This is a genomic window from Glaciimonas soli (genome assembly GCF_009497155.1).
Lineage (GTDB): Bacteria > Pseudomonadota > Gammaproteobacteria > Burkholderiales > Burkholderiaceae_D > Glaciimonas > Glaciimonas soli.
Window position 1 is genome coordinate 1 of the sequence record NZ_WINI01000002.1, and the last position, 57,028, is coordinate 57,028.

The window sequence follows — 57,028 nt, forward strand, 5'->3', positions numbered from 1 at the left end:
GCAATCTCAGGCCTTGCCTCAGGTAGTCGATAAATTGCAGGCGATGATGGCGCAAATGGAGGGCATGAGCCAACAGCTGAATCAGCGCTTGCTCAGCAATCAAGAGGACTTTCACAGCAATGTCAAAGGCGTATATACCGATCTGGCATCCGCAGTAGACCAATCCCTGCGCGAGAGCTTGAGCCGGAGCGCGCATGCTACCGGCGAAAGTATCAAACCCGTGTTCGAGGCGGCGATGAGCGGGATCGCAAGTGAAGCGAAGTTGATGCACGAGCGCATGGCCGATGCGGCGCAGACGCAACTCGACGGACTTTCTGCACGGTTCAGCGTTACCGCCGCCACCGTGGCCGAAACCTGGACAGCGGCGCTCAGGAGCCACGAACAGGCAAGTAGCAGCATGGTCACCGGCGTGGGCCGTTCACTGGACGCATTCAACGAAACATTCGAGCAGCGTTCGGGCACCCTCGTAACTATGGTCGGAGAGACCTACGCCAACCTGCAGACCAATCAGGCAGAGCGCGACAAACAGCGGCAGCAGGCGTGGACGCAATCGTTGGAAGCCATGGCGGCGGCGCTCGCTCACGAATTGCAACAAACGAGCACGCAAACGCTTACTCAGCAGCAGCAAATTTGCGACACCTTGACTCAGACCGCGCAACACTTCACCGAACATGCGCAGACCAGCGCCAGCAATACACTAGCCGAAACAACCCGCTTGATCGCTGGCGCTGAAGAATTAATGCGCTCCCGCATCGCCTCCGAAGCGCACTGGATCGAACAGCACAGCGAACGCATGAATCAACTGGCCGGCGTGTTGCGTACCGAACTGGGCGCGCTCAAAGAGGAAGAAGTCTTGCGTGGCAATGCGGCGGTTGAACGGCTGAGCCAATTGCAAACTGCGCTGACAAGTCATTTGACCACGCTGGGCACCGCGCTGGAAGAACCGATCACGCGACTCATACAAACGGCCTCGGAAGCCCCGCGCGCCGCGGCAGAAATCATTGGACAATTGCGCCAGGAAATCTCCACCAGCGTTGCGCGCGACAACGAGCTGCTGGAGGAACGCAGCCGCATCATGGAAACACTCAATGCCCTGCTCAATGCGATCAATCATGCTTCCGTTGAACAGCGCGCCGCGATCGACTCCCTTGTGGCCTCCTCGGCGGTGGCGCTCAACGCTGCCGGCAACGCGTTTTCGGATAATGTCGCCGTCGAGGCCGCAAAACTCTCCGACATTGCCGCACATGTTACCAGCAGCGCTGTCGACGTATCGAGCCTGAGTGAAGCCTTCGGTTTTGCCGTGCACTCGTTCAATGAGGCCAATGAAAAGCTGATCGCCAACCTGCAGCGCATTGAAGGCGCGATGGACAAATCCATGCTGAGAAGCGACGAACAACTCGCCTATTACGTAGCCCAGGCGCGTGAAATCATCGACTTGAGCATGATGTCGCAAAAAGAAATTTTTGAAGAGCTGCGCCAACTTCCGGCCAAGCAAGCTTTGTTGGCTGAAGAGGTCAAATAATGCATAACAGTGTGGATGACAGCGACGCCGACATGGAACACACGGCCCCGGTCTGGGCCGTTTTTGGCGACCTGATGTCAGGCTTGCTGGGCGCTTTTGTGCTGATATTGGTCGGCGTGGTGGCTGTTCAAATGGAATTGACATCGCACCTGCAAGACGAAGTGAAAAAGCGCCATGTCGAGGAGCAGCGCCGCATGAGTCTGGAAAATGCCTTGGCGATTCCGCTGGCATCGGGGCGCATCACGCTAAACAACGGGCGCATTGGCATCAGTGGCCAGGTACTGTTCGCACTCAATTCGAACCAGTTGCAGCCTGAAGGTCGGCAACTATTAAATAGCCTGGTCCCCCCGCTGCGGGCTTATCTGACGACACGCGATGAACTGCTGATGGTGAGCGGGTTTACCGACAACAAGTCCATACGGGGCGGCCCCTTCGCCGACAATTGGGAATTATCGGCCCAGCGCGCGTTGACAGTCACCCGCACCTTGATCGACGAAGGGATGCCGTCCTCCATGGTATTTGCGGCAGCCTTTGGTGCCGAGCAGCCGGTAAGTCCCAACACCGATGACGCTGCGCGCGCGCAAAACCGACGGGTGGAAATGGCGCCCGTACCGAAAACCTCCAACGAAAAAACTCCGTCCCATGAATGAAGTGGATCGCAGGGAAATCACGGAGGCGCCACTCGATTCATCCCCTGATTTCAACACGCTAATCGCTTCCCTGCGCACAGCAGGCGCGGACCAGTTCGATCCCGTGCGTCTGCACTATATTGAAGTGCTGGCAAAACGCGCAATAGCGCATCGGGGGAACGTCAAACGCATGCTCGATGCCAAGCTGGCGCAAGCGCTGGCGGCGTTTAAAGAACGCTTTGATTTGGCCAAAGGTGATGCCAAGGAAACCGTCGCCGGCAGTATGCAGCAATATCCGCATGCCGCCGACGATCTGCAACGACTTTTTGCCACAAGCAATTTCAAAGAATTACGACGATTTATCACTACTCTGCAGACCCGCGAACAATGCGCAACTTTGAGCGCACTGGTGCGCCAACTTGAACAACACTCTCCGGAAAATTCTGATGGACGTTTGGAGGGAAATGTCGGAGCGCGCTCTGAACTGAAAACCATACGGAATTTCAGAAATACCTGGTCAAAACTGAGCGTCGACAAACAGATGGCACAAGCACTTGAGCAAGCTCCGAAGAATGCCGGACCGATTAATTCCCACATGCTGGTGCTGCGCTCACTGGCATTGATGCGCGATATCTCACCCGACTATCTTAACCGGTTCATGTCTTATGCGGATACCTTGTTATGTCTCGATCAATGCGAGAAAGAAAAACTGGACAAGCCAAAAAAACGCCAGATAGCGAGGGCGGGAAAAAATAAAGCGCAATGAAGTGCGCAAATTTCCCATCATTCCAGAAACCGAATGCCCCCGCTTGTTGGCGCTGATTGAATCGTGACCCAACTGGGCTTTGTTGCACAAATCGCAGCTTAGCCTGACGAAGTTTACTGAGATGCGTAAACTGTAAGGATGACAAAACCTGCTCCCGCGACATACCGTACGACCAACTGGAAATAATACAACGCTGCATTAAAAAATCGCGGCTCCTTGCATGTGTGGCTAGACAACAATATGCAATGACATGGTCAGCCCTCAGGTTGTCGTGGTCGGGTACAACAATTTAGTGATGCCGCCATCCAATTTTGCCTGACAATCAAAGGACTATTTGGTCTGGCACTGCGCCAGGCAATTGGTTTTATACAGAGTCCTTTGCAGTTAGCCAAACTGGATTGAGAAGTCCCAGATTACAGCACAGTATGCCGACGGCAGAAACATTTACCCGTCATCATCCCGCGTCACAGCAGTCGAAATGGATTGCATTTATTAGTCGATAGTACCGGTATCAAAATGCTAGGCGAAGGCGAGTGGAAAACCAAGAAACACGGCGCTGACTATAGACGACAATGGCGTAAAGTGCATCTGGGCATTGATGCCGAAACGATGGAAATACGCGCGATAGAAATAACCGATAACAGCGTCGGTGATGCACCCATGTTGCCGGAATTACTCAAACAAATTCCAGTGAGCGAAACCATCTGCGCTGTCAGTGGCGATGGTGCTTATGACACCAAAGGCTGTCACACTGCGATTGCGGCACGTGGCGCTGCAGCGGTCATCCCTACGCGTAAGAATGCGCAGTATTGGAAAGAAAATACGGCGGGTGCCAAAGCAAGAAATGAAACCTTACGCGCCACACGCTATCTAGACAGAACGCTGTGGAAAAAGTGGAGTGGCTACCATCGCCGTAGCTTGGTTGAAACCAAAATGCGTTGTTTCAAATTGTTGGGCGAACGCGTGATGGCTAGAGAATTTGAACGTCAGGTAGCTGAGCTGCAAGTGCGCGTAGCTATCCTTAATCGCTTCACGCGATTAGGGACACCTGACACCATTCGCGTGATCTGAGTTTGTGGGATATGGGGTCATTGCGCTCTGAAATTTATTTGTGCAACAAGGCCTGTACGTTATATACCAATCCGATTGAAGTAGCATATCGCCCTATTGGCGCAGTTTCGGGAGGTGCCAAGTCCAGGCTATGATCTACGGGCTCCCCCCCCTGTCATTCCTGCATTATTGTCAATTACTCCATAAAACCTACTATTTTAACCACGCACAAAGAAACTTTCTTGACGGATATCATGCAAATTCCGTAGGGCAACGTAACAATCGGCATTGAATAGCCGATAGAATATAAATAATGTAAATTTGTTGTCGATGATTGCAAAGATTACATGGAATATTTTGGGCCACTGAAATGCATAACTCATCAGGTGCACTTGCCGATATAGATCCGGTATCAGCCGGATTCACTATAGACCGGGATGGTTTTGTTTCTTACAAAGACTCACTTCTTTTTTTGCCTCCCAAGGAACGCGGGGCCTTCCGTCTGTTGCTAAATGCTTGGCCGAAAGTCGTTTCAAAAGACGATTTTTCAAAAAATGTCTGGGCTGGGCGCATGTCAGATGAAAGTCTGGCGCGCTGTATTACGCAACTACGTCGAACTCTCTCCAATCTTGGCGTGGTGGCGATTGATGCCTTTTATGGACAAGGCTATCGTTTGGCGATTTTAGCGGATAAAGTGCGGCGATTATCGCTTGTGCCGGCGATGGTTCACTCTCCCCAGAAATCCGATGTGGCAAAGCCGCATGCTGCACTAGTCGAGGCTTGCATTCACGCTCGGCAATTACTTGAACGTCGTTCGCCGGATGCCTTTTCCCAAGCGGAAGCTATACTCAAAAATGTCATCTCCAAGGCCCCCGACTATATGATGGCCAAACTGTTGCTCGCACAATACGTAGCCGAGCACGCATTTTTCGATGGGAATATACAGCGCTCACAAATCGACGATGCTCTTGGCGAATTAAGATCCGTTCAAGATGCCGAACCCTATTTGCAAGGCCTGCAATCAGTGACAGGCTACCTTCTTGATTGCAAGTGGCATTTCGATGAGGCTAGGATGGCGCACGAACAGGCGTTGCAAATGTCTCCGGATGATGACGTTGCCTACTCTCGTTATGGCTTTCATCTATTAAACAGTCAAGCTCCATCTGAGGCCATCGGCGCTTTTCGTACTGCGGTTCAACTTAATCCATTCTCGCCAACTGTCGCCGTCGGATTAGTACGTGCATACGCTTTTGCCAATATGGATCCAGTCGAAGTGCTTGCTCAAGCACGAAGCGTATATTCATCTCATCCAGATAGTCCGGTCACCTATCTAAATCTACTCTACACGCTAGCCTGGATAGACCCGCAACCAGAAATCGCACATGCTGCGCGTCATTTCGTGCAAAGAGACCGCTATGCACATGCCTTCGCGTCAAGGGTCGTTCCTTACGTACTTGCGCGTTGCGGCGATCATGCGGGAGCATTGGAAATTATTGAAAACGATGGCAGTATTCATGGAGTACATTCGGCGGCTCTAATTGCCATGGGAATGCTCGACGAGGCGATGACGAAAGTGAAGAGCGCAGCTGAAATCAGATTTGGTATCTTGCCTTTGACACTCAGCTTTCCAGAATGTGCAGAGTTGAAACAACATCCCGACTATCCTTGGGTGTATGAGAAAGTATTTTCCCGTATACCCAGAAAACAAATTTAACGGCAATCTGAATATGACGTTTTTCGTGGACCAATTAGTATTGGGCTAATGGCATGGACGTCCTCTCTCAGAAGAGGTGGAGAAAACTAGATGAGCTTGGGAAGTTATAGTTTTCAGCGGCTAAATTGGGGGGTGGCTCTAGCTTCAGCCATAGATGGCGGACGCGGATTCGATTCCCGCCGCCTCCATCATTACAAACCACACCAGACCACTGCAGTGAGACAGGAAGCATATCTTTGTGCCAAATGCAAAGATATGCTTCCTTAATAAAGTGCAAAACTATGCTTCCCACTACCCGGGTAGTGGAGTTCAGCAAACTCATTTTATTAAAAAGTCCTGTAAGCAGAGAATTGAAAATTCTTGTGTCAGTGGTTCGATTCCGCCCTAGGCCACCAGGATATGTGTATTACAGAATGCCAACCTTCACGGATCACAAAAAACGGCGTAAAAAAAGAACTTGATCGCGTCATGTCGATCAAGCTCTTCGATGTCACGCTAATATTGCTACCGGACCGGTTAAGCCGTGCGTTTCACCAGATTATGCGGATCGATCACAAACTTCTTCGGTGCACCGGCATCGAATTGCTCGTAACCTTGCGGCGCATTGTCCAACGTAATAACTTCGACGCCGACGATGTCGGAAATATTGATCCGGTCCCACAGGATGGCCTGCATCAGTTGCCGGTTGTACTTCATCACAGGCGTTTGACCGGTGTGGAAGCTATGCGACTTGGCCCAACCAAGACCGAGGCGTATGCTCAGGCTGCCTTTTTTGGCAGCGCTGTCGGTTGCGCCCGGATCTTCAGTAACGTACAGACCAGGAATCCCGATCTTGCCAGCGACGCGGGTGATTTCCATCAATGAGTTGAGTACCGTGGCTGGCGCTTCGGCCTGGGCACCAGCGTGACCATGACCACGCGCTTCGAAACCGACGCAATCAATTGCGCAATCGACTTCCGGGGTGCCCAGAATCTGTTCAATCTGATCGCTCAGCGTGGCGTCAAGCGATAGATCGACCGTTTCAAAGCCGACATTGCGGGCGTGTATCAAACGCAAAGGATTCACATCGCCGACGATCACTACCGCCGCACCCAGTAAGCGCGCAGACGCTGCCGCAGCCAGTCCGACCGGACCGGCTCCCGCCACGTATACCGTGGTGCCAGGACCAACACCGGCAGTGACCGCACCGTGATAGCCGGTTGGCAGAATATCGGACAAGCAGGTCAAATCGCGAATCTTGGACATCGCCTGTTCTTTGTCCGGGAAGCGCAACAAATTGAAATCGGCATAGGGCACCATCACGTATTCCGACTGGCCGCCGATCCAGTCGCCCATATCGACATAGCCGTAGGCGCCACCGGCACGCGCCGGGTTAACCGTTTCGCAGACACCGGTATGCTGTTCCTTGCAGGTACGGCAGCGACCGCAGGCGACGTTGAATGGAACCGAGACCAAATCGCCCTTCTTCAGGGTCTCCACATCCGAGCCGCATTCAATTACTTCACCGGTAATTTCATGCCCCAATACCAGGCCAGTTGGCGCAGTAGTCCGGCCGCGCACCATATGCTGATCGGAGCCGCAAATATTGGTTGAAACAACCTTCAGAATGACGCCATGTTCAATCTTCCTCCCTTGCGGATTGTCAAGTTTTGGAAATGGAATCGAATGTACTTCGACTTTACCGCCACCGACATACACCACACCACGATTTTCTGACATATGATCTCCTTCTGATTCGAATCAGAGTTGGTATTTACCGCTATACAAGTTTCACCAAAATCAAGTATCAAGGTGAATCAGGCTAACGGCTCGTTCGGATTTTCTGTCACCGCAACGGCGGCAACGGAAAGCATTAATTTGCACAAAACATATTTGAGATCTGTTGCCCCAGCTACGCTGACTTGAACGTAAAATGCGTAGAGAAACCAGAATGTACTTTTCAGTACCATAATGATTTTGGGCACCGTTTAGCAGTAAATCACGTCCGCCCAGCGAGATAGTAAAACGGACTCTTAGAATGTATGACGGATGCCGCTCATGATGCCGACCTGACTCATCCCGACACCCACGGTACCGCCGCCGTCCAGTGAGACCGCTGCCGAACCGCCATTCCGCATATAGCCAAGCGAGGTGTACAAGGCCGTGCGCTTCGAGAGGTTGTAGGTCACGCGCATAACCTGCATGGTAGAGACCTTGTTCGTACCCCTGACATTCAGGCGCAGAATCTCTCCGTCCAGCACTAAGGTATTATTGAACGGGTAACTGACGCCGAAGTAATACATATCGGAATTGGTCTCGACTGCAGCTTTTATCCTGCGGTCTAGCAGGCCGCCGCCAATCTTAGCCTCGTCCAACATAAAATAACCATTCAGGGAAATGCGCTGATCGCTGTAACTGCTGTTGGTTAAGGGAGCGGCGGCACCGGGGCCGCCATACATGATGTCGTAGGCAGCGGCAACCCCGAACGAGGTAGTGTCGTAAGCCAACATACCGGTCATCTGACGGCAGGCTTGCGCATTGCCTGCTATTTCACCGCCGCAATTAGTCGCAGCCGGACCGCCTGCAGAAGAGCTATCGCGTCCGAAACTATAGGTTGCGCCAAGCGTGGCACCCGAGAAAGTGCCGAGGTAACCGATTGCGTTATCGCTACGGGCATTCGGCAAATAAGCATCAAGACTGCCTGTGCCATAGAGATTCGCCCCCAAAATATCCGCTTTGAGTGAAGCGATGTAGGTCATATTGACCTGGCGTCCCAACATGATGGTTCCGTAGGAGTTCTTCAGGCCGACATACGACTGGCGTCCAAATAAGCGATTACCCTGGCCCATTGTGCCGGTATCCGGCAAAAAGCCCATTTCCAAGACGAACAGAGCCTGCAAACCTCCACCCAGATCCTCGTTACCTCTGAAGCCGAGGCGAGAAGGATATGTCCCGGTCAGCCCCGGCTCTTTGACTGCCGAATCACTCGCTGCATTGACATGAGTCACATATTCAACACTGCTATCGATGAGTCCGTAGACCGTCACCTGCGACTGCGCCAATACGGCGGCCGAACTAAGAATTGCAGAAATCCCGACTGCAACACGTACTAAATTGCTCATTATTTTGTCTCCTACTTTGATTTAAAACAATCTTTTTTATTTTCTGTTTTTTGCGAAATTAGCTTTTTAAGGTGCTATCGCCCGTATCTGTTTACCCTGATGAAAGGCGCTCAGCCACTGGATTTTCGCAACAGTAAGACGAGTATGAATTTTCCGAATAGAAATAACTAACGAAAAAATCATATTTTGATATTCTGTTTAGGAATATCAAAATATTGCATAAAAAATCAGAGGAGTATGGAGCGACGTCCTGAAGTCGGCATCGAATCGTCCGATGTCAACATTGTCATCTGCAGGCGAGATACAAAACTGATCGAATCGGAGCGCAACCTAAAGTGTTCGTACGCGTTGTACGATTTAGAGAGGGAGAGTGTTCTTCCCCAAAAATCGATGCTAGCTTCAAGCATCGTCCTCATCTCTGCTTTTTGCACAAATCCTTGATATTCCAATAAAGAATATCAACGGAAAATATTTTCACTAGTTCTTTTGATCCGGCATACTCATACTGGATTTTCGGTTGCGGAAGTCTACAACTAGAACGCTTTCCATCAGAGTAAGCAGATACCAAGGAGACAAGTTTGAAACACCCCGCTACGGCTAATCTGTCGGAAGTCATCGATAGCCAACATATCAGTGCTTTCCAATTCCGCATTTTCTGCCTTTGTTTCCTGTGCCTGCTGGCCGACGGCTTTGACGCCCAAGCACTTGGGTATGTCGTTCCAGCTATCGGTAAGAGCTGGGGTATTTCGCCAGCCGCATTCGCGCCGGCCTTTTCAGCCGGACTGATCGGCATGGCGATCGGTGCAATCGGACTCGGCTCGTTGGCCGATTACATCGGTCGCCGCAAAATCATTATCTTATGCATGGCAATGATCGGCGTCTGTACGATGTCAATGGCATCTGTCGACACGATGAACGAACTGATCATGTTGCGTGTACTTGCTGGACTTGCGCTCGGTGGCCTACTCCCCAACATCTTCGCATTGGGCTCCGAATATAGTCCGACTCGCCGTCGCGCCATGACCGTCATGATTATTTCCTGCGGCATTTCACTTGGTTCCGCATTGGGGGGAGTGACTGCCGGTGCATTGCTACAAAGCCGTGGATGGCCCATCATATTTCAAATTGGCGGGACGATGCCGCTGGTGTTGGCTTTAATGATGCTCATCTGGTTGCCTGAGTCGATCAGCTATCAGGCAATCCGAGATGTTAGTCGCCAAAAGTTGGTTCACCTTATGGCAAAAATATGTCCGCATTTGGAATTTTCTCCCGATACGCGCTTTGTCGTGATCGAGCAACGGGCGCCGGGTCTCACAGTAAAACATCTCTTTGCTGAAGGTCGTGCTTTCGCGACCATTTTGATTTGGGTTGTCTACTTCATGTGTTTGTTGGAAATTTACTTCTTTGCCAGTTGGCTGCCGACCCTGCTGCATAAATCAGGTATATCTCTTGAAATGTCGGTCTATGCGACTTCAGCGTTGCAGATCGCTGGCACTGTTGCCAGCCTTACTCTTGGCATCGTTCTTGAGCGCTTCAATCCCGGTTTCGTTCTAGCGCTGCTCTATATGCTAGGAACAATTGCGATCTTTGGTGTCGGTGCCTCACTGGAGAATCCTATTCTGCTGATCATTGCCACTTCCTTTGCGGGTGCCGGCATCATCGGTGGACAAGCTTGCACTCACGCGATCGCAAGTCGGATATATCCCACCTCCATGCGTTCGACGGGCATTGGCTGGGGATTGGGAATTGGCCGGATCGGCTCAGTGATCGGCCCGATCATTGGCGGTGTCTTGCTCTCCCTCAACTGGTCTGCCGACCATATGTTATACGCCGGAGCGGTACCGGCACTGCTGGCAGCGCTAGCGGCAGCCGGATTATCGTTCACATTCTCCCGCTTTGGTCGCTCTGGCAAGATAGCCACCCAGCGGATCGAAAAACAGCCGACAGAATTCACCGAATCTGTCTCAACCAGTACGCGTCACTAATCCCCATTTTTCACTGAGAAAGGAAATTTCCAATGAGTAACCCAGAATCAAAAGATGTTTTGCGGCCTCCAAAGGTCAGTTATGCGCGTATCGCCACCGAGGAAGCATTCGCCCCGGCGGAACTGCTGACGATTTACAAGAAAATTTTAGCCGGCAATGACCCTGACCCGGGTTTTGTCAGCTTAATGGGTTTCTACATGAACAGTCCAAGCGCACGGGCACGGCACATCATTGAGTGCCTAACTGATCTCGGCCAAAAGCGTCTGCAGCATATGGATGAAGCAGGCATCGACCGCCAGATAATTGCTCTGACATCGCCCGGCGTGCAAATCATGGATACCGAAACTGCGGTGTCGTTTGCACGCGTGGCCAACGACGAGCTCGCAGAAGCCGTACGTAAACATCCAACCCGTTTTTCGGGGATGGTCGCCGTCGCGCCACAGAATCCGGCAGAGGCCGCGAAGGAAATTGAACGAGGTATTCAAAAGCTCGGTCTGACAGGCGTAATCGTCAACTCACATACCCACGGCGAATATTTGTCCGACCCGAAATTCTGGGAAATATTCGAAGCGGCAGAGGCGAACGACACACCTATTTACATCCATCCGAGTACTCCCCCGCGCAACATGATCCAACCGTTCCTGGAATGCGGACTCGATGGAGCAATTTTTGGCTTCGGCGTAGAGACAGGATTACATGCGCTACGCATCATAACGGCCGGCGTATTCGATCGTTTTCCGAAGCTGCAAATCATCCTCGGCCACATGGGCGAAGCATTACCGTTCTGGGCATATCGCCTCGATTACATGCACCGGGCAACCGTCGTATCGGAACGCTACCAGAGTATGAAACCGCTCAAGAAGAAACCCAGTGACTATTTGCGCGAAAATTTTTACTTCACCAACAGCGGCGTAGCATGGGAACCTGCGATCAAATTCACCCAGCAGGTGATCGGCATGGACCGCGTAATGTACGCGATGGACTATCCGTACCAGCATGCGATTGATGAAGTCATCGGCCTTGACGGCATGGCAATGGACGCTGCAGACAAGAAGCGATTCTTTCAGACCAATGCCGAAAATATTTTCCGGTTGACGAAATAAATTTCGCCAGGCGATGGTTACCGACGGTACGAGGAACTAGCAGCAGCAACGGATAGCCATCGCGGAAAAGAAGCAAAGCCTCTATATGGTTATTCATTTGGAGGCTGCTGGCAAGATAAGCAAACGCTGCATACTGCGAGTCGGGCCAGCATTGCAGAATAATAATCAGGTGTGGGACTCAGAGTTATTTCTGAAACGGGAGTCGCGGAATGGCAACCACCTCCTTGAGAAGAGTGATGAATATCTGCGTTGCAAGGGTAGGAGACCGATGCGCTGAAACCGAATAACCGACTTCCCCGAAGCTGCAGTGGCGATCAATCGGCAACTTTACCACTAGCCCGGCTGTACAGAAAAGCTCTGCCAGCCCGGCCGACATGAAAGCGAGCGACTGCTGATCCAGCAGAAGGCCGATATTGGTAATTGGGGACAAAGATTCGATTATGTTGGATGGCAGGAGCAGTCCCGCCTCACGAAATAGCTTGTCCACTTTGCCTCTTACCAGCGATTCATGTGATGGAATGACCCACGGATAAGGAAGGAGTTCCTTGAGACTGAGAACTTCCCGTTCGGCCAGAGGATGTTCGCTGCCGGCGATGATGCACAAGTCATCGTTGTAGAGTACATGGTGAGTGACTTGCTCATTTACATTGAAGGAAGGCGGAGGAATGGCACCGATGACAATGTCGACTTTGCCGGCGACGAGGTAACCGAAAAGTTGACTGCGATCGCCAACCGAAATTGATACGTTGATATTGGGATGACGTTCGCGTAGCAGATGCAATGCATCCGGCAGAAACAGTGAAGTCGCCGTAGTCAACGTACCAATGATGACGCTGCCCGCCTCCCCTAAGCGCAAGGCATTCAGCGAATCAGTCATGAAACGTACTTCAGCGAGAATGACGCGCACATGTTCTTCCATGCGAAAACCGACTTCGGTCGGGCGAACGCCGCGGTTTGTGCGCTCAAATAGCTTGGCATCAAAGAACACTTCAAGCTCGTGTATCGCCTTCGTGACCGCCGACTGGGTCATGCCAAGATGTTGTGCGGTGGTTGCGAATGAAAAAGTTTTGAGGGCGCTCTCGACGATCATCAATTGACTTAACCGTAATTTTTTGGCCATTCGCAGTGGCGAATAGGCATGCATAGAAGCCTTGCCAGAGTGTGTCTTCAACGTCGGGCTATAGATCATCAGTAACACTCCAGGAAATCAATCTAATGTCTTTAACATTTTATAGTATTAACGCCGCATCAAATGCCGATTTAAAAAAAATCAAGGCCGACAATGTCGAGCAAGATGGCCTTGGCTTGCCACGGCGGTATTGGGCGGTCCTCTCGATTTTACTGGGAACGTTTCTAGGGAATCTCGATGCGGCAATCGCGAACATCGCGCTGCCTACTATCGCGCACGATTTAAGCGGCACACCAGCCACGACATTATGGGTCGCCAATGCTTACCAGTTGGCGCTTGCGATTTCAGTGCTGCCGTTGGCGGCACTGGGGGACATGATGGGCCACAAGCGCATTTACCTCACCGGAGCGATCGTCTTCACCCTAGCCTCCATCATCTGCGCGATTGCACCATCGCTTCATATATTGATCATCGCTCGTGCAGTACAAGGGTTCGGCGGCGCATGCATGTCGACGGTTGTACCGGCTCTGCTGCGGTCGGTTTTTCCGCAAAAAATCGTTGGCCGCGGTATCGCGTTGCTCGCCCTCACCGTGGCGCTGTCGGCTGCACTCGGGCCGAGCGCAGCAGCGTTGATCCTGTCGATCGCCAACTGGCATTGGTTATTTGCCGTCAATGTGCCGCTTGGAATATTGGTAGTAACACTGGCGACGATAATATTACCTCGCGGTCGTGGCGTGCATAGAGCATTCGATTCAATTGGTGCAATTCTCAACGCTCTCGTATTTGTGTTCCTGATTATTGGCGTGGCTGGATTGGGCAATCCTGCCGGCGACACATCAGCGACGATCGAAATTGTGGTGGCACTGGTGCTCGCCATCATTCTGATTCTGCAACAGCGCGCCCATAAAACGCCGCTCGTGCCAATTGATTTGCTCCGCATCAGGCAATTTACGCTGGCGGTGCTGACTTCCATCTGCTCCTACATGGCGCAGACGATCGCCTATGTCTCGTTGCCATTCCTTCTTGAGCATCAATTTGGACGAAACGAAGTGGGTACAGGTCTGCTGATGACGCCTTGGCCATTGGTCATTGTCTTCGTGGCGCCACTCGCCGGACGATTGTCTGACCGCTTTGAGGCTCGTAATTTAACTACTATCGGGCTGGCAGTACTGGCGCTTGGCCTGAGTCTATTAGCGGCGTTGCCGGCTGACGCAAGCTCCGGTAGCATCGCTTGGCGGATTGCGCTATGTGGCATCGGTTTTGGATTCTTTCAGACACCAAACAACCGGGTTCTCCTGACTTCAGGGCCACGCGAACGCAGTGGTGCGGCAGGCGGAGTGATGACAATGGCGCGGATGATTGGAATGACAATGGGTGCGGCATTGGCCGGGTTGATGTTTAAACTTAACGCCGGTCACGTATCGCAAGCCGCGCTGATGCTTGGTGCCGGATTCGCGGTCACCGGAATGGCAGTGAGCCGAATCCGGGGATAGCAAGCTCCCGTGAAAATTGAACATAAGAGATGACTGCTGCACCACTTTCCCCTCGGGATTATTCAAAAAGCAGCTGGACCATCCATGTTGATGAGGACGCGACGAAAAAATCGCGCAAGCAAGAGACCATGAAACAGCGGTTTTGATGCATGGAAACCGGCTGGTCCTTGGGCGGTCTATTGTGCAAATTTGGCTGCTTTCCCGCTCGAATTGGTCGATGACGTCAGTCCGTACACTATGAGAAGGACGCTCGGTACAAGCCGTACTGAGAAGTACGTTACGATCAAAGTAGCTCCCCTAACTCAAATGGGCTTTGTTGCATAAATCAAAGGCAATCCGCAATATCCCCATACCCCGCAAACTCAGGACACACGAATGGTGTCAGGCGTACCTAATCGCGTGAAGCGATTAAGGGTGGTCGCACGCACGTGCGGCTCTGTTACCTGACGATCAAATTCTCTGGCCATAACGCGTTCACCCAATAATGTAAAACAACGCATTTTGGTTTCAACCAAAATGCGACGGTGATAGCCTCTCCATTCAAATAGCCCTTTGATCGTCAAACAAAACTGGATTGCCGCATCGCTAAATTTTTGTGTGCGATCACGCTTACCTTCTGCTTGACCATGCCACCGCATATTTTTGTCCAGCCACACATGTAAGAAACCACGATTTTTTAACGCAGCGTTGTATTGCTTCCAGTTGGTTGTACGATATTTGGCAGGGAGGGGGGGTAGGTCTTGTCATGCACGCAGTTTACGCATCTCAGTCGAATTCGCCGTGCCAAGCAGGGATTTGTGCAACAAAGCCGTGGCACATCAAAATGGTTTCTTCGCACCTTTATAGGACTGCTGTTTTAAGTGCGCCTAAATATTAACATATCATGAATATGTTATATAAATATATGTGACATACCAATGTCATGTCAGCGTCATAAACGAGCACTATACTCGCCCCGATCATTTGATTTATTGACATAACTGATATCGCCGTGCGCGGAATATATCCAAGCCAGCTATGCCCACTCAACTAGAATATCGACCAAAATTTCCAATAATGCGTCCGACAGCAAATTTCCACCATACCGATCTTGCCTACTCTGTACGGAACGGCCATGTAGAGTGTATACATAGCGGTTCTGTAGCCGTCGTGGATAGCACTGGCCGTTTAATCGCCTATGCTGGCGACCCAACATCCTATGCATTTTCCCGTTCTACCTTGAAGCCATTTCAGGCACTACCATTTGTACAATCTGAAGGCATCGAACAATTCGGCCTTGACCAGCGACAAACCGCGTTAATGTGTGCGAGTCATTCCGGCGAAGAGATGCATATCGCTGCGGTGAGCGACATGTTGGAGAAATTCCGTTGCACGGAGCCTGATCTGCAATGTGGCTGCCATTTGCCAAAACGCTACCGAGATGGTGGTATTCCGCCAGCTGATTTCAAAGCTGATCAACGTCACAATAATTGCTCTGGAAAGCACGCAGGCTTCCTTGGGTATTGTCGTTTACATGATTTGCCACTTGCAGATTATCTCGATCAATCGCACCATCTCCAGCGTGAAATCATTAAGACCGTCGCACGATTGGCTGATTTGGATGAATCCCGGATTTGGCTAGGTACGGATGGATGTAACGCACCTAATATCGGTTTGCCGTTAGCGCGCCTAGCATGGCTGTGGGCACAGTTTGGCAATGCTCGTTACGATGGCACTGACGACCAGCGAGCGATGGCCGTGCTGGCAGACGCCATGCTGGCTTTTCCGGAAATGTTCTCTGGTGTCGGACGGCTTGACAATGCACTGACGCTACTTGGTAAGGGGCGATGGATTAGCAAGACAGGTGCGGACGGCGTGCGTTGCATTGGCATGCGCGAACAAGGACTAGGTATCGCTCTCAAATTGGCGGACGGTAATTCAACAGTGGCGGACGCGGTCATCATCGAGGTTATGCGTCAGCTAGATGCGTTTAGCTCTAAGGATTATGAAGCACTCAGCACCTGGGGCAATCCAGTCATTCGCAACTGGGTCGGTCGCGAGGTTGGTGCATTTCGCGCCGAGTTCGATTTGAGGCTAGTCTGAATTGAAGATCAATGCCCTCACGAGCACTCCCGCCTCGCCTTCGGAGTCCGCCTTGGTATCGCTTCGTGGCGTAAACAAATTCTTCGGCCAGCGTCAGGTGCTATTCAATATTGATCTGGATGTGCCAAAAAGCGAGGTGGTCGTCATTATCGGACCGTCCGGCTCAGGTAAATCGACACTGTGCAGATGCATTAATAGGCTTGAAGTAATCAACTCAGGCGATATTTTCGTAGATGGAATACGGCAACCACTGGAAGGTCGCGAGTTAGCGCGGTTCCGCGCAGATGTCGGTATGGTTTTTCAATCTTTTAACTTGTTCTCCCATCTGACTGTGCTGCAAAACATAACCATCGGACCGATCAAGGTTCTTCGTCAAAGTACTGAAGAAGCAGAAGTTAAAGGGCGTGAATTACTCCGAAGAATTGGCATCAACGATAAAGAAAAAGCATATCCGTGGCAACTGTCTGGCGGTCAGCAACAACGCGTTGCGTTAGCTAGATCGCTGGCGATGAATCCCAAGATAATGCTGTTCGACGAACCTACATCGGCACTGGATCCTGAAATGATCAAAGAAGTGCTAGCGGTGATGATGGATCTCGCTAAGACCGGGATGACAATGCTGGTCGTGACACACGAGATGGGTTTTGCCCGTAAAGCAGCTGATCGCGTGGTGTTCATGGATGAAGGACGGATCGTCGAAGAAGCGGCACCGGAAATTTTCTTTAACTCCCCACAAGCTGAGCGCGCTAAAAATTTCCTGTCAAAAATAATCGATCACTAGAAATTTTTTCAGTTGAGCTAAAAGAATATCCAGAAAATTAGCTTGAATAGTCCATGGCATTTACATTTGAAAAAGGTAATTCAATGAATATCAGAGTAGTAGGTACAGCGATTGTTGCGGTAGGGTTTATGTTTTTTGGCATCGCGAAAGCAGCAGATTTCCCGGCTGGATCCACGATGGAAGCGATCCACAAAAAGGGAAAATTGGTGGTAGGAACCTCGTTGAAGTTGTCTGGTTTTTCCATGCAAAATCCGGTCACTGATACAACCGAAGGATTCGAAATTGATTTGGCGCGATATCTGGCGGAAAAACTGACCGGTTCAGCAGATAACGTGGAATTTGTCGCTGTGATCAGTCAGAATCGATTGGCTTTTGTGCAAACGGGACGTGTCGATGTGGCGCTCGATACGGTCACAATTTCTGACGCGCGTAAAAAGATTGTCGGTTTCGCCGGTCCATACTTTCTCGCAGGTCAGGATGTCCTGCTGGCCAAGGACAATCGCACTATTCATAGTGTCAGTGACCTGAATAACCAATCTGTTTGCGTAGTAACCGGTACCGATGATGGCGTAAATCTGCTTAAGGTGGCACCCCAGGCGAAGTTGTTTTCGCTAGCGGACAAAAACAGTTGCGCCGAAGCGGTTGCTGACGGACGTTACGTTGCCGAAGTCGATGATTCGGCGCTCCTGGAGCCATTGGCGAAGTTGCAGCCGGCTAAGTTGAAAATGCTTGGCAAACCGTTCACGACTGAACCCTATGGCATCGTTGTCAAAGTCGATGATACGGTGTTCCGTAACTGGATCAACACGCAGCTGGAGCAAAGCATCAAAGACGGCACCTGGATGAAATCCTATAATAAAAACCTGCGGGATTTCGGTGCCGCCCGAATTCCGGTTGTAGACCGCTACTAAAACAGAACATACCCTCATCCCTTTATTAATCGTGCGGCCGATTGTCGGGATCACCACTAGGGATCGTGACGGAGAATAGAATTGAATCTGTTTTGGGAATACGTGTCGCGCCTGCTTCATAGCATGTGGACAACGATAGAGTTAGCTTTTTTGTCACTCATGCTGGCCTTCCTGGTCGGGCTGATACTGGCCATCATGCGGGTCGGTCCATCCGCCCCATTGCGCACTTTCGCTGCGTGCTATGTCGAGTTGATGCGAATGACCCCCATCCTGGCGTTTCTCATTATGGTCGTATGGGGTTTGCCTAAACTCGGATGGATGTTTTCAGAATTCACATCGTCGTTGCTGGTACTTGGTTTCTATACTGCAGCGTGGATTTCTGAAGCATTTCGATCGGGCATTGATGCGATTCCCCAAGGACAGATAGAAGCTGCTCGCAGCATTGGCATGACTTTCTGGCAGATTCTACGTCACCTCGTTATCCCGCAAGCGGCACGTACCGTTATTCCCTCACTGAGCGGGCTAGTCATTGTTCATATCAAATCGACTTCGGTTGCCGCGGTGGTTGGCGTGCTCGAAATTACGGAAACGGCGCAGTTAATTAACGTTGAGTCCGCTCAATGGCTATGGTTTATTGGTGCGATCTTCGCCTATATGTCATTGACGATACCTACCGGATTGATATTCCGAGTGCTTGAACGGAAGATGGCGATTCGTCGATGAGCAAAACGACTCTGTTATATGAACCCGCCGGTCCGAAGGCGACCCGTCGCAATGAAATTTATACATGGACAGGTCGACTATTGATCGTTAGCCTGACTGGCGCTATTGCGCTGCGTTTAGCTGAACGTGGCCAGTTCGACGCCGTTCACTGGGCAGTTTTTTCCAAATTGACCGTGTGGAAATTTTTGTTCATCGGTCTATTAGGAACCTTAAAGGCCGCGGCATTGAGCACCATTTTTTCATTAGTGCTCGCGTTTCCTATCGCCTTTGGCCGACTCTCGGAAAATTTTTGGTTTAAAAAATCGGCAGAAATGTATATCTCTCTTTTTCGAGCGATTCCTTTGCTATTGCTGATTCTGTTCATGACGGTGCTGCTACCGGTCTTTGGCTTTGCATGGCCGGGTCTGGCATTTCTGGTGATCGCGATGACGCTACATCACTCTGCATTAACCGCGGAGATTGTGCGTTCCGGTATTTTGTCGCTAGAGCGGGGGCAGCGTGAAGCCGCGCTATCGATCGGTATGAATACACTTCAGGCGATGTCTTTCATTATTCTGCCGCAGGCGCTCAAACGCATGATGCCGACGCTCATCGGTCAATTTCTTTCTGTCGTACAAGATACATCACTCGGTTACATTATTCCGTATAACGAGTTATTACGTAGCTCGCAGTTGATAACGAGTTATGCGCCAGAAACCTTACTATCATCGGCGTTTATTTCTACGATGCTGTACGGCATCGTTAGTGCCGCATTGCTTTACTTGCAACGCTCTCTGAAGTTCAGAACAATCATCACTTAACGCGAGAACTTGTCCGCCAGATTCTCTATGAGCAAGTCCATCGATATACAAAAATAAAGTACGAGGTCGTTTCATGTTTGAATTCGACCACTATATCGGTGGTGAGCGAATCCGCGCTAGAAAGTACCTTCCGAAAGCTTGGACTCAAGCCGAAGCGGACGCCTTGACAGAGCAGAATCAGCGCGCCTCTGCGCAGTCGCGACGAACGTTACGAAGTCGAACTACTTGATCGAAGACGCAGTTAATATCTATGTAAAAGAACGAGTACCACTTCTCAAATTGGGCGCGAACGTTATCCGAATAGCGTTTTATTCTGGACTACGGTTAGCGTGAACACGCCCCAACACAAAATGTAAGCTTGATCGTAATATAGGCACGTTTATTGTTTATTTCAGCACATGGAGTTGCATGTTCCAAATGATGGCGGCCTTGTTAAATTTTTTGCCAGTCAAGATTGACCAGAAAAATCGACTAAATTTGTGGAGCGCTCTCAATGGAACGAATCGATACTGCTACAGTTGTTGGCCTTTGGGCCGGCATCGTTCTTCGTTCCTGAATTGTTCCCAGCGCGCGTGCGCTGTAACGACATTGTGCTGATCTGCAGCTGCGCTCAGCAATCAATCCAGCACCACGGATGGTGCTGGATTTTCAAACAAAGATTTAAAAACGATAGCGCAAACCGGTCGCCACCAGCATTTGTGATTTCTTATCGATACCAGCCGGTCCAATCACATTGATCGCGGCCTCCGTGGCATCACCTGCGGCACGCTGATACACCGTTGAAAGATGCAAGTCGGTATTCTTCGACAGTTGATAGCTCACGCCAAAATCAATCTGATGCCACTTAGGATGGGTACCGTCGGCGTACGACTGCGCGCCGGTTCCGGTGAAACCTGAACCGTTGGTGAATATATAACCTAAGCCTATGGAAAAAGCTGGCGTCATCTGATACTTGCCGTTAAGTTCATAGTTGTCCACGCGCAGACTCCGGTTGCCCTGATACGTTAGCTGCGTATCGGAATACATGAAATTGAGACGCAATGCACTAATCGTATAAGCCGTAGCGGCTGCAAATATACTCTGCCGATTGACAAAGCCTTCGTTATAAAAAATACTACTTGGCAGGCTATATTCATCTCCGACCGCGCCGTTCGGATTGTTAGTTGCAGACTGCCCGGAAGAAGGACTGTTCAATGTCAGGTAGCTCGTAGCGAAACCTAGCGGGCCATTGTCGTAACGCGCGCCGAGTGACCACGCTCGGTTATTGGCGAAGCCAGCGCCATTTGAACCGCCGGACTGATTACTGAAGGCATATAGGCCTCCGACCTGTAGTCCAGGGATAGGCGTAACCTGATACTTGACTGAGTTGTTGAGCCGATAAGTCTGGAATGTATCATCGACATCGCCAATATGCGCGCCATAGATACTGCCGAACTGCAACCACGATGTCATCGGTGCAACGTAGTCGAATGTGTAGTCATATTGGCGGCCCATCGTGAGTGTGCCGTCGTTCCTATCTGAGAGTCCGACGAAAGACTGCCTGCCGAACAAGCGGCCCCCCTGTGACAACGCACCGGTGTTGCCGCTAAAGCCGCTTTCCAAGGTAAAAATGGCGCTGCTGCCACCGCCAAGATCTTCCTTTCCGGTAAATCCCAAACGGTCGCCAGAGCCGAAGCTGGTCGCTGCGCCGATGAGGCGTGCCCCTTTCGTGGTCAAGCTGCTGGCACTCGAATTGACATAGGAAACGCCGTTGTCAATGATGCCGTACAGCGTCACTGAGCTTTGTGCATAGGCAAGAGGCGCGGCAAAGCCGCTCGTGATGAAAATCACAAGTACTGTTTTGTTCATGAAAAGTCTCCAGATATAGTTTTAATTTTTACTACGATGAACCAACATGCGTTACCCACGAGCAAGCGCTTGCGCAGCGTTTGCAAGACAAGTAGATAGACATTCATTTTTTTGCTGCAACTTTTATGCAAGTGTCAGCGGATGGATTAGCCTGCTTTTAGTGATGCCACCCGCTAATGCTTTGCCATCAGGCGGGGGAGCTCATCAGCAGCATTCAACGAAGCCATCACATCGTTCGTCGCGAAGACTTCCGCATCGAGATTTGGCCGATAGACACGGCTCAACCCAAAGGCAAGCAACGCGACAACGCAAACAGGGATGGCTGCGGCATGAAACAGTTGCAGCACCGGCAGATGCGCGCCGAGCAGCACGCCACCAATGATCGGGCCAGAGACCGAACCAATTTTGGCGATGCCGAGAGCGCTGCCGGTTCCTTTCGAACGAAAGGCAGTCGGGTAAATCATCGACGCTACGGCATTCAGCCCGGACTGCGTGCCAGCGACGCAAAAACCAACACCAAACACCGCGCACATCAAATTGAACACATTGAGACCCATGCCGAGCAAAGCGACCAGCGGAAAACCGACCAAGGGCAGCAACACGATCAGCAACACGCCGCGTTTGTCGACGAAACGCATCATCACCAGTCCCCCCATCGTACCGCCGACCGAGAACAGCGTCGTCAGCAACGCAGCCTGCTTAGGTAGCACGCCGACACCTTCGATCAGCACCGGCAGCCAGCTTTGCAGGAAGAACAGCGCCATCGAATTAGCAATGTAGGCGAGCCACAGCATTGGCGTGATCAAGCGTAGGTTCCCGGTGAACAACATCCGTGGCGAAAACTTCTGAATGACCGGTTCATCGCTGACAATGAATTGGGTATCCGGGCCGATCTCCGTGTCGGGGGAGAGTAAACGTACGGTCGCGATCACTTCGCTACGACCGCGTCCTTTGAGGACAAGATAACGCGCCGATTCCGGCATCACGAACCACAACACCACGCCGGCCATCAGCGGTGCCACGCCACCGACCAAAAACACGGCCTGCCAACCATACTGTGGCACCAGTGCGACCGATACTAGACCGCCAAGGCCTGCACCCAGCGTATAGCCCGTAAACATCAGCGTGACCCAGGTCGCACGCAGACGTTTCGGCGCAAACTCGGACACCAGCACAAATGCGTTCGGCACGGCGCCGCCCACGCCGATGCCCGCCGCAAAGCGCAGCCATAACAGCTGATCCAGACTGGTAGCCCAGATGGTAACTAGCGTTAGTGCGCCATACCACAGCACACCTAACATGATCGCGCGCTTGCGCCCGAGCCAGTCGCCGATATAGCCGAACAAAAACGACCCAGCCATGATCCCGAAGATACTGGCACCAAAAATTGGCCCGAGTGCAGAGCGCTCCACGTGCCATGCCTTGACCAGTGCGGGCGCGGCGAACGCCAGCGCACCCAGCTCATAGCCGTCGGTCAACATAATGATCCAGGTCGACAGGATCAACAAAACCGCAAAGAGACCGACCTTCTGTCTGTCGATCAACTGCGAGATATCAAGCGTTTGGTGCTGTGTCACGTCTCCTCCTGGCTGTCTTTGATGGCAATACACGGATTCTCTATCATCTGTCATAAAAGCCGGCGCACAGTGCCGGCTATGTCTGAACGATGCAGGTACGCGTCTTGCAGTGTCAGCTCTTCAGATGCGGCGGGTCAATGCGGTCTATGTTGTGATGCAGCCGCTCGCGCAGCATGCTGCGGTCGATCTCATGCACGTTGCCACCGTCAGCCAGATCAAGCACATGCGCTGCCGCCGCGCCCATCGCAATGCACGGCCCCATCACACGCACGCTTGACAGCGCTGTCGCATCCGCATCGATGCAACGTCCTGCAGCCACCAGGTTATCCGCACCTGCCGCCAACAAGCTCCCCAGTGGCACGGTGTGCAGGTGGTCGTCGCCGAATGGTTTCCACTCGTAACCTTCGGGCTTGTCATGCAACTCGATCGGCCATGAGGTACGCGCGATGGCGTCCGGGAATTGCTTGGCCGCGATGACGTCGGCGGAGCTCAGACTTTGCGTTCCGACGATCCAGCGCGTCTGACGAATGCCGGGCAAGCCATAACCACGGATACGCGCGTTGGCGTAAATCTCCGGGTACTCCCCTTTCAGGAACGCGAATGCGCTATCGGCCTGATTGCGGCCGACCAGTGCGCTATGCGATGCGGCGACCGGTTCCAGCGGCGTCTCCATATGCGTCATGTTGACGATTCCCACATTGCGTCCGCGGAAATAGAAAACCAGACCATCCTTGCGCTCAAGTCCATAGTGATTGGCGCGCTCACGCACGCGCTCGCGGAACTGATCAGGTGTCGGAATATACGTTTCGTCGAGGTTCTCCAGCACCACCATTTGCGTACCATGTATCGCCGTGCCCGGTTCCTGACAATCCAGTCCGGCGATCCAGGTCAATGCGGCGTCGCCGCTGGCGTCGACGAAACCATTCGCAGCAATACGCACATTGCCATAACGGGTCGCCACCCCCAATTCATGCAAGCGACGACCTTCCTTGGCGACATCCTGCAACACCGCTCCGAGTACCACAGTGATGCCGGCGTCGAGAATTTTTTGCTCGATCCAGCGGGCTAATGCAATTTCGTCATACAGTACGACTGTGGTCAGCGGACCTTCCTTGTAGTGCAGCGCACCCTGCTTGCCGAGATCGTTGAGAATGCCATCGGCGATGCCGTGCGTGACCTGGAAGCGCTTCGGACCGTTTGAGAAAAGACCGCAGAACGTACCGATGATCGAATTGACAGCCTGCCCCCCCAACGCCGGCAAACTATCAATTAGTACGACTTTGCGCCCTAGCGCGGCAGCTTCAAGCGCGGCCGACGTGCCGGCAATGCCGGCACCGACTATGCAGATATCGGCGTCGATTTTCCAGCCGGGGTTGGCAGCATCACGACGGACAATGCGAGTATCGTTTTTCAAGGGAATCTCCAGAAATGGTAAGGAATAGGCTAACAAGCCCCGATGTGCAACAGCTTTGCTGGCACGCTTTTTTACTTTTTTATGATCTCAACGATGCCTCGGTCTGCATCGACCTTGACCCAGTCTCCCGTCTCGATTAGCTCCAGTGGATTGCGATCAAAATCGGTCAATGCCGGGGCGTGCGTCACGACCGCACCCAGCGCTATCTTGGTGGTCATCTCGTTAAACAGCATGGCGGCCGGGGCAGCGCCCGCCAGCCGCGCGATATGGAACTGGCTGGACCAGCCCGATGAACCCTTAGCCCCCGGGAATACCAGCACCTTGCCGGCGAAACTCTGACCGCGCAACGCGTGACGCGTCTCGATGATGGTGCCGGTGCGCGGATCAATGCCACCCCAGCCGGAAATCCTGTCGGTGGTCACTAGCGCTTCGCCCTCGGCCACGCCGCCCACCACTTTTCGGCCGCGCAAGACAATGATGTTGGCGGGCGTTGCGTTGGTCGTTTCAATCAATGTGCTCATGCTAGAGCTCCTGTCCAGCGCCCCGTCACGGCGGCTTGAATACATTCGGCCGTCGTGCCGAACCACGCCTGCACGCCCATGATGGCGGGCAGGTAATGCGCTTGCTTGGCCGAATCAACGGCAGCCACGCGGGTCCCCTTGGGCATCACCCGTCCGACCGACGAACAGGTATCAGTCATCAAAAAACCGCCGGCGTCTTCGATGATCTTGGTGTAGCCAGCCTGGTCAGCCATCTGCTTGGTGGCTTTCGGCGTAAAAATCCACAATTGGGTATTGCCGCTGAGGCGCTGCCCTTCCAGCAACTGGCACACCTCCCAAATCTGTTCCATCGAGTAATGCGGACAGCCCAGCATCACGAAATCGACCTGGGTATCTTTCCCCGTCGTATTGACGCGTTCATACGCAAGCCGGCGTTCGGCCGCGCCATAACGAATCGTTTCGAGCGGACGCTGACCGCGAAACGCCGCTGCCAGCGTCGGCGCTTCGGGGGTCTGGCCAATCACGTGATACATCTCCACGCCGCCCGAAGATGCTGCTGCAGCGCCAAAATGCTTCAGCTTTGGCATGTTCGGCACGTGCTGCAAACCGTTAATCACAGGAATGCGGTCCTGTACGATTTCGCCAATGTAGTAACCGAGCAGGCCCCAATCTGCCACTGTGCGCACGTCGATATCAAGTTCAATCAAATGCGTGCCGCCGCGATTCTCTTCGAGGTGAAAGCCCCAGTAGGGAATTTTCCCAGTGAGCATGGCCGCACCTGCACTTTCACGCCCTTCGGCATTGGTGCGCGCGCCTAGCACCGAATTGATATAAATAACCGCTGACGATTCCATCCACGCGCAATGCTCGCCTTTGACCGGAACATTGCCAACCTGATACGGCGCGCAGGTATTCAACGGCTGGATGCCCAGCTTGCCTGTATACGCCTCGCCGGCACGATAGATTTTGACGACATCACTGTGCACGTTCTGACGTTCTGCGTGCTCTGGATCCAGACCCTGCTGCAAATGACTGCTGTAGACCTTGACCTTGGGAATCTCGATAACGTCTGCGCTATCGAGATTGAACTCTGAAAACACGGCATCGAAGCCACCGTGCTTAGCGCTGTAATCGCGCAGAAACGGCATCGTCGCACCGACTGTGCCACAGACATTATTGGTGTCGACCAGCGACTCAGCGCCTAAAGCTTCGCCGTAACGCACCAGCAGATCCATCGCACGCTGCACCGCAACGCCGCGATCACCTGCGTACATCGCTTGTTCTTCGTCCGTTAATTTCATTGCATTTCTCCTGTATTTTCTCGATGTCCCGATTTACCGTACAGCAGCACCGCCGCTATGCATCATTGACATCGCGATTGCCGCCGGATCGTCGGGCTCAGCATCTAGCGTGGTCGCGCGACGCAGTTCGCGATGCACCGACAGATCGTAGTGCCGACCGCGATGCAAAGTGCAGCGGTTGTCCCACATCACCAGATCGCCCGGTTGCCATGCATGTTGATAGACAAATTGCCGCTGGGTCGCGTGTTCCAGTAGATCCAGCAGCATAATGCGACCTTCGGCGACAGTGCGTCCGACGATATGCGTCGCATGCGCGCCGATAAACAAATGCTGGCGTCCAGACCCGGCATGGGTACGCACGAGCGGCCATTGCACCGGTGGCAAGGCATTGCGTTGCGCTTCGTCGTAGTCGGTATCGCCCAGCATGAAACGCGAATGCAGTGCGTAATGCTCGACCTCCAAGGTTGCACATTCAGCGCGCAGGCGGTCATCAAGCGTGTCGTACGCGGCACGCATATCAGCGAATTCTGTGGCACCGCCCCAGGGAGGCATCACGACTGCCGCCAGCATCGAATAACGCGCTGACGGCTTTTGGAACGAACTATCGCTATGCCACAACTGGTTCGCCAGATTGCCGATCACACGACGATGCGTACGATCCACGACCTTGCCACTTTCATCCAAATTCGAAATATCGGCAAGCTCGTGGTACTCAAGGCGCTTATGCGATTTGGTTGCGCGCTTGAAACCAAGATCGAGCGGCCCCAGAGCACGCGCAAACGCCATTTGCTGATGCTGATCAAGCGGCTGCTTGCGAAAGACCAGCACCGCGTAGTGGTTCATCGCAGCATTGATGGCCTCGACCTGTTCCGGCTGCAGCGGCACAGCCAGATCGATCCCACTGGCCAGCCCGACAAAGTCGCTGGAACACGCACCACCGGTATGCACGGGTTGTACTTTAAACTGCATGAATAAGCTCCTTGGATTTTGACTGTTCAACACCGTGCTCATCCTCATCCGCACGATTACCTTCTTCATTACGCCGGTACAGTTGGCCGAGCACAAACGACAACAGCGTCACACTCAACACCGGGATCGCGCCGAAATAAAACAACTCACGCACTGGCAGATGCCGCGCCAGCAACATGCCGCCGATGACCGGTCCGGCAATCGCGCCGATTTTCTGAATCCCGACCGCGGTGCCCACACCCTTGGCGCGCAATGCCGTCGGGTAGATCATTGCGGCCACCGCATTCAGGCCGAACTGTGCGCCGGTCACGCAAAAACCAGTCGCAAACACCGCTGCAATCAGCAGCACGTCAGGCATGCCGCTACCGAGCAGGGCGACGATCGGCGTGCCGATCAGCGGCAGCACCGTAATCACCGCCGCGCCGCGCCTGTCAATGAAGCGCATCAACGCCAATCCTCCGCTCATGCCACCCAGTGAAAATAGCGTCGAAATCAAGGCCGCGCGTCCGGACGCAATCCCCGTGGCTTCAATCAGGTAAGGCAACCAGCTAATTAAGAAAAACAGCGCCATTGAATTAGCGATGTAGACCAACCAGAGAATCGGTGTAAGCAAGCGCAAACGGCCGCTCAGCAGTGCACTGAACGAGGCACTGCTACGCTCGGCGCCAACCTCCTCCCCCACCACGAAACGACTGCCGGAATCGACTAGCGTACCCGGCAAGAGACGCGTTACCATGCGTGCTACCACATCGCGCTGGCGGCCTTTCAGCGCCAGAAAACGGATCGACTCCGGCACGGACAACGCGAACACCCCCCCCATAAGTAAGGGTGCAATGCCACCGATTACGAAGACGATTTCCCAACCAAACGAAGGAATCAGTCCTGCCGCGACAAAACCACCGAGTCCGGTGCCTATCGTGTAGCCGGTATACATCAGCGTGACCCAACTCGCGCGCCAGCGCTTCGGTGCGAACTCGGTAATGTAAGCAATCGCGTTCGGCACGACACCACCGATGCCCACACCGGCACAAAATCGGAGTATCAGCATCTGCTCAAGATTGGTCGACCAGACTGTTGCCAGCGTAAAGCAGCCGAGAGTTAGCGTACCAATCAGCATGGCCCATTTGCGCCCGCGCAGATCGCCTGCGTAGCCAAGCACAAGCGCGCCCACCATAGTGCCGAACACGAAAGCGCCAAATACCGGGCCCAGTGCACCACGCCCCAAATGCCACGCGCGGCCTACTGCCGGTGCGGCGAACGCTAGCGCACCGAGATCGTAGCCTTCAGTCATCATCATCAGACCGAGTACCACGATCAGCTTGATGGCAAAACGCCCGATGTGCTGCCGTTCGATGATATCGCCAACGTCGATCACGTCATGGCTTTGCAGCGCAGACATGGCGCTCACTTCGTTTGGGTTGCACATGGGTCGCCGGCCAGCACCGCGCCACTCGGCATCGACGAGACGTTGCGCCGGTAAATTTTCAGCCAGCCAGTATCATTGACGGGCGCAGGCCGTACCCATTGGGCACGACGCCGTTCCAACTCTGCCGGTTCGACATCAAGGTCGCAGACATGGCGATCCAGATCGATGGTAATCAGGTCGCCATCTTCGACCAGCGCCAGCGGCCCACCCAACGCCGCTTCCGGCGCGACTTCCGCGACTACCAGCCCTTTGCACACCAACCCTGACAAATGGCCATCGGTCAGCATCGCAACGTGCTCCGACATGCCCGCACCGTCAATCGCGAATACCACGCGCGAGGCCCCGCCCCCCATCGCTGGGCCGCCGCACACGCCAGCGCCACGCATGACCACCACCACGCCGGGCTGAATCACTTTATCGTTGAGCGCTTGGATCGCCGCATCCGAAGTTTCATAGCACAGTGCCGGGCCAGTAAATTTACGCTGCTTGGTGGCGTCGATGCCGAACTTGACGATGCCCGCTTCCGGCGCGAGATTGCCGCGCAACAGCACAATTGCCGGCTGGTTCGCAAATGGCCGCTCAATCGGACGGATCACATCGTCGTCGGTAATCGTGACACCTTCCAGATTTTTGGCGACAGTGGCACCGGTCACCGTCAGCGCATTCGTATCCAGCCAGCGTTCGAGGCGCTTCATCACGCCCCGCCCACCACCCGCTTGTTCCAGTTGTTCGATGCTGTGCTGCCCCACTGGTCGCACGCCGGTAAGAACCGGGATTTGATCGGCATAACGTTCGAACAGAGCATAGATATCGACGTCAATGCCGCCTTCCGTCGCCACGGCCTGCATATGTTTGACGCTGTTGATCGAACCGCCGATGGACAGAATAGTCATCACTGCGTTAGCAAACGCGCCAGGAGTAAGGATGTCGCGCGGCTTCAGATCTTCTTCAATCATCTGCACAATGCGTGCTCCTGCTGCGCGCACGAAGCTGAACATGCGCTCGCTGTTGGCTGCAATCGGCGTGCTACCCGGCAAGGACATGCCCAGCGCCTCGCTGACCATATGCATCGAATTGGCCGTACCGAGCCCCGAACAGACGCCAGGGCCACGAATCGCATTACGGCTCATGCCGATCAACTCATCAACCGGTAGGTTGCCCGTGACCACGTGCATCGCACCGACAAAAACGTCTTCAATATCAACGTGCTTGCCCTGGTATTCGCCGCTGGGCTGATAGCCGCAGGCGACAATCAGGCTCGGAATGTTCAACCGCGCCGCAGCCATCAACTGGCCGGGAACAGTTTTGTCGCATGATGCCAGACACACCATGCCGTCGAGCATCGCGCCTTCGACTGCGACTTCGATGTCGTTGGTGACCAGATCGCGTGCGGCCAGCATGTACGCGCCGCGTTTGCCCGCACCGGTGATGAAATCACTGGGTGCCGCCGTGCGGATTTCGAAAGGCAGTGCACCCGCTGCACGAATAGCCTTTTTGAGTTCCGCCGCAATACCGTCAAGATGACTGAAGCAACTTGCCAGCTCCGAAGACGAATTGACGATGGCGATCTTCGGTTTTTCCAAATCCTCCTCGGCAATGCCCAAGCTGCGCCACTGTGCTGCACGTACCGCCCATGGATACGAGCCGCGCGGAAAATTGCTGCGCAATACGCGCTTCGAACCACTCTTTGCTTCGGTATTTGCCATCTTGTCTCACTCCTTTTTTTAATTACGTCAATAGTAAGAATTGGATTAAAATCCGTCAATCATTCTGATCAAATAAGGATAATCAAAATTATGGATATTGGTGAGATCGATCTAAATTTCCTCAAGGCTTTCGATGCCATGATGCGCAAACGGCACGTCACGCAAGCGGGTGCGGCCATTGGCTTGAGCCAACCGGCCATGAGTTATGCGCTATCGAAGATGCGGGAGCTGTTTCAGGACCCCTTGTTTGTCCGCACAGCGCGCGGCATGGAGCCTACTCCTCGGGCGCTGGAGTTGAGCGCCCCCGTGGCGCGCGTACTAGAGTTGGTGCACAGCGAAATTCTGCTGGCCCGAAAATTCATGCCGCGCGCGTCATCCCGCACCTTTGTGCTGTGCATGTCAGATATCGGCGAGATAGTTTTTTTGCCGCGCCTGCTCAAACGACTCGACGCCGAAGCACCCCACATCAAGATCAGGACCGTCGCGCTTGATACCGCCCAGCTCGAAGAAGGGCTGAGCTCCGGCGACGTCGATCTGGCGGTTGGCTATTTTCCAACACTGACCGGGGCAGTCATGCGGCAGAAAGCGCTTTATCGGCATTCCTTCGTCTGCATCGTGCGCAAAGACCATCCGCTCATTGGCGACACGCTCTCGTTGGAACAATATCTCGCCGCCTCGCATGTCAGAGTGCAAGCAGAAGGCCGCACGCAAGACATCATGGAACGGGCGCAGGAGCGGCTAGGGATTGAAGTCAACGTCAGATTCAACCTACCCAGATTTATTGGCGTTCCCTTCATCATTGCTGATTCCGATATGATCGCTACGGTGCCATTAGCGGTCGGGCGGCGTTTTGCCGAGTTCACCAACATCAAGCTGCTACCGCTGCCCTATCCCGTCCCTCCTTACGACCTGCACATGCATTGGCATGCGCGCTTCGAACACGAGCCCGCCAGCCGGTGGATAAGATCCGAGATGATCGAAGTGATCAAGCCGGTGGTTTCTGCCATCGCGGGAGCAAGCCTGTGTCAGGCGCATGTTTGATGTGGAAAAGACATCGCCCAAGGCTTTGGGCAAGGTCGCCGACTGGCTCATCCTATCGATGCTCAAGGCCCATCGCCAGCCGGTCTCACTGATGATTGCAGCCTTGTTTCCTATAATCTATCGAGAACTAGCGAAGGCCGATGACGTATCGGCGGATGCGTGCTGCACTTGGCAGGTGCCAGGTGTTTATCTCGAAGAAAGTCGTACAACGTTTGACGAAGCAGTAATGTTTGGTCGTCACCGCTAACAGAAGGCGTCGGTATGGATCCTATCTGGGCGCAATCAGCCCAGCGCCAGAGAGCCTCATCAAGCGGGACTTCCAGGCTGCCGCCCCGAATGAGAAATGGCTTACCGACATCACGGAGTTCGAGATCCCGGCTGGGAAGGTGTATCTATCGGCCATGATCGATTGCTTCGATGGCTTGGTTATCAGTTGGTTCATCGGCACGCGTCCAGATGCCGATCTGGTGAACACGATATTGGATGCAGCCATCGAGACGGTAGCCACAGGCCCTTGGTCTGCTTGGTCAACAGCAGCGAAACGTAGTTGAACCGGTCAACGACTACCGGCGCGGGTGGTCAACATTACCGGAATATGCAGCCCGTCGAGCATCCCGGCTAACCGGTCGCTTCAGACTGATTACGGTCACTAGGTGTAAGAACCTGCATTTGAAAACGCACCGACCTGCAATCAGCACACTTTTGAACCAGAATTAAATGCTTCCAGAATAGACATAAAACCAGAGATAACTGCAAATGAACCAGCACTCAGCCGTGACGACCTGCATTTAATTGGCGTGAACCAACAATATTTGCAATCATAAAATGCCAATAACTCGTTGGAATCAATATTTTTTGGAACAAGTTTTATGCACCGAGTCTCGGGATTTTTCAGCTTCTGGCATCGCGAACAAAACGAACAGTTTTTTTATTACGTCCAGAAAACCCACGTTTGTTGTACCTTTCGCTAGAGCCGATTTCATTTGCAGATAATGCCGGTTTGCTTGCTTTGCCAGTTGCAACTATTGTCGGTTCAAATTCGCGCTGATTGCAGGTCGGTGCGTTTTCAAATGCAGGTTCTTACAGTTATGGTTGCGAATGTTCCGAGACTTCTGAAATCCGATCCGCACGCGGCATGGCCTTGATACTTTTCCATTGGGGCAGATCGTACTGACTCGCTGCGTAGCGATAATAGAGTGCCATCCCATAGCCGAACACCCCACCAGTCATGACCGCGAGACTCGCGGCAAACTCAAAAGGAGCACCGATAGGTGACCACAGCAAATACCAAGTGAATGCACCCCATGCAACGCTAAACCATGCCGCATAAAACAGACAATTGAATTGAACACTGGCCAGATGTGGTGGCGGAACCGAAATTCCAGCACACCACAGCAAACGATGCAGCGGCGGTGCATAGCGAAAAGAGCGCATATCAGTGCTGGCCAATCGCTCTAAGGCGATGTTGATGTTTGGTGGATAAGTCATTTGCAATGTCATAAAAATTGTGTTCTGCAACAACTTATCCTAAAGATTAGATTGCCCCAAGTCCATTACTTTGCGCGGATTTCACAATCGTTTTCAAAATTCGATGCCAACAAAAAATATTGTGTTCGGACTAGTACACAATCGGTACATTCTGGCGCTCTCAGCGATCTTGCTAGTACGTAGTCGATCGCCAATAAGTGCAATATCAAGCCACTATCAGATGCGTCGATTCCGGTAACGCGGCAACATGCAGCCCATGACTGCTGACTACGCCGAATTGCTGCGCTTAATTCTGATTCGATTCGACACCATAGTCGAGATCAATCTCGACACCCTGCAGTTCACACACATTATTAAGCATTGGGATCTCATACCGCTTGGTAATAAAAACTTACAATCCATACAATATTGCATCACCTGCAAAATAATTTGAATGGCAACATACTCCTCACCCAATCAATGAAAAGGTATCAGCGTGAAAAAGCTCATTAGCTTGTTAGCAATCGGCATTGTTCTGAGCACTGCATTATCGGGATGTATCGTCGTACCAGTTGGTGGCGGTTACCATCATCACGATGATTACAATAGTCGCTAATATAAAAATTTATTAAAGGTGGTAAACATGAAACGTATTATCTGCACAGTTGCACTCATCGCTATTAGTGCCAGCACTTTGGTATCAACACAGGCCATGGCGCAAGTCGCTGTCAATGTCACGATTGGACAAGCACCACCGCCACCAAGATATGAATCCACTCCTCCGCCACGATCTGGTTACCAGTGGATTCCTGGCTTTTGGAATTGGCAGAATGGCCGGCATGTATGGGCTGGAGGACATTGGGAGCAGGCACGCCCGGGTTTTGTATATGCCCAGCCCGAATGGCATCAAGGTCCCCACGGTTGGGCACTGCAATCGGGCGGATGGCATGAAGACAACCAACGGCACGACGAACATCATGAACCCGATCACCGAGATGGTGACCGACATGACAATGGCAAATACGAGAATCATTGATTCTTGGCGGGTCGCAGGCCGTTAAGCGACCCGCATGTACGCTTATCGAGCATGTTTTCGAAGTTAATCGTACTTAATGCCCCGTAAAAAATAACCATCTCTTGCAGTGTGCCCTTTTTTTTATATATTCATCGATCTGATTCAGAAGGCATTCTCTCGGAAGATGTCGGAAGCAAAATTTGCAGAATTGAGCAAGAAGAAGCGCCGTGACGTATGGATTTTCGTTTATTCGAGACCAAAAACCAAGAAAAAATGGAAACGCCTATATCGATATTAACAATCTTGATTATTTCGATTCCCGAGAAACATTTGTTTAACTCACTGCAAGTTTGCCATATCCAAATTCTTGCCGTGGCAAGCACAAAAGTTGCGCCGGAACGTGTCGAACAACTCGCGAAGCATGGGTAGCTGTGTAGTGGTGTGACTACCTTTAGTTGGTCTTCCGTCCAGTTTTTCAATTACGGCATTTCCTTGGAAGACCAAATCGTCTTGTTGCGCTGACTGGTTGAACCCACCGCCGCCTTCCTAAGAAACTCCCACATGCCCTAACGGATTTTGCGGTTGTAAGGCAAAACAAAATTGTGCCGCCCGTCGGTGTAACTGTTTAATCACGCGGTCTCTGTATTGTTGTTCATATACATTAGCCCCGGGATCTCGATAGTCCATGCCGTACCGCATCGCGTTGTAAAACAGGACTGCGATCTTACGTGCTGTCGCAGTAACTGCCTTGGCGTGGCTTTGTTGCACAAATCGCAGCTTAGCCTGACGAATTTTACTGAGATGCGTAAACTGTACGAAACCATCTGCACTGTCAGTGGCGATGGTGCTTATGACACCAAAGGCTGTCACACTGCGATTGCGGCACGTGGCGCTGCAGCGGTCATCCCTACGCGTAAGAATGCGCAGTATTGGAAAGAAAATGCGGCGGGTGCCAAAGCAAGAAATGAAACCTTACGCGCCACACGCTATCTAGACAGAACGCTGTGGAAAAAGTGGAGTGGCTACCACCTCCGTAGCTTGGTTGAAACCAAAATGCGTTGTTTCAAATTGTTGGGCGAACGCGCGATGGCTAGAGAATTTGAACGTCAGGTAGCTAAGCTGCAAGTGCGCCTAGCTATCCTTAATCGCTTCACGCGATTAGGGACACCTGACACCATCCGTGTGATCTGAGTTTGTGGGGTATGGCGTCATTGCGCTCTGAAATTTATTTGTGCAACAAAGCCGCTGCCAGCAGCGGCTTGGGAAATGTCGCAATGGTTTTCCAGTATTCCGGCCGGATGTCGGTCAGCGTATCGATCGGCCCCAACCGTACCATCTCCTTGATATCGGCACCGGCGGCAAAAATCTTTTCTCCACCGGTGATGACCACCGTCCGCACCGCATCATCGTCAGCGGCATCACGTAACTTTAGTTGCTGCGCGAGCATAAAGACAAACGCACTACTGAGATTTATATCAAGGCCCGGTGGCGCGAAGCTGCGGCGCCGAATGCCGTTCAGATAGGAGCTTGATTCAGGTCAGAAACTGGCAAATAAAAGATTGCTCTGCCCGTGCCAAACGTCGAAAAATCAGTTGAAACGAGGTAAATATATTTGCTACGCTCATCTAGAATAGCGTGTGTTCATGCGGTTTACTTCAACGATCCCGACAAGAATTTTTGCAAGCGAGGACTTTGCGGATTGGTCAGCACGATTTTCGGGTTGCCCTGCTCTTCGATTTTTCCTTGATGTACAAATATCACTTGATTGGCGACGTTGCGTGCAAATTCCATTTCGTGGGTGACGACCATCATAGTGCGCCCTTCCTTCGCCAGATCCTGCATCACGCGCAATACTTCAGTCACCAGCTCAGGATCCAGTGCAGAAGTCGGCTCGTCGAACAGCATGATGTCGGGTTCCATCGCCAGTGCGCGGGCGATAGCAACCCGCTGCTGCTGACCGCCTGACAAATGCGACGGGTAATAATCCTCACGTCCAGCCACACCCACCTTGTCCAAATAATGACGGGCGCGCTCCATCGCTTCCTTACTGCTAACGCCCAATACATGCATCGGCGCTTCCATGATATTTTCCAGAACGGTCATGTGCGACCATAAATTAAAGTGCTGAAACACCATCGCCAGCTTGGAACGCACCTGTTGCAACTGCTTAGGGTCGGCACAATCGAGATCGCCATGCTTTTGGCGCACCAGCTTGAGTTCGCTCCCATTGACGATGATTCGGCCCTGGGTCGGCTTTTCGAGCAAGTTAATACAGCGCAGGAAAGTGCTCTTGCCGGAGCCGGAGGCACCGATAATGCTGATCACATCGCCCTTGTCGGCGGCCACCGAGATGCCTTTCAAGACTTCGCTACTACCGTAGCTTTTATGCAGATTTTCAACAATCAATTGAGTCATAGCGCTTCCTTATCCATTCACACTTTCATACTTCACCTGATGTCGCCGAGGACCGTACCCGGCGCATCGGACATATCGTTCTGTTACCACGACCATGCCTAGCTTCAGGCACCCAGCAAATCGCCGCTGCGGATAGCCACCGCGCCAGCTACTTTCGCCAGTTCCATGCCGCGCGTGGCGTAGCGTAGATTCCTGTGCGTGTACATCACACCGTCGACCGGGCTGACGATCCTCTGGACTGCGCCGCTGATCGGATTGATTATTTCGCACACCACATCGCCCTGCTTGACCCGATCTCCTGGTTTTCCAAAAAACACCAACACGCCAGCTTCCGGCGCATAAATCGTTGCTGAGCCGGGGGTCGGTGTGGGTTTGCATTTTGCCGATGGCAATGATGGAGCCTCTTGCAAGATCGCTCCCTGCGAACACAAAAAATGATAGATCGCGTGCGCATCCTTCAATGCATATTGATGCGACACATCGGTTTCACCGCGCAGTTCGATGGTGGTGGCAAAGCAGGATGGCGGGATAGGAAATTGGTGCCCCAGTTGCTTTTGCAGATACAACCACGGCTTAAATAGCATCTCGTCGAAACAGGCACCGCCCAACACGTCGGCAACCAGAATGACCTCGGCCTCCATGTAACGGCCCAGTTTTTCTGCCTGCTCCTGATAATCCGCAGCCGTGTAGATATGCAGGACGCTTTCAAAGTCGCAATGCAAATCGATCACGATTTCGGCATCGTGCGCCAGACGCATCAAAGCCACACGCATGGCTTCCAGCGGCGTGTTCATTTTTTCGGCATCCAGCAGTTGCGCCATGGCGGCACGAATCACGCGCTGGTTGTGTGCGGCGTCATTGGTCAGCGTCGACCTCACCAACGGCAACAATCGCTCGGCCAGATCGGGATAGTGTCGATTGAAATTGGCGCCGGTGGCAAAATCGAAGCGCCCCAGCTGGTCATGCATGAAAGTCTGTGACAAACCGATAGGATTTGCTATCGGCACCACAACGATTTCTGCACGCAATTTGCCTTCAGCTTCGGCCTGCTCCAGCATAGCTCGCAAATGATGCAATACCAGAACGCCCGGTACTTCGTCGGCGTGCAGCCCAGCCTGTAAATAAATCTTGCGCCCCCCAGCAGTTCCGTAATGAAAACTGCTCAACGTATATTGACAATTGATGCTACCGGCTGGCAGCGGATGATGATTGATACGCACTATCTGACCTCCTGAGGGCGTTGATACGCTAGATAATGCCATTCCAACAAACGGAAGCCGCGCACCATCACATAAGTAACAATCATGTAGACGAGCGCCGCCATCATGAAGGCTTGGAACGGCAAGTAATAAGTTGAATAAATTTTGCTAGCGGCGCCGGTCAAATCCATCAAGGTGATAGTGCTGACCAATGAAGTGCTGTGCAACATCATGATCACTTCATTGGAGTAGGCAGGCAAACTGGTCCGCAGCGCGGCTGGCAGGATAATGCGCCGGATGATCGTGAAGCGGCTCATGCCATAGGCATAGGCCGCCTCGATTTCACCGTATGGCAAGCCACGGATGGCGCCTGCAAAAATTTCGGTTGTGTAACCGACGGTATTAATGATCAGAGCGGCCATCGCACAAAACATCGGGTTCGACAACGCCACCCATGCGAAACTCTCGCGCACTACGCTGAATTGCGACAATCCGTAGTAGATCAGGTACATCTGCAGCAACAGCGGCGTGCCGCGAATCACGTAGGTAAAAAACCAGACCGCGCGCTTAATCGCAACGATGCGCGAATTGCGGGCTACCGCCATCGGCACCGAGATAAGAAAGCCAATAAAAATGCAACCGGCAAGTAGCTTCAAAGTGGTCCACAGACCGCCCAGATACAAGAAAAATGTGTCTGCGGTAAGAATGTCCTGAAAATTCATACGTGGCTCCCCAAGCGTACCCCTACGGAATATTTGCGCTCGACCCGGCGCAGCAAAAATAATGAGACCGACGTGATCATCAAATACAAGGCACCTGCAAACAAAAGCCAGGTGAAAGGCTCGCGCGAACCGGCGCCAGCTTCCTTGGCGCGATACATCACATCCTGCAGGCCGATCACGGAAACAAGAGCAGTGGTCTTCGCCAGTACCAACCAGTTGTTGGTAAATCCGGGTAAGGCGAAGCGCACCATCTGTGGCAGCAATATTCGGGTATTGACCTTGAACTCCGACATGCCGAAGGCGCGCCCTGCTTCCACTTGGCCGCGTGGTACGGCTTGCAGTGCACCACGGAATGTTTCCATGAAATAGGCACCGTAAATGAAGCCCAGGGTTATCACGCCGGCCGTGAACTGATTGAGTTCGACCACGGTCTCGACCTGCATCCATTCAAGCAGATTATTCAAGGCGATCTGGCCGCCAAAAAACAACATCAGCATCAACAGCAAATCCGGTATGCCACGAATTACACTGGCATAGATGCGCGTCATGGCGCGCAACAACGGCTTATCCGATAACGCCATCAGCGCACACAGCAAACCGATCAGCGATGCAACTATCAGGGACAGGATGGCGATCTCAAGCGTGGTCGCCAAGCCTCCCAAAATATGTCCAGCATATCCATTGAACATGGTAATGACTCACTCAACAATATCAAAACAACAGGCGTCCGATGCCCATCGCACCGTGCTGCGTGCAGCATTAAGCAGATAGCGGATGCGCATCGAACGTTCAACCCAACAACAGTGCGATTACTTGCCGTAGATATCGAAGTCGAAATACTTGTCAGCGATTTTCTGATAAGTGCCATTGGCGCGGATCGCCTTGATGGCGAGATTCAGCTGATCCCTCAACTGGGTGTCCTGTTTGCGTAGAGCACCGCCTACGCCGGCTCCGAACACTTGTGGATCGACCAGATCTTTGTCTAGCATCTGATAATCCTTGCCCGTCGGTTTGTTGAGGAGGCCGGAACGAACTTCGACGATATCGGCGACCAGTGCATCCAGGCGACCCGATGTCAAATCCAGATAAGAATCCTGCGTGGTGTCATAGCCAATCACGGTTGCACCGGCGCTGCCGTATATCTTGTTGGCGTAGGTTTCCTGAGTCGAGCCTTTGATGACGCCAATCTTCTTGCCCTTCAGCGACGCCACCGAACCATCGATGCCGCTGCCGCGCTTGATCACGATGCGGGCTGGCGTTTTATAGTAGTGGTCAGTGAAAGCGACGGCTTTTTTACGCTCATCGGTGATCGACATCGATGACAGGATCACGTCGTATTTTTTCGCCATCAGTGATGGGATGATCCCGTCCCAGGCAGAAGGCACGAAAACGCAATGCATTTTCATTTCTGCGCAAAGGGCATTCGCCAGATCGACCTCAAAGCCGATCAGCTTGCCATCTGGCGCCTTGTATTCGAACGGTTCATAGGTCGGATCCATGCCGACCCGCAATTCCTTCATGTCGGCGGCGTGGGCCGATGCGGCAAACGACAGGCCGATAATGGCTATAAGATGCTTGAATTTCATGATGTCTCCTCGATATTTTGGATTATTGGATTACTAAAACTACATACTGCAAACGCAGCCGGACATGCTGATTTTTTTGTTATGCATGAACAGCCGGGGTAGAACCTGACGCAAATACGATGACGTGTGATCCTGGCGTTACCTCGCCTTAACCTCTCTCCCTTTTTTCAATGAAGATTTGACAGCTGTCATCTCGCTGGTGCCGGCTCTGAATTTAGCTTGGGCAGCGGGTTTGCCTTGTCTGGCGCGAGAGACTTCTTGCTGGTCTTGAGGATACAGCCACGGCAGCGCGATTTCGGTGACTTGCGAGGCAGCATCCACTGAATGATTCGCGCGATGCACGACGGCATCGCATACAGCCTGGATCAGCGCCAGCGCGGCGGCATCGGAGGTCGGCGACAACTGGCGTTCGGTTTGCGCGTACAACGTGACGTCGGCCAGCGGAACCAGTGGTGATGTCGGCGCGTCGGTGAACGCCAGCAAGCCCGCGCCATGTTCCTTCGCTGTCGCCGCCAGCGTGATCGTATCGGCGACATAACGCGGAAAGGCCAGTGCAATCACCAAGTCGCGTTTGTCGACTTTAAAAAATTGCCGCCCGGTCTGGGACGGACCACCCGGTGAGGCGACCGACATCACGGTGCGGCAAAACGGCTCCAGAGAGTGCGCCATCAGACCTGCCAGATAGGCACTGGCGCCAAAACCAAGGATCAAGACACGCTCGGCACCGAGAATCATATTCACCGCCTGCTCGCACTGCGCCGACGCCAGCGTGCGTTGGGTAGCTTGCAGATTCTCGATATCTGCAGCAAGAGCAGCGGCCATGATTGCCACACTGCTGGAGGGACGTAGAACCTGATCACGGAGTTTTTCGACTGGCGCCAACGATGAAGAAAAATCCAGCACCAGTGCAGCCCGAAACGCCGAATAGCCGTCAAACCCGAGTGCATGTGCGAAACGGGTTGCGGTTGGCAGTGAGACCCCAACGGCATTGGCCATTTCGTCGATGGTCATGGTCGCAGCGCGAAAAGCATTGGCCAGTACATAATCGGCAGTCTTCCGATGCGCTTTCGATAAGTCTGAATAAGCTTTGCCAATGCGTCTGACGACGACGCTATTGCGCTGCCACGCAGTTATTGCGGAGTGCTCCATCGTTTGTCTCCTGATCTAATCTAATAATTTTTTAATCTATGTAATTATGTAAATATATTTACATTTCAAATCAATGTAAAGAGAATTTATTTACTTTTTGTAGTCTTTTGTAACCCGCTGCTACCAGACCGCCTATGAGCGCGGGGCCAAATTAGAAGTGGTGCCGACTGCACGTCATCGCATTTTTTACAACAATGGATTGAAAGGACAAGGACAGGGATTGGTGAAGGCCATCTTGAAGTAAGTGATCAATTGCTTGCAGAGTTAATTTCTGCAGCAGATTTATTGCAAAAAAATATGGCAGCGATATCAAGGTTAAGTTTCTTTGTAGGTACCCGCAAAGAAAATAGATGTCGATAAACGTTAAAATAACTAGAAAGACAAAAACCCGCATCAGCACTGGGCTTGATGCGGGTTATTGGACGTCTTTGGAGCCTAATATACAAATCTTGGCGGAGAAAGGGGAATACAACAGTTATTCCATTGAATTCCAAGACACTAAATATATTCATATATTTCAAATACATAGCAGCATCAACATTCCACCAATGTCTTTACAAAGACACCATATTCCACTATTATTTTGATAGTCATTTTGTAAGTTGGAGAATAATGATGCGAACAATTAATCGCTTAAGCGCTCAAGCAGTAGCACGTAATATCAAGCCCGGTTTATACAGCGATGGGGGCGGCCTTTATTTGCAAATAACACAAGCTGGTGTTAAGTCATGGCTCTTTCGATACATGCGCAACGGCAAGGCCAGAGGTATGGGAATCGGGCCATTACACACTGTAAGTTTAGCTGATGCCCGCTCAAAATCACTCCGCTGCCGTCAACAATTACTTGATGGAATCGATCCTCTTGACGAAAAAGAAACGCGTCGAGCAGCACAAAAAATTGTCGCTGCCAAAGCATTTTCATTTGACGATTGCGCCGCCTCTTATATTGAGACGCACCGTACAGGATGGAAAAATGTCAAACACGCAGCTCAATGGGAAAGCACCCTCGATACATATGCAAGCCCAATATTTGGCGATCTTCCGGTAGCAACTATTGATACTGCATTAGTGATGAAGGCCTTAGAGCCAATCTGGTCAATAAAAAATGAAACAGCAACACGGGTACGTGGTCGTATTGAGTCAATTCTTGATTGGGCTGGGGTACGAGGCTATCGAACAGGAGAAAACCCCGCGCGATGGAAAGGACATCTTGATCACCTCCTACCAAAGCCGTCAAAAGTACAAAAAGTGATCCATCATCCAGCCCTTCCTTACGAGCAATTGCCAGCCTTTATTAAGCGCTTACGCGATCAAGGAGGACTTGCACCGCTTGCCCTCGAATTTCTCATCCTAACAGCCACCCGCACCAGTGAAGTGACCAACGCGCGATGGGACGAATTCGATATCACAAATAAAGTTTGGCTAATTCCGGCCTCCCGCATGAAGGCAGAACGTGATCACCGCATTCCTTTGTCGAGCGAAGCAATTCAGATTCTTGAATTCTTACAAGAAAGCGCCGAAAGTATTTACGTTTTCCCCGGACAACGTGATGCTAAGCCAATGTCCAATATGGTTTTTTTACAGCTTCTGAAACGTATGGAGCGCACTGATATCACTGTACATGGCTTCCGTAGCACATTCCGTGATTGGGTCGGTGAAACAACAAACTATCCTCGAGAAGTAGCGGAGGCAGCTTTGGCACATACAATAAAAGACAAAACTGAAGCTGCATACGCACGAGGTGACTTGTTCGTCAAACGATCACAAATGATGCAAGCTTGGACGAACTATGTGGGTTCACATAATCGCTAGAAATTTGAAGTCACTCCCATCAAGTCTTGCTCAGAATGCAATCCACAACCTCTACGATCATAGCCACCTTTAGAAAGCGAACTGTCAACGTAGAGTTAAGGGGCGCTGCGTGATAATAATAGCGTCCCTTGCAACACCGGGTTAGATCACTGCCACGTGATGTAGCCCGCCGACAGTGCCTTGAACCTCGCATCCAAAACTGCCTTGCCCGTGTTTGGAATATTAGCCAGCAAAAAGTCAATGCATTCAAGAAGTCGTTGATTGACTACTCCTGTCTTCAAAACGGTAAGTGCTAATGAAGCTTGTTGTCGGCAAATCTCCCGGTCGAGCTGACTCTGAATTTCATACGACGCGAGGGATGCAAGCGCCGTCGGCGCAAACTGATCCCCCAATAGCGCAAGAATTCGATCATAGTATGAGCGTCCGCGAGGCGATACTCCGCTGCAATAGGAGATACCTCTTCCAATACGACATATAAGTATTGTCTTGATAAGCTTCGGTGCAAAGTTAGGCAAAATATCTGGCTGGGTATTGATATAAGAAGAAATGTCGTCAATCACCGGAGCTTCATGGTGAAAATTATCCCAGCCATTGGGCTTCTCGAGAAGATGATCAACCAGCCCATCGACAATTATGGCTCGCTCAGAATTGGATCGAAAAGCGTTGCCGCCGACAGATTGAAAGAACTGCTCACCGAGGACATATTTGTCCTGAAAAAGATTCGTGTTGTAGCCCTCAAGAGTTAAGCCAAGGCGATATTTAGCTTCGTCGATACTAGCTTTCCAGACCGCCACAGAGAGCAGGGCAATATTTTTTCTGACTTGAGGGTCTGTGTCAGCAGCAACGTCAAAATCGGGTAACTGTCAGATCAAGTCGCGATTACTACAGATGAGACGCTAAGGCACCTATCTTTGACTCAATACTCGTTTTGTTGGCATTATCAAGAGGCTGCGTATAAGTTTTCAGGTTCTGGATGAAAGCCTGAACCTGCAACGCGGCCGCAGTTGGCTTGTCATTTAAAACATCTTGAATGCATGTCATCAGCCATCCGAGGAGCTCATAGGCATTTATTGTGTAGCTTGTCGGGTGAGAAATGCCAACATCGTTTCTCATGTCGAGAATGTGCTTTAGCTTCATGTGCGTTGTATCGCCAATTAGCTCTAACTTTCGGCAGGTATCCAAGAGAACTGAATCTTTTAAAGATCGCAAGTCATCCTCAGTTTGATAAAACTCTCTAGCCTTGCCGCCTACCGCCGCGTCATAAAAGATCTCAAGCCCGTACGCAATTGCTTTCTTGTGCAGATCCAATACGACCTCATTCCAGATCGCATTCAACGAATAGTCAAAAAGACCAAAGCCAGCGCCAACAACAAATTTTGAAAGATATCTCGCGCCTTGCTTGACGTCAGCGGGCAAGGATGAAATAAGGTTTGGAAGGTTGGTGCCAATGATTGCGCGTTGATCTTGTGGAGCGATGATGTTGTCGTGAGGTAGGCCAATATTCTTCAGAAAATCCACGACCAACTGCGCTTGAGGATCGATTAGCTCCATCGGAGGCTTTGAAATTAGTGCACTCATGTTGCCTTTCTGATTTGGTTGGTACGGAAAATTTATTGTCGTTCACGTTATCGATGCCATTGCTAACTGATTCATACTCGATTTTATAAGCTACCACTTCTGATTCGTCAACAATTAGTGAGCTACTAGATGATTGATTTTTGCATATCGTGATATTACCTACATACCTGTTATCCATGTCGCCAACATAAAGCTATAATAATGAATACAAGGCACATCACTATGGACACTAAAGAAAAGCTAACTTTCAGAATTGATAGCTACACGCCAGACACCATTCCTATGGCTCGTCTAGCGGAGTACTTATCCCTCCTCGCTACGCTCTATGGTAGCGAGGAGTCCGTGCATTTTGAAAGCGTCACAAAAGGCAGTGCCAAGCTCAATGTTTCCGTTGATGAACCTGCCGTAACAAAAGTGATGTGGCGCATACAAAGTGTGAATAGCGCCTCTGCAATACTGGAAGCACAAAAAGCCTATCAAGGAATTGATGACCTATTAAGGGCAGACAATGCGGTAGGAGCCATTAGCACCGGAAAAAAAGGCGGGAAACTCTTAGATTTCCCAGGTAGGAAATTGGTGATCCAGGAAGCCGTCACTATCATCCAACCAACAACAGTTGATGGCGTAATTATTAAGATTGGCGGAAAAGATGCAACCATCCCTGTTCATCTTAGAGATCAGGAAGGCAAGGTAATTCGTTGCGAAATTCGCGGCGAGGCTTACGCTAAGGAGTTGTCGCGCCACTATTTAGGTAATCCCCTTAGAGCACACGGTTCGGGAAAATGGCTACGCCATGCCGACGGCACCTGGGAAATTCAGTTGCTGACTATTCAATCATATGAAGAACTAGACACCACACCACTCGATGAAATCCTGACTGATTTTAAAAATGTGGCTGACAATGGCTGGGGAAATTTGGAGTTCCCAATAGCGGAATGGAGAAAGCTACGAGGGCTTGAATGATCGTTTTTGATGCAAATATACTTATAACACTCGCCACCGAAAATGAATCAAGTGAACTTTACGAGCGCCTCTTAGGGCTAATTCAAGATTTGGTAAAATCGAAAACAACGATCGGCATCCCCGCCCCATCTTGGGCAGAAGTTTTATGTGGAACAGATATTGCTACCAATGGCATCATTTCAATGATGAAAAAGCGCAGTGCTATTCGAATATTGCCATTTGATGAAGTATCAGCTCTTGAGGCAGCCCTCATACATCGTGGGGCAATGAATTCAGGTAGTAAAAAAGGGGCATCGAAAAAACAATGGCAACAAATCAAAGTTGATCGCCAAATCTTAGCCATCGCTCGCCAACATCAGGTAAAAGTACTTTATACAGGCGATGAAAATATGATTGCTGAGGCCGCTAGATTAGGCATTGAGGCAATAAGGCCAAGTGAAATCCCACTGAAAATAAAGCAAATCAGCATTGACTTTGACAAAGAAGAAAATGCTTCTGTACAACCGGCTACTGCAGCAACCTTACCGACTGCTACCACAGAGCAAGTGCCAAAAACGACCGAACAACCGGTGCAATTACCTACGCCTCCAGCGTCTGAGTGATAAAAGTCATCCCATTTTTACTGGTTGACTTTCCCCTCCTATAGCCGTCAGTTGAAATACCAACAAACCATCCTCAATTACTTCAATAATAAAAGCGCTATGGGCGCATTTTACCCCTGCATTACTTCGTTTCATCGAAACACTAACAATTTCGAGGGGACGTGTTCATTCTATTTAGTATCATTAAATTTCTCATCACATAATTAATACAAAATCAATGAAGAATGCAGAAACTATAGAAATCTACAGATTAGCTATTCCTCTAAATGGATTAGATATAAAAGCATATCGTGGGTATAAAAAATGGAGTAATCGACGATGGGCTTGGGAATTCTTACGCCGCAATATTAGCTTCCAAAAAATATGCCATGAGATATTAAAAATAGAAAGTGACGAGAAAAAAACAAACGCAATGAAAGTAGCTGCTCGAAAATATGGATTAAAGATATTTAAACATTGTGGCGACCATTATGGAACACAAAAAGAGGGAAATCGCCCTATATTTAATGGTATATCTTATTGGTATAAAGTAGATGATGGAGAAATTAGAAAACAGCGTATTAGCTTTCATAAAGGACAGGTTGTAATTCGCTTTGATGTATCCCCTGCATTAATAGATAAAAAAGCATTGAATTTACAATTATTGCGCGCAAAAGAATTATTACAAAATCGGATAAGTGAAATGAATGGAATAACCCCTCAGCGCAAACAAATTAATATCATTCCTGACGAATATTTGAAATTTTTACGGATGTTAGATGCAGATTACAATTCTGACGAAAGTCAAACAACAATTTATGTGATGTTAAACCCCAAAGACGAATCCGCAATAAGTAATGATAAAGATGCTCAAAGAGAAAAATTTAAAACTCTAAATGCAAGAGTAGAGAATCTAACAACCCATGGATACATGACTATTGCCTTGACTGCAAAAAAACAATAGAAGTAGCTATAAAACAAGGGGGATGAAAGCATTATACTTTCATCCCCCCGGTGTCGTAATCGCTTAGTTTTCACCTCCCTAGCGCATGTTTTGTCACAGCTATAAAGTCATACCTAAGCCGTTTTAACGGTAACTTGTCACTTAAAAAGGACTATTGGTATGCGAACATCACAAGCAGCACAAGGCGTTAGTACACAGAACGTCAACACCCTCACACAGCAATCAAACATTACCTTCTTGCGCCGTAAAGAAGTCGAAGCGATGACAGGACTATCGCGTTCGTACATCTACGCAAGCATGGCAGAAGGTACATTTCCAAACAATGTATCAGTAGGACTTAAAGGTGTTCGTTGGGTGCAATCTGAGATTCATACCTGGTGTTTAGAAAAGCTGAAAAATCGTAAATAACAGGCTGATACTTAATTATGCCGTGAAATTTTCTACGCTTTTAGTGACTGTTGGCATAACAGATCATAGTAGCCATTTCACGGCATTAATTAACATAGTTATGTATTACTGTAATACACAACATATACACACACATACAACACATACATACACACATACACATCATGAATACAGTAATCCTGCCAAAAGACACAAAATTCAATATTGATACGGTTGAATTTTCCATAAATAACGCTTTAGTAAATAAAGAGCGATTGACCGATACATATTCTCAAGTAACAACAAATGATGGAGAAATATTAGCAAGAAAAACAAATCGCACATTAATTAATGGCAGTGAGAATAGACATAAATTAAATATCCGATATGGTATAGATACATCAACTTTATTTGTTGCGGGCTCACTTTTTGGATTTTTAGGAGCGCAAAATGTCTATACATCCTCTGACTTAAAGGAAGTATGTAATGCGGTTTTGCGAAAATTGAGGCATAAGATTGAATTACGCCCTATTGATGAAAATATTAAACTTGAATGGGATTCAGGAAAAATTCACCTTGACCGCGTTGATATTGCAGTGAATTTTCGATTCTCTTCTAAAAGTGTTGTATTAGAAGTACTCAAGCAATTAGGTAGGCAGCTTGCAGAGAAGGGGGCAACCATGAGAAGGGTAAGCACGTCTGTATATTGGTCGCCTCAACACGGCAAGCGCTATGAGATTTGCGCATATGCAAAGGGGCAACAAATGAATCGGAAGAACAGCAAAGATGAGTCAACAAAATGCGCTGGTTACAATAAATTAATAGATGATTGTTCGAATATTTTGAGGATTGAGATTTGTTTACGTCGTTCTGAATTAAATAAATTAAATCTGGCCACAGTATCTCAGTGGAAAAACGATACGGCACATGATGTATTTATAAGATATTTTTCCAGATTAAATATTCTTAATGTGCTCAGTGGAAATTTAATGAAATCAGAGCTTGATAAATTGCCTAAAAATTTAAGGATACCTTTTTCTTTACTAAAGCGCGGTGATGATCTTAAGGCCCTTTATGCCGTCAGAACGATTAGTAATTACCGGACAAAATTCAAGAAATTAGGCATTGATATCCGAACGCCTTGGCGAGCGAAAAAAGCATTGCCATTGCTAACTATGCTGAAAAATCCACGTCGAATAGCATCACCACCGAATTGGTTGAAGATGCCAGATTTGAATGCGCGCAAAAATAAACATTAAAATTATTAACCCTATGTAGAAATGTTTCTACATAGGGTTAATAGTATTATTATTTTATTGATTTACCATTTTCTAATAAATAATTATTCTCAAAAGTATATCGTATTTTTTTATTTTTTTTATTATTCATAATCAAAATGATTTTTTCTCCATCTTTAGTAACCTTAGGACCATCATCGCATGTGCCAAAAATCGGAGATTGGTACACCCCTTTGTTATTGGCTGTTAAGAATGTCCAAAGCTGACAGCTAGCACCTTCTGAGGAAGAGGTTAAAATCACGTCACGATCAGAGAATGTAAATTTTTGAGTAAACCCATAGCTCCCATCTTCCTTAAATAATTTTCGACCTTTAAATATAATATTTTCTTGTTGAAAGTCGCCAACAATATTTAATTTTCCAGCGCGGGTTGTCATGCTTTTATCATCATCAGCATGTGCGTTGGAGTTAAACATTATAATTATTGATAAAGCTATTAATTGTTTTTTCATAATACCTAGTGTCAATTAGAAATGTTTCAAAAATTATTCCTCATATTTCTTTATGTCGAAAATCTTTGTACCAGACCTTACTCTTTCAAGATTAATGCGAGCATTTTCTTCCCGTGCCGCCTTTGCCAATTCGGCAGAGACAATTGCTTTGCCAATCGGCATCATTGAAAGACCTGCAAGTTTGAAATGTTGGAGTCCAAAGGGTATTCCGATGACCGTAATGCACGATGCTAGGCCGCAAACTAGGTGAGCACCTGCAAGCCAGAAGCCCACAACTATGAACCAGATGATATTACCTAGAGACCCAAGGAAAGAGGTTCCGATGTCTGACTTTTGTGTGAGTTCTTGACGATCTATTGCTTCATTGCCGAAAGGTGCCGCTGCCAAAGATGCGAGATTCCAACACGATCTGCCCCAAGGGATTCCTATTATGGAAATGAATGCTAGTAATGAAGCCGCTAACCAAAGCAACCACATCCAAAAGCCGCCGAACAAAACAAACCACAGAAAATTTCCAGTTGTACGCATGATTTAGAGTAAAGCAGTGAGAAGTGTGTTTAGATTAAGTATCAACCTAACTAGGAGGGTTTATGTATTTACCCTTGCATATCAATTTATCGCGTAATTACGATCACAGTAGCCGCCGGGAAATTGATCACCTTGACTACCGGCAAATTTTGTAAAAATGCTGGTGATGTACAAATAGAAAATATTGAAAACAGCATTACCAATAAAAGGCAAGACAGTGCTGATACGTAGATTGTGGTTACAGGCAATTTAATTTGCATCCACAGTTCTTTAGCATGCTGGCTGTATGTGTTCATCCTCAATACTCCATCATCATTGCCTGAATGCTTTTAGGTAGCACATAGCGCTGACCGTCATAATGCAGTTGATAGGTAACGGCAGATAACTTACGGATTTTGCCGATACAGCCAGTTCTAAAGCAATCCATTTACGATTCATGTAACTCTTCCTTAGAAATGAAATCAGCGCTTTTCTTTCAAAAATTGTGAGGCTTTTCGTATTGAAAATAGTTAGCCTATCTAAAAAGATATGTATATTTTTGTGCAGCTTTAGTTACATCAAATAACGCAGCATCCGTTTCTTCACACATATCCTGATAGAGCGACAACGTAGCCATCATCAAACCGTTTGAATATACATACTCTGTAGTTAGATTGTTATTGTCGTGATACCTAACGCACACGGTCGAACGATCTTCGGATACTGAAATCGAGTCATATATTACTTTAGCTCTATCACGACTCACGCCACGATAGTGTCGGTTGTTGCTGTTAATTGTCATTGCTGCTGTAAGCACAAGCTTTCCTTCATTAGATAGAAGGATTCGCTGTTCATTTTCCGGCACTTTTGAAACTATTTTTTGAAATAGCTTATTGACATTTTTGTTTGCTGCACTTAAATCAGGTAGCTTAGGGGGATAGTTTGAGGCGTCAAAATCCTGAGCCCTTGCTAAGGTGGAGGAAAAGAAAACTAACCACAGAAGGTTTTTAATGAAGTACATAGAAATTTTCAGAGAAGAGTGAATTCTAAGTGTTACTTGATGAGCCATTTGCTGCCTTTCCTATTGTTTTCGTTGTAATAAATTAATGCACAATGCTATTGATGCTGCCTTGGCATTTAGCATCCAGCGCATTACTAAATATCAAAGGTACTGTAACGGCAGACAGCGCATTATTCATACCATTGATAAATTCGGATTTAGTGCAGCGCTCTGCAACAGCATCCTCACCAATACGTACTATCGCCTTTCGAACTTTGCTTCTTGCGGACTGCAAAACCTTAAAACTTTGTCTCAGGTCTTTGGCAGTTTTAATATCCACCCTCTCATACATATTTATTGCACTTTGTGTACAGATTTCTACTGCCTTAAACCACTGTTCGCACGCTGACGGAATGGCTTGTGCTTGCGCAGGAATGGCTAATCCGATGGTACTGAGAAGCACAACTATCTTGGTTACACGTTGGATCACTTTTGCTCACATTCAATCAATAAGGTTGAATTTCAACTATATGAATCTAATAATATATCGCAAATAGTCTTATTGCAACTATTTTAGTTGTTACGTGAAAACAGTCGATGTTCGACTATCTGAGTTGTTCCACAACGCGGAGTCGGATAGTGACAAAAGAACAGATAATCAATATGAAGATTGGTAAGGTCATCGCCCGTAAACGAAAAATTGCAGGCTATACGCAAGAGGAGGTAGCAGAGCATCTTGGTATAGGTAGCGAAGCTTACTCCCGCATAGAGCGTGGACTCATTAGCCCGGGCATACTTAAGCTCTACGAGTTGGCAGATTTATTCAAATGTGGTGTTGAATCGTTTTTGATAGAAGGCAGTAGGCGATCATCAGATCAGGCAGAGTACATTTCGCAAATGATTGCAAAGAACTCAGTAGTTGATCGTCAATTGATTATAGCGTTGGTAGAAAAGCTATCGAGGCACTTGCTTAGGAAGGGAAGTAAGGCTCAAAAAGAAACAGACGACTCCTTTATGGTGTGACGGCAACTTTATTGGGTAAAATATTGGGCGTACCCATATCTTATTTTTACACGACTGATGACGATAAAGCCAAGTTGCGAATTACCTTCCATCAATTAAGCTCACAAAATCGACAACAAGTAATTGATCCCATCAACAAATTAGCACAATTATTAATTGATATAATTACAATACACAATAGCATCATGCAATTTAATTGCAGTACTCACGAAGTGGAATTGAAACGAAAGTTACACGGGAATATTTGATGTTGATTTGATAGTTGAAATAGAAAAACCCCTTGATTCCTAATGAAATCAAGGGATTATATGTATTATTGGCGGAGAAAGTGGATTCGAACCCGCGTTACCCCTAGTATTTATGCGGCTCTCCGAGGATTGGTTGGCGTAATGCTGTCATTCTTCAAATTCCCCTTCAATACTTGAAGATTATTCCTAGGAGCCCTTTACTCTCCATCCGGAAGGTTCAGATAACTCATGCTGCGTAGGCTACTATAACGATCACGGCATTCCGGCTCGCCCTGTCATGGTCTAATAAAAACAGACAGCTCAATAAGTGATAATTCACCGATTGCTTCAAAAAACAGGTTTACCATTTTCGAGCGAACTCGATTAATCAACTCTTTCGGCGCGTGCTTTTTATTCCAAGATATGTGCGTTCATATGCATCAAGCAATGCATTTAATTGGCGATTAATTGCATCGTGCTTCTCAACACTACGAAGCTTTTGCAGCAACTTGCATATATACTTTGCAGGAAATTTGACGATAATTGCTTGATGAGAAAAATACATTTCCTTCACCCAATCAAGATCCTTTCCAGCTCGCAGATTTTCATCTATGTCGCGGGTTACTAAGAAACCCAGCTTTCCATACGAACTGGTGAGATAGGACTGTAACTGCCTGTACTCAGCTGGTCCGGCATCGAGAAAATTTTTCACCTCGAAAATAACTTGCCTTACCTGATAATCCGCACGCAACCTCTTCCAAAAATCAGACTGCTCGGTGTTCCTTCCAACAATATCCCTCCGTTGGACAGCCGCACCATTGGGATGTTTTTCGATATTTGCTAAGTGGGAAGCAAAAATAATTCGGAGGGCATCTAGGCACCAGTGCTCGAACTCGCTTTCACCTTCTCTGCCCATTGGAATTTTTTCTAGCTGTGCAATCATTTGGCCGATTTTCGTGTTGCGAATTTCGGGTGTAGCTGATTGCACCTTAATTTCTGTATATTCGTCGTTGATCTCTTCGGCTTCTTCCGGTTTAAGTGCGTTACGACCTAAATTTAACCCCAGCCAATAACATGGATGAATTAAAAGCTTTCCATTATCATGGAAACCTTTATCTGGTGTTCTTCCATCATGGCAGAACGTAAACGTGGGCGTTGTTTCATCTTGTGCGCCTAAAAAACCTATACTGTAAAGAGCTTGCAGAATTCCACTTGGGCGAAGAAGGAGTAAGTCCTGGCAAATTACTGGGGACAGCCTTTCACTTTCTTCCTCTTTGAATGCCACGTCCAGTAGTGCAATAGCCGCTGCCACACTCAACTCAGGCTCTCCATCTGAGAAAACATTTACTACAACCTGAATGGATGGAAAAATGCGTTGGTATTCTTTAATAAGGTCTTCAAGTCGAGCGACAGAAATAGATTTCGCCGCAAAATCTAAGTCGGTAATGATAGCCGTATCTCTCTGCTCGCGAGCTGCGCAGAAAAATGCCTCGTTAAGTAATGACAATAGGTCACGAGGTCGATAAAGAGTGAATTGAAGACATTTCTTAAATCCATCTCGCCCTTGGAGTTCCCCAGAAGTACATCTATCCCAAATACGTTGGTCTTTTTCGAGGTCGAGACTAAATGCAGTTTTCATTCGCGCCGCCGCTAACTGCAACAGCTGTGCCCAGTCCCAATGCAACCGCATGACTTGACCTTCAATATTTCTACTGTAGTCCGGATCTTCTTTCGCAAGAGTTCGATAAATATTATCGCGCAAAAATATTACTGGTCGGATTTTTTCGGAACGCTTATTTAGTTCGATAGAAGCATAAACAAGTCCGGTGATGATGCCTATTCCAATTAAATCCGGCTCATAACCCTCGTCTAACCGATCCATAAGAATTACAAACCGTCTATCGGCTTTTTCTAGTAGAGACACAACCTTTGTCTCAATGTAACTTAAGTCCAGATTTCCGGGCAGGTCGCCTACTGCCTCTTCTGGAAGAATATTCGAGAGATACATCTTTGCGGTAACTCGGCATTTGGTAAGAAAATCACCGGGAATCGCTTTCCATTTTTTTATATGCGTGTTCAGAATCTCGTCATCAACTAAAAGATGGCTAAGCTTGTAGTCCTTAGCAATATTTGATGAAATTTCCATCAACATCGCATATCTCCACAATAACCTAGTGGAGGCTCGGGCAAGGCTAAATGACGAAGAGAAAGGTTTTAGCAGTGATCGAAAACCAATAATTTCTGTGTCATCAGGTGAAAAACTTAGTACCACTACTTTTTTGTCGGAGGCCCAGTGCTTCTGTAACTGATAATACAATGCGCTCTTACCTGTGCCACGTCGTCCCACGACGACGGTGCGGTCGTCCGATTCGATTAAGGTTCGAAAGTCAGAGGTAGGCACAAATGCATCGCCCAACATCCGATGATCATTTTCTGCTGTGATATCACCTAAGGTATTTGGTCGAAGAATTTTCGTCATAGGATGGAAGATTTAATTGCCTATTAAGCAATATTTCGTGTGCTAAAACATAAGCCGCAGATTACTATGCGACAGGAATAATTACGGTAGGGGAATGAAATACTTTGCCTAAATATATCACGATTATTTTGCGAGGACGAACCTATGCGCCGGAAGATGTTAAACCGATCGTCCGTTGCCAGTACATTTATAGGCGCTCAAAGAATCTGCTTGGAGATGAGTACTTAACAAATACCAGCCAGCTATATTTATTGCATAACCATGGCATAACCGTGAAAAGTTTGGTCGGCAAAAAATTTCTGGGGCGCGTTAACACTGACTTTTAAACGATCTAATTTCTGCCATTTTCCGAACAGAAATCATCGTAAACCCGCATAAATACTCAATTTATATCAGGCCTCATAATCCGTTGGTGCGCAGTTCGACTCTGCGAGGGGCCACCAGTATTTATGCGGCATACAGCGATGTATGCCGTTTTTGTTTGCTCCGCAATTTCAAGCTTGCTCCGCAAAATAAAACTCTCGTCCAATTCCAGCTACACATTTTCATCTCAAAAAAACAAAAAGCGCCTGCTTAATCAAAACATGCATATGTTTTTACACTCGTCATTTCCGCATTATTCAATGTAGAAATCCCCCAAATAAATAACTACTGGGGTAAGGCTGATATAAAACTACTAACAATCTTTTTACTCCAAAGTCTTGAATTGTTAACGATAGTTAAATTATTGCCAATTAGACATATGGCATTTCGCCCCTATCGTACATTTCCCCTCCCTTCGCTATATCATCCGCACATCCAAAACAGCGACACCCCTCTATGAGAAACCCCATTCTCTATAAAAATTACATCAAAAATTCTCTTAATTTTTATACCATATAAATTAAAAAAACACCCCCTTAGCTTATTAGGAAATCAAGCATTTCACTGCTAGGATTAGTTTTCCGACATCACAAATACTGAAATGCCGTTAGTGCAATTTCGCTAGTGCCATGCGACTACCTGCAAGCACAATAATTTTAGCGTTATCAATAATTCATTTCTATATAGCAATAATTATATTGGGAGACAATCTTGTTTGATGCAACACGCATACTAAGCACTACCAGTCCGGTCATTCCCCTCATTGCAGGTCAACCGTCAATGGTGCCGGTTTCCATTTCGGGTACCGAAGCGGTCAATGCGTTATCCGAATTCAAGATTTGTTTTGCTACGCCGGACATCCAAAACTATCGGACTTATGCGGCTGCCAATGCGAATCTGGATGATTTTATTGGTCATGAATTGACCATTGCCATCCAGCTCGAAGGTAACGGAACATTCATTGCAGGGATGCCGGGCGGTACTGGAAGGGGAAATATCGGTGCTGGGGTGCGAGAGATTTCTGGTCTGATCTCCGACGCTAAATTCCTACGCGAAGAAGGTCGGCATGCGTTATATGAATTAACCATACGGCCTTGGTTGTATCTCGCCACATTAAGTACTGACTGCAAAATTTTCCAAGATAAGACCGCGCCTGAGGTTCTAGATATCATCTTGGCAGCCTACCCATTTCCAGTCGAAAAACGTTTATCCGCTGAGGAACGTTATCCCAAGCGCGATATACAAATGCAGTACAACGAAACTGATTTTGCATTTTTTAGTCGCTTGTGTGAGGAATGGGGCATCTCCTATTGGTTTGAACACAGCGATGGCGCGCATCGTTTAATTCTCGGTGACTGTAATAGTTCTTTTCGCCAGGCCCCTAGCGAGGCCTATCACGAACTGGCGTTTTATACCGAAGGCAAAAAAATCGATGAAGAAACCATTCATGCTTTCACGCCAGCGCGGAAGCTCGTTTCTGGGGTTTATAAAACGACGGAATATGATTACACCCGGCCCAGAGCCGATTTAACCGTCAGCAATCAAGTGCTGCGTCCGACGGCGCTCAATAATCTGGAGCAGTACGAATATCATGCCAGCGCTAATTACAGCCAGCCGAAAGCAGGTGCCCAGCAAGAAGGCAATGACCCGTTTGATGAAGGAAAATTCATTAGCGCGATGCGGATGCAGGCAATTAGCAATGCAGCCCAGCGTGGAAGCGGCTCTGGTCATTTGCGCGGTTTACCCACCGGCTGTATTACGACGATAAAAGGTCATCCGCAACAAGCCGCCAATATTGGCTACATCGTCCTGTCCACCACGCTTACGATTGTGGATGTCTCGCAAGAAACACAGCGCTCGGATGGCGGTCAACAGTATCGCGTCGATTGTGATTTTGAAGTCTGTCCGGTAAAGGGACCTGACTATCACCCTGAACGCATTACGCCCAAACCAGTTATCCATACTGCGACTGCGCTGGTAGTAGGGCCAGAGAATCAGCCGATTTGGACAGACCAATATGGTCGTATCAAGATCCAATTTACCTGGGATAGAGTCGGCCAGAATGACCAGAACAGCAGCATCTGGATACGTACCAGTGAAATGTGGTCGGGCAACCAGCTAGGCAGCACCCACCTGCCGCGCATCGGCAGTGAAGCGATACTCTCGTTTATCAGTGGCGACGTTGATCAGCCGATCATTATTGGGTACGTCAACAATCAAAATAATCTCCCACCGTGGCAACTGCCTTCCCAGCAAGCGCTGTCCGGTACT

At 49.6% G+C, this 57,028-nt stretch carries 50 protein-coding genes and 5 pseudogenes; 26 read left to right on the plus strand and 29 right to left on the minus strand.

Annotation, left to right across the window (positions count from 1 at the left end; all coding sequences use genetic code 11):
- The 5 genes and pseudogenes from GEV47_RS05810 to GEV47_RS05830 form a co-directional block, all read left to right on the plus strand.
- A partial coding sequence (locus GEV47_RS05810) for a DUF802 domain-containing protein (RefSeq protein WP_153233812.1) occupies positions 1-1,522 on the plus strand: 1,522 nt, incomplete at its 5' end.
- Entirely contained in the window at positions 1,522-2,172 is a 651-nt protein-coding gene (locus tag GEV47_RS05815) for an OmpA family protein (RefSeq protein WP_153233813.1), read from the plus strand. The genes GEV47_RS05810 and GEV47_RS05815, both read left to right, overlap by 1 nt.
- Entirely contained in the window at positions 2,165-2,917 is a 753-nt protein-coding gene (locus tag GEV47_RS05820) for a DUF2894 domain-containing protein (protein ID WP_194270592.1), read from the plus strand. Before GEV47_RS05815 ends, GEV47_RS05820 begins: the two co-directional genes overlap by 8 nt.
- A 138-nt stretch (positions 2,918-3,055) precedes the next feature.
- Positions 3,056-3,988, plus strand: a pseudogene (locus GEV47_RS05825) (IS5 family transposase).
- A gap of 313 nt (positions 3,989-4,301) precedes the next feature.
- A complete protein-coding gene (locus GEV47_RS05830) occupies positions 4,302-5,681 on the plus strand; it encodes a winged helix-turn-helix domain-containing protein (RefSeq protein WP_153233815.1) in 1,380 nt (459 codons plus the stop codon).
- 516 nt (positions 5,682-6,197) lie between these two features.
- Here GEV47_RS05830 and fdhA read toward each other — a convergent pair.
- Positions 6,198-7,400, minus strand: coding sequence for a formaldehyde dehydrogenase, glutathione-independent (gene fdhA, locus GEV47_RS05835; RefSeq protein WP_153233816.1), 1,203 nt, complete (start codon positions 7,398-7,400; stop codon positions 6,198-6,200).
- Positions 7,401-7,693: 293 nt separating this feature from the next.
- Complete coding sequence (locus tag GEV47_RS05840; RefSeq protein WP_153233817.1) at positions 7,694-8,782, minus strand: porin; 1,089 nt, start codon at positions 8,780-8,782, stop codon at positions 7,694-7,696.
- 578 nt (positions 8,783-9,360) lie between these two features.
- Between GEV47_RS05840 and GEV47_RS05845 the strand changes: the two genes are divergently transcribed.
- Positions 9,361-10,767: an MFS transporter gene (locus tag GEV47_RS05845; RefSeq protein WP_153233818.1), complete on the plus strand. Its 1,407-nt coding sequence runs from the start codon at positions 9,361-9,363 to the stop codon at positions 10,765-10,767.
- Positions 10,768-10,799: 32 nt separating this feature from the next.
- Positions 10,800-11,870 carry an amidohydrolase family protein gene (locus GEV47_RS05850; protein ID WP_153233819.1) on the plus strand — a complete coding sequence of 357 codons (1,071 nt, stop codon included), beginning with the start codon at positions 10,800-10,802 and terminating at the stop codon, positions 11,868-11,870.
- Positions 11,871-12,054: 184 nt separating this feature from the next.
- Here the strand turns inward: GEV47_RS05850 and GEV47_RS05855 are convergent, their stop codons facing one another.
- Positions 12,055-13,059: a LysR family transcriptional regulator gene (locus GEV47_RS05855; protein WP_153233820.1), complete on the minus strand. Its 1,005-nt coding sequence runs from the start codon at positions 13,057-13,059 to the stop codon at positions 12,055-12,057.
- 26 nt (positions 13,060-13,085) lie between these two features.
- On the opposite strand from GEV47_RS05855, the gene GEV47_RS05860 reads away from it, so the two are divergent.
- Positions 13,086-14,492, plus strand: coding sequence for an MFS transporter (locus GEV47_RS05860; RefSeq protein WP_153233821.1), 1,407 nt, complete (start codon positions 13,086-13,088; stop codon positions 14,490-14,492).
- A gap of 362 nt (positions 14,493-14,854) precedes the next feature.
- Here the strand turns inward: GEV47_RS05860 and GEV47_RS19920 are convergent.
- Together GEV47_RS19920 and GEV47_RS19925 are read right to left on the minus strand one after the other, a co-directional pair.
- A pseudogene (locus GEV47_RS19920) lies at positions 14,855-15,031 on the minus strand (IS5/IS1182 family transposase); the annotation flags it as partial.
- Positions 15,032-15,034: 3 nt separating this feature from the next.
- Positions 15,035-15,211, minus strand: a pseudogene (locus tag GEV47_RS19925) (transposase); the annotation flags it as partial.
- Between the two features lie 337 nt (positions 15,212-15,548).
- Here GEV47_RS19925 and GEV47_RS05870 point away from each other — a divergent pair.
- The 5 genes from GEV47_RS05870 to GEV47_RS05890 all read left to right on the plus strand — a co-directional run bounded on the left by GEV47_RS05870 (position 15,549) and on the right by GEV47_RS05890 (position 19,789).
- Positions 15,549-16,574 carry an asparaginase gene (locus GEV47_RS05870; RefSeq protein ID WP_153233822.1) on the plus strand — a complete coding sequence of 342 codons (1,026 nt, stop codon included), beginning with the start codon at positions 15,549-15,551 and terminating at the stop codon, positions 16,572-16,574.
- 52 nt (positions 16,575-16,626) lie between these two features.
- A complete protein-coding gene (locus tag GEV47_RS05875; RefSeq protein ID WP_153233823.1) occupies positions 16,627-17,355 on the plus strand; it encodes an amino acid ABC transporter ATP-binding protein in 729 nt (242 codons plus the stop codon).
- A gap of 83 nt (positions 17,356-17,438) precedes the next feature.
- On the plus strand, positions 17,439-18,266 hold the full coding sequence (locus GEV47_RS05880) for a transporter substrate-binding domain-containing protein (protein WP_194270594.1): 828 nt from the start codon (positions 17,439-17,441) through the stop codon (positions 18,264-18,266).
- Positions 18,267-18,347: 81 nt separating this feature from the next.
- Positions 18,348-18,989, plus strand: a complete 642-nt coding sequence (locus GEV47_RS05885; protein ID WP_153233825.1) for an amino acid ABC transporter permease — start codon at positions 18,348-18,350, stop codon at positions 18,987-18,989.
- Positions 18,986-19,789, plus strand: coding sequence for an amino acid ABC transporter permease (locus GEV47_RS05890; RefSeq protein WP_153233826.1), 804 nt, complete (start codon positions 18,986-18,988; stop codon positions 19,787-19,789). Before GEV47_RS05885 ends, GEV47_RS05890 begins: the two co-directional genes overlap by 4 nt.
- Positions 19,790-20,449: 660 nt before the next feature.
- Here the strand turns inward: GEV47_RS05890 and GEV47_RS05895 are convergent.
- From GEV47_RS05895 to ilvD, 8 genes are all read right to left on the minus strand, one after another.
- On the minus strand, positions 20,450-21,637 hold the full coding sequence (locus tag GEV47_RS05895) for a porin (RefSeq protein WP_153233827.1): 1,188 nt from the start codon (positions 21,635-21,637) through the stop codon (positions 20,450-20,452).
- Positions 21,638-21,810: 173 nt separating this feature from the next.
- On the minus strand, positions 21,811-23,214 hold the full coding sequence (locus GEV47_RS05900) for an MFS transporter (RefSeq protein WP_322741567.1): 1,404 nt from the start codon (positions 23,212-23,214) through the stop codon (positions 21,811-21,813).
- 112 nt (positions 23,215-23,326) lie between these two features.
- Positions 23,327-24,628: an FAD-dependent oxidoreductase gene (locus GEV47_RS05905; RefSeq protein WP_153233829.1), complete on the minus strand. Its 1,302-nt coding sequence runs from the start codon at positions 24,626-24,628 to the stop codon at positions 23,327-23,329.
- A 71-nt stretch (positions 24,629-24,699) separates the two neighbouring features.
- A complete protein-coding gene (locus tag GEV47_RS05910; protein ID WP_153233830.1) occupies positions 24,700-25,149 on the minus strand; it encodes an aconitase X swivel domain-containing protein in 450 nt (149 codons plus the stop codon).
- Positions 25,146-26,429 (minus strand): aconitase X, encoded by a 1,284-nt coding sequence (locus GEV47_RS05915; RefSeq protein WP_153233831.1) that lies wholly within the window; start codon positions 26,427-26,429, stop codon positions 25,146-25,148. The genes GEV47_RS05910 and GEV47_RS05915 overlap by 4 nt, the downstream gene beginning before the upstream one ends.
- Before the next feature lie 33 nt (positions 26,430-26,462).
- Positions 26,463-27,398, minus strand: coding sequence for a TauD/TfdA dioxygenase family protein (locus GEV47_RS05920; protein WP_153233832.1), 936 nt, complete (start codon positions 27,396-27,398; stop codon positions 26,463-26,465).
- The gene (locus tag GEV47_RS05925) at positions 27,388-28,797 is read right to left on the minus strand and encodes an MFS transporter (protein ID WP_153233862.1); all 1,410 of its coding nucleotides are present in this window, start codon (positions 28,795-28,797) and stop codon (positions 27,388-27,390) included. Before GEV47_RS05925 ends, GEV47_RS05920 begins: the two co-directional genes overlap by 11 nt.
- Positions 28,798-28,802: 5 nt before the next feature.
- Positions 28,803-30,530, minus strand: a complete 1,728-nt coding sequence (ilvD, locus tag GEV47_RS05930; RefSeq protein WP_153233833.1) for a dihydroxy-acid dehydratase — start codon at positions 30,528-30,530, stop codon at positions 28,803-28,805.
- A 90-nt stretch (positions 30,531-30,620) separates the two neighbouring features.
- Here ilvD and GEV47_RS05935 point away from each other — a divergent pair, with 90 nt between their 5' ends.
- From GEV47_RS05935 to GEV47_RS05940, 3 genes and pseudogenes are all read left to right on the plus strand, one after another.
- The gene (locus tag GEV47_RS05935) at positions 30,621-31,571 is read left to right on the plus strand and encodes a LysR family transcriptional regulator (protein ID WP_153233834.1); all 951 of its coding nucleotides are present in this window, start codon (positions 30,621-30,623) and stop codon (positions 31,569-31,571) included.
- Positions 31,564-31,818, plus strand: coding sequence for a hypothetical protein (locus GEV47_RS19350; RefSeq protein ID WP_194270602.1), 255 nt, complete (start codon positions 31,564-31,566; stop codon positions 31,816-31,818). Before GEV47_RS05935 ends, GEV47_RS19350 begins: the two co-directional genes overlap by 8 nt.
- A pseudogene (locus tag GEV47_RS05940) lies at positions 31,718-32,077 on the plus strand (transposase); the annotation flags it as partial. The gene GEV47_RS19350 and the pseudogene GEV47_RS05940, both read left to right, overlap by 101 nt.
- 580 nt (positions 32,078-32,657) lie before the next feature.
- Here GEV47_RS05940 and GEV47_RS05945 read toward each other — a convergent pair.
- Positions 32,658-33,059 carry a DUF6404 family protein gene (locus GEV47_RS05945; RefSeq protein ID WP_153233835.1) on the minus strand — a complete coding sequence of 134 codons (402 nt, stop codon included), beginning with the start codon at positions 33,057-33,059 and terminating at the stop codon, positions 32,658-32,660.
- A 622-nt stretch (positions 33,060-33,681) separates the two neighbouring features.
- On the opposite strand from GEV47_RS05945, the gene GEV47_RS05950 reads away from it, so the two are divergent.
- Positions 33,682-34,074 (plus strand): YXWGXW repeat-containing protein, encoded by a 393-nt coding sequence (locus GEV47_RS05950; protein ID WP_153233836.1) that lies wholly within the window; start codon positions 33,682-33,684, stop codon positions 34,072-34,074.
- A 795-nt stretch (positions 34,075-34,869) separates the two neighbouring features.
- A pseudogene (locus GEV47_RS05960) lies at positions 34,870-35,244 on the plus strand (transposase); the annotation flags it as partial.
- Between the two features lie 34 nt (positions 35,245-35,278).
- Here GEV47_RS05960 and GEV47_RS05965 read toward each other — a convergent pair.
- The 7 genes from GEV47_RS05965 to GEV47_RS05995 form a co-directional block, all read right to left on the minus strand.
- Complete coding sequence (locus GEV47_RS05965; protein WP_153233837.1) at positions 35,279-35,500, minus strand: enoyl-CoA hydratase-related protein; 222 nt, start codon at positions 35,498-35,500, stop codon at positions 35,279-35,281.
- Between the two features lie 203 nt (positions 35,501-35,703).
- Entirely contained in the window at positions 35,704-36,468 is a 765-nt protein-coding gene (locus GEV47_RS05970; protein WP_153233838.1) for an ABC transporter ATP-binding protein, read from the minus strand.
- A 104-nt stretch (positions 36,469-36,572) separates the two neighbouring features.
- A complete protein-coding gene (locus GEV47_RS05975) occupies positions 36,573-37,688 on the minus strand; it encodes a succinylglutamate desuccinylase/aspartoacylase family protein (protein ID WP_194270595.1) in 1,116 nt (371 codons plus the stop codon).
- Complete coding sequence (locus GEV47_RS05980; RefSeq protein ID WP_153233840.1) at positions 37,688-38,389, minus strand: ABC transporter permease; 702 nt, start codon at positions 38,387-38,389, stop codon at positions 37,688-37,690. Before GEV47_RS05980 ends, GEV47_RS05975 begins: the two co-directional genes overlap by 1 nt.
- Positions 38,386-39,078 carry an ABC transporter permease gene (locus tag GEV47_RS05985; RefSeq protein WP_153233841.1) on the minus strand — a complete coding sequence of 231 codons (693 nt, stop codon included), beginning with the start codon at positions 39,076-39,078 and terminating at the stop codon, positions 38,386-38,388. The genes GEV47_RS05980 and GEV47_RS05985 overlap by 4 nt, the downstream gene beginning before the upstream one ends.
- 120 nt (positions 39,079-39,198) lie before the next feature.
- Complete coding sequence (locus GEV47_RS05990) at positions 39,199-39,975, minus strand: ABC transporter substrate-binding protein (RefSeq protein WP_153233842.1); 777 nt, start codon at positions 39,973-39,975, stop codon at positions 39,199-39,201.
- 138 nt (positions 39,976-40,113) lie between these two features.
- Positions 40,114-41,124, minus strand: coding sequence for a MurR/RpiR family transcriptional regulator (locus GEV47_RS05995; protein ID WP_153233843.1), 1,011 nt, complete (start codon positions 41,122-41,124; stop codon positions 40,114-40,116).
- 612 nt (positions 41,125-41,736) lie between these two features.
- On the opposite strand from GEV47_RS05995, the gene GEV47_RS06000 reads away from it, so the two are divergent.
- Entirely contained in the window at positions 41,737-42,936 is a 1,200-nt protein-coding gene (locus GEV47_RS06000) for a tyrosine-type recombinase/integrase (protein WP_322741568.1), read from the plus strand.
- A gap of 146 nt (positions 42,937-43,082) precedes the next feature.
- Here GEV47_RS06000 and GEV47_RS19490 read toward each other — a convergent pair whose 3' ends face one another.
- Complete coding sequence (locus GEV47_RS19490; RefSeq protein ID WP_228124596.1) at positions 43,083-43,730, minus strand: hypothetical protein; 648 nt, start codon at positions 43,728-43,730, stop codon at positions 43,083-43,085.
- 88 nt (positions 43,731-43,818) lie between these two features.
- Entirely contained in the window at positions 43,819-44,514 is a 696-nt protein-coding gene (locus GEV47_RS19495) for a hypothetical protein (RefSeq protein WP_228124597.1), read from the minus strand.
- Between the two features lie 222 nt (positions 44,515-44,736).
- On the opposite strand from GEV47_RS19495, the gene GEV47_RS06010 reads away from it, so the two are divergent.
- The 5 genes from GEV47_RS06010 (at position 44,737) to GEV47_RS06030 (ending at position 48,668) form a co-directional block, all read left to right on the plus strand.
- Complete coding sequence (locus GEV47_RS06010) at positions 44,737-45,477, plus strand: hypothetical protein (protein WP_153233844.1); 741 nt, start codon at positions 44,737-44,739, stop codon at positions 45,475-45,477.
- Positions 45,474-46,079 (plus strand): type II toxin-antitoxin system VapC family toxin, encoded by a 606-nt coding sequence (locus GEV47_RS06015; protein ID WP_153233845.1) that lies wholly within the window; start codon positions 45,474-45,476, stop codon positions 46,077-46,079. The genes GEV47_RS06010 and GEV47_RS06015 overlap by 4 nt, the downstream gene beginning before the upstream one ends.
- Positions 46,080-46,296: 217 nt before the next feature.
- Positions 46,297-47,022, plus strand: coding sequence for a transcriptional regulator domain-containing protein (locus GEV47_RS06020; RefSeq protein ID WP_153233846.1), 726 nt, complete (start codon positions 46,297-46,299; stop codon positions 47,020-47,022).
- Between the two features lie 159 nt (positions 47,023-47,181).
- Positions 47,182-47,430, plus strand: a complete 249-nt coding sequence (locus GEV47_RS06025; protein ID WP_153233847.1) for a helix-turn-helix transcriptional regulator — start codon at positions 47,182-47,184, stop codon at positions 47,428-47,430.
- Between the two features lie 164 nt (positions 47,431-47,594).
- Positions 47,595-48,668 carry a phage/plasmid replication protein, II/X family gene (locus GEV47_RS06030; RefSeq protein WP_153233848.1) on the plus strand — a complete coding sequence of 358 codons (1,074 nt, stop codon included), beginning with the start codon at positions 47,595-47,597 and terminating at the stop codon, positions 48,666-48,668.
- 49 nt (positions 48,669-48,717) lie between these two features.
- Here the strand turns inward: GEV47_RS06030 and GEV47_RS06035 are convergent, their stop codons facing one another.
- The 5 genes from GEV47_RS06035 to GEV47_RS06050 all read right to left on the minus strand — a co-directional run bounded on the left by GEV47_RS06035 (position 48,718) and on the right by GEV47_RS06050 (position 51,155).
- Positions 48,718-49,158 (minus strand): hypothetical protein, encoded by a 441-nt coding sequence (locus GEV47_RS06035; RefSeq protein ID WP_153233849.1) that lies wholly within the window; start codon positions 49,156-49,158, stop codon positions 48,718-48,720.
- A 33-nt stretch (positions 49,159-49,191) separates the two neighbouring features.
- Positions 49,192-49,686, minus strand: coding sequence for a YccF domain-containing protein (locus GEV47_RS06040; RefSeq protein WP_153233850.1), 495 nt, complete (start codon positions 49,684-49,686; stop codon positions 49,192-49,194).
- Between the two features lie 298 nt (positions 49,687-49,984).
- A complete protein-coding gene (locus GEV47_RS19690) occupies positions 49,985-50,113 on the minus strand; it encodes a hypothetical protein (protein ID WP_265588500.1) in 129 nt (42 codons plus the stop codon).
- Between the two features lie 87 nt (positions 50,114-50,200).
- A complete protein-coding gene (locus tag GEV47_RS06045; protein ID WP_153233851.1) occupies positions 50,201-50,734 on the minus strand; it encodes a hypothetical protein in 534 nt (177 codons plus the stop codon).
- 34 nt (positions 50,735-50,768) lie between these two features.
- On the minus strand, positions 50,769-51,155 hold the full coding sequence (locus GEV47_RS06050; RefSeq protein ID WP_153233852.1) for a hypothetical protein: 387 nt from the start codon (positions 51,153-51,155) through the stop codon (positions 50,769-50,771).
- Between the two features lie 149 nt (positions 51,156-51,304).
- On the opposite strand from GEV47_RS06050, the gene GEV47_RS06055 reads away from it, so the two are divergent.
- A complete protein-coding gene (locus tag GEV47_RS06055) occupies positions 51,305-51,688 on the plus strand; it encodes a helix-turn-helix domain-containing protein (RefSeq protein ID WP_322741569.1) in 384 nt (127 codons plus the stop codon).
- Between the two features lie 615 nt (positions 51,689-52,303).
- On the opposite strand, the gene GEV47_RS19500 is transcribed toward GEV47_RS06055, so the two are convergent.
- The gene (locus GEV47_RS19500; RefSeq protein ID WP_153233854.1) at positions 52,304-54,394 is read right to left on the minus strand and encodes a P-loop ATPase, Sll1717 family; all 2,091 of its coding nucleotides are present in this window, start codon (positions 54,392-54,394) and stop codon (positions 52,304-52,306) included.
- Between the two features lie 1,074 nt (positions 54,395-55,468).
- On the opposite strand from GEV47_RS19500, the gene GEV47_RS19360 reads away from it, so the two are divergent.
- The coding region (locus GEV47_RS19360) for a type VI secretion system Vgr family protein (protein ID WP_194270596.1) at positions 55,469-57,028 on the plus strand (1,560 nt) is incomplete at its 3' end.

Coding starts and splice junctions, on each gene's coding strand:
- GEV47_RS05815 (WP_153233813.1), top strand. CDS start 1,522: ATGCATAACAGTGTGGATGACAGCGACGCCGACATGGAACACACGGCC.
- GEV47_RS05820 (WP_194270592.1), top strand. CDS start 2,165: ATGAATGAAGTGGATCGCAGGGAAATCACGGAGGCGCCACTCGATTCA.
- fdhA (WP_153233816.1), bottom strand. CDS start 7,400: ATGTCAGAAAATCGTGGTGTGGTGTATGTCGGTGGCGGTAAAGTCGAA.
- GEV47_RS05840 (WP_153233817.1), bottom strand. CDS start 8,782: ATGAGCAATTTAGTACGTGTTGCAGTCGGGATTTCTGCAATTCTTAGT.
- GEV47_RS05850 (WP_153233819.1), top strand. CDS start 10,800: ATGAGTAACCCAGAATCAAAAGATGTTTTGCGGCCTCCAAAGGTCAGT.
- GEV47_RS05855 (WP_153233820.1), bottom strand. CDS start 13,059: ATGATCTATAGCCCGACGTTGAAGACACACTCTGGCAAGGCTTCTATG.
- GEV47_RS05860 (WP_153233821.1), top strand. CDS start 13,086: ATGTCTTTAACATTTTATAGTATTAACGCCGCATCAAATGCCGATTTA.
- GEV47_RS05870 (WP_153233822.1), top strand. CDS start 15,549: ATGCGTCCGACAGCAAATTTCCACCATACCGATCTTGCCTACTCTGTA.
- GEV47_RS05880 (WP_194270594.1), top strand. CDS start 17,439: ATGAATATCAGAGTAGTAGGTACAGCGATTGTTGCGGTAGGGTTTATG.
- GEV47_RS05890 (WP_153233826.1), top strand. CDS start 18,986: ATGAGCAAAACGACTCTGTTATATGAACCCGCCGGTCCGAAGGCGACC.
- GEV47_RS05895 (WP_153233827.1), bottom strand. CDS start 21,637: ATGAACAAAACAGTACTTGTGATTTTCATCACGAGCGGCTTTGCCGCG.
- GEV47_RS05910 (WP_153233830.1), bottom strand. CDS start 25,149: ATGAGCACATTGATTGAAACGACCAACGCAACGCCCGCCAACATCATT.
- GEV47_RS05915 (WP_153233831.1), bottom strand. CDS start 26,429: ATGAAATTAACGGACGAAGAACAAGCGATGTACGCAGGTGATCGCGGC.
- GEV47_RS05920 (WP_153233832.1), bottom strand. CDS start 27,398: ATGCAGTTTAAAGTACAACCCGTGCATACCGGTGGTGCGTGTTCCAGC.
- GEV47_RS05925 (WP_153233862.1), bottom strand. CDS start 28,797: ATGTCTGCGCTGCAAAGCCATGACGTGATCGACGTTGGCGATATCATC.
- ilvD (WP_153233833.1), bottom strand. CDS start 30,530: ATGGCAAATACCGAAGCAAAGAGTGGTTCGAAGCGCGTATTGCGCAGC.
- GEV47_RS05935 (WP_153233834.1), top strand. CDS start 30,621: ATGGATATTGGTGAGATCGATCTAAATTTCCTCAAGGCTTTCGATGCC.
- GEV47_RS19350 (WP_194270602.1), top strand. CDS start 31,564: ATGTTTGATGTGGAAAAGACATCGCCCAAGGCTTTGGGCAAGGTCGCC.
- GEV47_RS05945 (WP_153233835.1), bottom strand. CDS start 33,059: ATGACTTATCCACCAAACATCAACATCGCCTTAGAGCGATTGGCCAGC.
- GEV47_RS05950 (WP_153233836.1), top strand. CDS start 33,682: ATGAAACGTATTATCTGCACAGTTGCACTCATCGCTATTAGTGCCAGC.
- GEV47_RS05965 (WP_153233837.1), bottom strand. CDS start 35,500: ATGCTCGCGCAGCAACTAAAGTTACGTGATGCCGCTGACGATGATGCG.
- GEV47_RS05970 (WP_153233838.1), bottom strand. CDS start 36,468: ATGACTCAATTGATTGTTGAAAATCTGCATAAAAGCTACGGTAGTAGC.
- GEV47_RS05980 (WP_153233840.1), bottom strand. CDS start 38,389: ATGAATTTTCAGGACATTCTTACCGCAGACACATTTTTCTTGTATCTG.
- GEV47_RS05985 (WP_153233841.1), bottom strand. CDS start 39,078: ATGTTCAATGGATATGCTGGACATATTTTGGGAGGCTTGGCGACCACG.
- GEV47_RS05990 (WP_153233842.1), bottom strand. CDS start 39,975: ATGAAATTCAAGCATCTTATAGCCATTATCGGCCTGTCGTTTGCCGCA.
- GEV47_RS05995 (WP_153233843.1), bottom strand. CDS start 41,124: ATGGAGCACTCCGCAATAACTGCGTGGCAGCGCAATAGCGTCGTCGTC.
- GEV47_RS06000 (WP_322741568.1), top strand. CDS start 41,737: ATGATGCGAACAATTAATCGCTTAAGCGCTCAAGCAGTAGCACGTAAT.
- GEV47_RS19495 (WP_228124597.1), bottom strand. CDS start 44,514: ATGAGTGCACTAATTTCAAAGCCTCCGATGGAGCTAATCGATCCTCAA.
- GEV47_RS06010 (WP_153233844.1), top strand. CDS start 44,737: ATGGACACTAAAGAAAAGCTAACTTTCAGAATTGATAGCTACACGCCA.
- GEV47_RS06015 (WP_153233845.1), top strand. CDS start 45,474: ATGATCGTTTTTGATGCAAATATACTTATAACACTCGCCACCGAAAAT.
- GEV47_RS06020 (WP_153233846.1), top strand. CDS start 46,297: ATGAAGAATGCAGAAACTATAGAAATCTACAGATTAGCTATTCCTCTA.
- GEV47_RS06025 (WP_153233847.1), top strand. CDS start 47,182: ATGCGAACATCACAAGCAGCACAAGGCGTTAGTACACAGAACGTCAAC.
- GEV47_RS06030 (WP_153233848.1), top strand. CDS start 47,595: ATGAATACAGTAATCCTGCCAAAAGACACAAAATTCAATATTGATACG.
- GEV47_RS06035 (WP_153233849.1), bottom strand. CDS start 49,158: ATGAAAAAACAATTAATAGCTTTATCAATAATTATAATGTTTAACTCC.
- GEV47_RS06040 (WP_153233850.1), bottom strand. CDS start 49,686: ATGCGTACAACTGGAAATTTTCTGTGGTTTGTTTTGTTCGGCGGCTTT.
- GEV47_RS19690 (WP_265588500.1), bottom strand. CDS start 50,113: ATGGATTGCTTTAGAACTGGCTGTATCGGCAAAATCCGTAAGTTATCT.
- GEV47_RS06045 (WP_153233851.1), bottom strand. CDS start 50,734: ATGGCTCATCAAGTAACACTTAGAATTCACTCTTCTCTGAAAATTTCT.
- GEV47_RS19500 (WP_153233854.1), bottom strand. CDS start 54,394: ATGACGAAAATTCTTCGACCAAATACCTTAGGTGATATCACAGCAGAA.